General features: G+C 71.0%; 61 protein-coding genes (2 of these 61 running past the window's edge). 20 read left to right on the forward strand and 41 right to left on the reverse strand.

All coding sequences use genetic code 11. The annotated features are described in order from the left end of the window. Positions 1-287, forward strand: the 3' portion of a protein-coding gene (locus ACZ4D5_RS08960) for an SCO3374 family protein (protein ID WP_467771684.1). It extends 304 nt beyond the left edge of the window; the window shows 287 of its 591 coding nt (coding positions 305-591); its start codon lies beyond the left edge, outside the window; it ends in the stop codon at positions 285-287. Here the strand turns inward: ACZ4D5_RS08960 and ACZ4D5_RS08965 are convergent. The 11 genes from ACZ4D5_RS08965 to ACZ4D5_RS09015 all read right to left on the reverse strand — a co-directional run bounded on the left by ACZ4D5_RS08965 (position 266) and on the right by ACZ4D5_RS09015 (position 8,715). Beyond that, positions 266-604, reverse strand: a complete 339-nt coding sequence (locus tag ACZ4D5_RS08965) for a histone-like nucleoid-structuring protein Lsr2 (RefSeq protein WP_362330289.1) — start codon at positions 602-604, stop codon at positions 266-268. The two genes, ACZ4D5_RS08960 and ACZ4D5_RS08965, sit on opposite strands and share 22 nt — an antisense overlap. 225 nt (positions 605-829) lie before the next feature. After that, positions 830-1,372: an amino-acid N-acetyltransferase gene (locus tag ACZ4D5_RS08970; protein ID WP_362330287.1), complete on the reverse strand. Its 543-nt coding sequence runs from the start codon at positions 1,370-1,372 to the stop codon at positions 830-832. A gap of 9 nt (positions 1,373-1,381) precedes the next feature. Continuing rightward, positions 1,382-1,768, reverse strand: coding sequence for a BlaI/MecI/CopY family transcriptional regulator (locus ACZ4D5_RS08975; protein ID WP_467772253.1), 387 nt, complete (start codon positions 1,766-1,768; stop codon positions 1,382-1,384). Positions 1,769-1,971: 203 nt separating this feature from the next. Beyond that, the gene (locus ACZ4D5_RS08980) at positions 1,972-2,151 is read right to left on the reverse strand and encodes a hypothetical protein (protein ID WP_467771685.1); all 180 of its coding nucleotides are present in this window, start codon (positions 2,149-2,151) and stop codon (positions 1,972-1,974) included. 13 nt (positions 2,152-2,164) lie between these two features. Continuing rightward, positions 2,165-2,797, reverse strand: a complete 633-nt coding sequence (locus ACZ4D5_RS08985) for a hypothetical protein (protein ID WP_467772254.1) — start codon at positions 2,795-2,797, stop codon at positions 2,165-2,167. Positions 2,798-2,938: 141 nt separating this feature from the next. Continuing rightward, positions 2,939-3,154, reverse strand: coding sequence for a hypothetical protein (locus ACZ4D5_RS08990; RefSeq protein ID WP_467771686.1), 216 nt, complete (start codon positions 3,152-3,154; stop codon positions 2,939-2,941). Between the two features lie 105 nt (positions 3,155-3,259). Next, positions 3,260-4,066 carry a type III pantothenate kinase gene (locus tag ACZ4D5_RS08995; RefSeq protein ID WP_055701292.1) on the reverse strand — a complete coding sequence of 269 codons (807 nt, stop codon included), beginning with the start codon at positions 4,064-4,066 and terminating at the stop codon, positions 3,260-3,262. Continuing rightward, positions 4,066-5,055, reverse strand: coding sequence for a carboxylating nicotinate-nucleotide diphosphorylase (gene nadC / locus ACZ4D5_RS09000; protein WP_467771687.1), 990 nt, complete (start codon positions 5,053-5,055; stop codon positions 4,066-4,068). The genes ACZ4D5_RS08995 and nadC overlap by 1 nt, the downstream gene beginning before the upstream one ends. Positions 5,056-5,057: 2 nt before the next feature. Then, positions 5,058-6,779 carry an L-aspartate oxidase gene (locus tag ACZ4D5_RS09005; protein WP_467771688.1) on the reverse strand — a complete coding sequence of 574 codons (1,722 nt, stop codon included), beginning with the start codon at positions 6,777-6,779 and terminating at the stop codon, positions 5,058-5,060. After that, positions 6,776-7,780 (reverse strand): pantoate--beta-alanine ligase, encoded by a 1,005-nt coding sequence (panC, locus tag ACZ4D5_RS09010; RefSeq protein ID WP_467771689.1) that lies wholly within the window; start codon positions 7,778-7,780, stop codon positions 6,776-6,778. The genes ACZ4D5_RS09005 and panC overlap by 4 nt, the downstream gene beginning before the upstream one ends. Then, positions 7,777-8,715 (reverse strand): Rossmann-like and DUF2520 domain-containing protein, encoded by a 939-nt coding sequence (locus tag ACZ4D5_RS09015; protein ID WP_467771690.1) that lies wholly within the window; start codon positions 8,713-8,715, stop codon positions 7,777-7,779. The genes panC and ACZ4D5_RS09015 overlap by 4 nt, the downstream gene beginning before the upstream one ends. Positions 8,716-8,861: 146 nt before the next feature. On the opposite strand from ACZ4D5_RS09015, the gene ACZ4D5_RS09020 reads away from it, so the two are divergent. After that, complete coding sequence (locus ACZ4D5_RS09020) at positions 8,862-10,091, forward strand: threonine aldolase family protein (protein ID WP_467771691.1); 1,230 nt, start codon at positions 8,862-8,864, stop codon at positions 10,089-10,091. On the opposite strand, the gene ACZ4D5_RS09025 is transcribed toward ACZ4D5_RS09020, so the two are convergent. Next, positions 10,048-10,308, reverse strand: coding sequence for a hypothetical protein (locus tag ACZ4D5_RS09025; protein ID WP_467771692.1), 261 nt, complete (start codon positions 10,306-10,308; stop codon positions 10,048-10,050). The genes ACZ4D5_RS09020 and ACZ4D5_RS09025 overlap by 44 nt on opposite strands. A 237-nt stretch (positions 10,309-10,545) precedes the next feature. Between ACZ4D5_RS09025 and ACZ4D5_RS09030 the strand changes: the two genes are divergently transcribed. Next, positions 10,546-11,652 (forward strand): DUF5937 family protein, encoded by a 1,107-nt coding sequence (locus ACZ4D5_RS09030; RefSeq protein WP_467771693.1) that lies wholly within the window; start codon positions 10,546-10,548, stop codon positions 11,650-11,652. A gap of 24 nt (positions 11,653-11,676) precedes the next feature. Here the strand turns inward: ACZ4D5_RS09030 and ACZ4D5_RS09035 are convergent, their stop codons facing one another. Continuing rightward, positions 11,677-12,348, reverse strand: a complete 672-nt coding sequence (locus tag ACZ4D5_RS09035; RefSeq protein WP_467771694.1) for a response regulator transcription factor — start codon at positions 12,346-12,348, stop codon at positions 11,677-11,679. Between the two features lie 82 nt (positions 12,349-12,430). Beyond that, positions 12,431-13,633 carry a sensor histidine kinase gene (locus tag ACZ4D5_RS09040; RefSeq protein WP_467771695.1) on the reverse strand — a complete coding sequence of 401 codons (1,203 nt, stop codon included), beginning with the start codon at positions 13,631-13,633 and terminating at the stop codon, positions 12,431-12,433. A gap of 106 nt (positions 13,634-13,739) precedes the next feature. On the opposite strand from ACZ4D5_RS09040, the gene ACZ4D5_RS09045 reads away from it, so the two are divergent. Further along, positions 13,740-14,771, forward strand: coding sequence for an SAM-dependent methyltransferase (locus tag ACZ4D5_RS09045; RefSeq protein ID WP_467771696.1), 1,032 nt, complete (start codon positions 13,740-13,742; stop codon positions 14,769-14,771). On the opposite strand, the gene ACZ4D5_RS09050 is transcribed toward ACZ4D5_RS09045, so the two are convergent. Beyond that, complete coding sequence (locus tag ACZ4D5_RS09050) at positions 14,736-15,899, reverse strand: NADH-quinone oxidoreductase subunit D (protein ID WP_467771697.1); 1,164 nt, start codon at positions 15,897-15,899, stop codon at positions 14,736-14,738. The two genes, ACZ4D5_RS09045 and ACZ4D5_RS09050, sit on opposite strands and share 36 nt — an antisense overlap. A gap of 67 nt (positions 15,900-15,966) precedes the next feature. Between ACZ4D5_RS09050 and ACZ4D5_RS09055 the strand changes: the two genes are divergently transcribed. Together ACZ4D5_RS09055 and ACZ4D5_RS09060 are read left to right on the forward strand one after the other, a co-directional pair. Next, complete coding sequence (locus tag ACZ4D5_RS09055) at positions 15,967-16,476, forward strand: PH domain-containing protein (RefSeq protein WP_467771698.1); 510 nt, start codon at positions 15,967-15,969, stop codon at positions 16,474-16,476. Further along, positions 16,473-17,813 carry a PH domain-containing protein gene (locus ACZ4D5_RS09060; RefSeq protein ID WP_467771699.1) on the forward strand — a complete coding sequence of 447 codons (1,341 nt, stop codon included), beginning with the start codon at positions 16,473-16,475 and terminating at the stop codon, positions 17,811-17,813. Before ACZ4D5_RS09055 ends, ACZ4D5_RS09060 begins: the two co-directional genes overlap by 4 nt. Before the next feature lie 57 nt (positions 17,814-17,870). On the opposite strand, the gene ACZ4D5_RS09065 is transcribed toward ACZ4D5_RS09060, so the two are convergent. The 4 genes from ACZ4D5_RS09065 to ACZ4D5_RS09080 form a co-directional block, all read right to left on the reverse strand. Further along, on the reverse strand, positions 17,871-18,932 hold the full coding sequence (locus ACZ4D5_RS09065) for a hypothetical protein (RefSeq protein WP_467771700.1): 1,062 nt from the start codon (positions 18,930-18,932) through the stop codon (positions 17,871-17,873). A 294-nt stretch (positions 18,933-19,226) separates the two neighbouring features. Next, complete coding sequence (locus ACZ4D5_RS09070) at positions 19,227-20,198, reverse strand: ABC transporter substrate-binding protein (RefSeq protein WP_467771701.1); 972 nt, start codon at positions 20,196-20,198, stop codon at positions 19,227-19,229. 30 nt (positions 20,199-20,228) lie between these two features. Further along, entirely contained in the window at positions 20,229-20,900 is a 672-nt protein-coding gene (locus ACZ4D5_RS09075) for an ABC transporter permease (RefSeq protein WP_467771702.1), read from the reverse strand. Beyond that, positions 20,897-21,625, reverse strand: coding sequence for an ABC transporter permease (locus ACZ4D5_RS09080; protein ID WP_467771703.1), 729 nt, complete (start codon positions 21,623-21,625; stop codon positions 20,897-20,899). Before ACZ4D5_RS09080 ends, ACZ4D5_RS09075 begins: the two co-directional genes overlap by 4 nt. A 158-nt stretch (positions 21,626-21,783) precedes the next feature. Between ACZ4D5_RS09080 and ACZ4D5_RS09085 the strand changes: the two genes are divergently transcribed. Continuing rightward, positions 21,784-22,941: an ABC transporter ATP-binding protein gene (locus ACZ4D5_RS09085; protein ID WP_467771704.1), complete on the forward strand. Its 1,158-nt coding sequence runs from the start codon at positions 21,784-21,786 to the stop codon at positions 22,939-22,941. 28 nt (positions 22,942-22,969) lie between these two features. Here the strand turns inward: ACZ4D5_RS09085 and ACZ4D5_RS09090 are convergent, their stop codons facing one another. After that, a complete protein-coding gene (locus tag ACZ4D5_RS09090) occupies positions 22,970-24,091 on the reverse strand; it encodes an alpha/beta hydrolase (RefSeq protein ID WP_467771705.1) in 1,122 nt (373 codons plus the stop codon). 306 nt (positions 24,092-24,397) lie between these two features. Between ACZ4D5_RS09090 and ACZ4D5_RS09095 the strand changes: the two genes are divergently transcribed. The 6 genes from ACZ4D5_RS09095 (at position 24,398) to ACZ4D5_RS09120 (ending at position 29,346) form a co-directional block, all read left to right on the forward strand. After that, on the forward strand, positions 24,398-26,215 hold the full coding sequence (locus tag ACZ4D5_RS09095; protein WP_467771706.1) for a phosphatidylglycerol lysyltransferase domain-containing protein: 1,818 nt from the start codon (positions 24,398-24,400) through the stop codon (positions 26,213-26,215). A 30-nt stretch (positions 26,216-26,245) separates the two neighbouring features. After that, positions 26,246-27,118, forward strand: coding sequence for a dihydropteroate synthase (folP, locus tag ACZ4D5_RS09100; RefSeq protein ID WP_467771707.1), 873 nt, complete (start codon positions 26,246-26,248; stop codon positions 27,116-27,118). Continuing rightward, entirely contained in the window at positions 27,115-27,621 is a 507-nt protein-coding gene (locus tag ACZ4D5_RS09105) for a nuclear transport factor 2 family protein (protein WP_467771708.1), read from the forward strand. The genes folP and ACZ4D5_RS09105 overlap by 4 nt, the downstream gene beginning before the upstream one ends. A 224-nt stretch (positions 27,622-27,845) precedes the next feature. After that, a complete protein-coding gene (gene folB / locus ACZ4D5_RS09110) occupies positions 27,846-28,205 on the forward strand; it encodes a dihydroneopterin aldolase (RefSeq protein WP_362330215.1) in 360 nt (119 codons plus the stop codon). Next, the gene (gene folK / locus ACZ4D5_RS09115; protein WP_467771709.1) at positions 28,202-28,813 is read left to right on the forward strand and encodes a 2-amino-4-hydroxy-6-hydroxymethyldihydropteridine diphosphokinase; all 612 of its coding nucleotides are present in this window, start codon (positions 28,202-28,204) and stop codon (positions 28,811-28,813) included. Before folB ends, folK begins: the two co-directional genes overlap by 4 nt. Before the next feature lie 47 nt (positions 28,814-28,860). Further along, positions 28,861-29,346 (forward strand): DUF3180 domain-containing protein, encoded by a 486-nt coding sequence (locus ACZ4D5_RS09120; RefSeq protein WP_467771710.1) that lies wholly within the window; start codon positions 28,861-28,863, stop codon positions 29,344-29,346. A gap of 21 nt (positions 29,347-29,367) precedes the next feature. Here ACZ4D5_RS09120 and ACZ4D5_RS09125 read toward each other — a convergent pair whose 3' ends face one another. From ACZ4D5_RS09125 to dacB, 7 genes are all read right to left on the reverse strand, one after another. Beyond that, positions 29,368-30,357 carry a hypothetical protein gene (locus ACZ4D5_RS09125; RefSeq protein ID WP_467771711.1) on the reverse strand — a complete coding sequence of 330 codons (990 nt, stop codon included), beginning with the start codon at positions 30,355-30,357 and terminating at the stop codon, positions 29,368-29,370. Between the two features lie 69 nt (positions 30,358-30,426). Beyond that, complete coding sequence (folE, locus tag ACZ4D5_RS09130) at positions 30,427-31,032, reverse strand: GTP cyclohydrolase I FolE (protein WP_467771712.1); 606 nt, start codon at positions 31,030-31,032, stop codon at positions 30,427-30,429. Positions 31,033-31,142: 110 nt separating this feature from the next. Continuing rightward, entirely contained in the window at positions 31,143-33,164 is a 2,022-nt protein-coding gene (gene ftsH / locus ACZ4D5_RS09135; protein ID WP_467771713.1) for an ATP-dependent zinc metalloprotease FtsH, read from the reverse strand. Positions 33,165-33,348: 184 nt separating this feature from the next. Beyond that, positions 33,349-33,909, reverse strand: coding sequence for a hypoxanthine phosphoribosyltransferase (gene hpt / locus ACZ4D5_RS09140; protein ID WP_055565725.1), 561 nt, complete (start codon positions 33,907-33,909; stop codon positions 33,349-33,351). A 54-nt stretch (positions 33,910-33,963) separates the two neighbouring features. Further along, complete coding sequence (gene tilS / locus ACZ4D5_RS09145; RefSeq protein ID WP_467771714.1) at positions 33,964-35,001, reverse strand: tRNA lysidine(34) synthetase TilS; 1,038 nt, start codon at positions 34,999-35,001, stop codon at positions 33,964-33,966. Positions 35,002-35,239: 238 nt separating this feature from the next. Beyond that, complete coding sequence (locus ACZ4D5_RS09150; protein WP_467771715.1) at positions 35,240-36,361, reverse strand: zinc-dependent metalloprotease; 1,122 nt, start codon at positions 36,359-36,361, stop codon at positions 35,240-35,242. A 220-nt stretch (positions 36,362-36,581) separates the two neighbouring features. After that, positions 36,582-38,108 carry a D-alanyl-D-alanine carboxypeptidase/D-alanyl-D-alanine endopeptidase gene (gene dacB / locus ACZ4D5_RS09155; RefSeq protein ID WP_467771716.1) on the reverse strand — a complete coding sequence of 509 codons (1,527 nt, stop codon included), beginning with the start codon at positions 38,106-38,108 and terminating at the stop codon, positions 36,582-36,584. A gap of 85 nt (positions 38,109-38,193) precedes the next feature. On the opposite strand from dacB, the gene ACZ4D5_RS09160 reads away from it, so the two are divergent. Then, complete coding sequence (locus tag ACZ4D5_RS09160) at positions 38,194-38,685, forward strand: inorganic diphosphatase (protein WP_055701044.1); 492 nt, start codon at positions 38,194-38,196, stop codon at positions 38,683-38,685. A 118-nt stretch (positions 38,686-38,803) separates the two neighbouring features. Then, entirely contained in the window at positions 38,804-40,477 is a 1,674-nt protein-coding gene (locus ACZ4D5_RS09165) for a threonine/serine exporter family protein (protein WP_467771717.1), read from the forward strand. Between the two features lie 53 nt (positions 40,478-40,530). Here the strand turns inward: ACZ4D5_RS09165 and ACZ4D5_RS09170 are convergent, their stop codons facing one another. Then, positions 40,531-41,220, reverse strand: coding sequence for a DedA family protein (locus ACZ4D5_RS09170; RefSeq protein WP_467771718.1), 690 nt, complete (start codon positions 41,218-41,220; stop codon positions 40,531-40,533). A 162-nt stretch (positions 41,221-41,382) separates the two neighbouring features. Between ACZ4D5_RS09170 and ACZ4D5_RS09175 the strand changes: the two genes are divergently transcribed. Next, complete coding sequence (locus ACZ4D5_RS09175) at positions 41,383-41,751, forward strand: YbjQ family protein (protein WP_467771719.1); 369 nt, start codon at positions 41,383-41,385, stop codon at positions 41,749-41,751. 90 nt (positions 41,752-41,841) lie between these two features. Here ACZ4D5_RS09175 and ACZ4D5_RS09180 read toward each other — a convergent pair whose 3' ends face one another. The 7 genes from ACZ4D5_RS09180 to ACZ4D5_RS09210 form a co-directional block, all read right to left on the reverse strand. Further along, positions 41,842-42,600 (reverse strand): MerR family transcriptional regulator, encoded by a 759-nt coding sequence (locus ACZ4D5_RS09180; protein ID WP_467771720.1) that lies wholly within the window; start codon positions 42,598-42,600, stop codon positions 41,842-41,844. Positions 42,601-42,686: 86 nt separating this feature from the next. Then, positions 42,687-43,466 (reverse strand): ABC transporter permease, encoded by a 780-nt coding sequence (locus ACZ4D5_RS09185; protein ID WP_467772255.1) that lies wholly within the window; start codon positions 43,464-43,466, stop codon positions 42,687-42,689. A gap of 8 nt (positions 43,467-43,474) precedes the next feature. Beyond that, positions 43,475-44,437 carry an ATP-binding cassette domain-containing protein gene (locus ACZ4D5_RS09190; protein WP_467771721.1) on the reverse strand — a complete coding sequence of 321 codons (963 nt, stop codon included), beginning with the start codon at positions 44,435-44,437 and terminating at the stop codon, positions 43,475-43,477. Positions 44,438-44,561: 124 nt separating this feature from the next. Next, positions 44,562-45,203 (reverse strand): PadR family transcriptional regulator, encoded by a 642-nt coding sequence (locus tag ACZ4D5_RS09195; protein ID WP_467771722.1) that lies wholly within the window; start codon positions 45,201-45,203, stop codon positions 44,562-44,564. A 31-nt stretch (positions 45,204-45,234) separates the two neighbouring features. After that, complete coding sequence (locus ACZ4D5_RS09200; protein WP_467771723.1) at positions 45,235-45,786, reverse strand: DinB family protein; 552 nt, start codon at positions 45,784-45,786, stop codon at positions 45,235-45,237. 116 nt (positions 45,787-45,902) lie between these two features. Continuing rightward, a complete protein-coding gene (locus ACZ4D5_RS09205; protein ID WP_467771724.1) occupies positions 45,903-47,360 on the reverse strand; it encodes an aldehyde dehydrogenase family protein in 1,458 nt (485 codons plus the stop codon). A 78-nt stretch (positions 47,361-47,438) separates the two neighbouring features. Next, positions 47,439-48,302 (reverse strand): helix-turn-helix domain-containing protein, encoded by an 864-nt coding sequence (locus ACZ4D5_RS09210; protein WP_467772256.1) that lies wholly within the window; start codon positions 48,300-48,302, stop codon positions 47,439-47,441. A gap of 298 nt (positions 48,303-48,600) precedes the next feature. On the opposite strand from ACZ4D5_RS09210, the gene ACZ4D5_RS09215 reads away from it, so the two are divergent. Then, positions 48,601-49,089 (forward strand): ATP-binding protein, encoded by a 489-nt coding sequence (locus ACZ4D5_RS09215; RefSeq protein WP_467771725.1) that lies wholly within the window; start codon positions 48,601-48,603, stop codon positions 49,087-49,089. A gap of 27 nt (positions 49,090-49,116) precedes the next feature. Here ACZ4D5_RS09215 and ACZ4D5_RS09220 read toward each other — a convergent pair whose 3' ends face one another. The 5 genes from ACZ4D5_RS09220 to rpmG form a co-directional block, all read right to left on the reverse strand. Further along, positions 49,117-49,356, reverse strand: a complete 240-nt coding sequence (locus ACZ4D5_RS09220; RefSeq protein ID WP_223775964.1) for a DUF397 domain-containing protein — start codon at positions 49,354-49,356, stop codon at positions 49,117-49,119. A 268-nt stretch (positions 49,357-49,624) separates the two neighbouring features. Next, positions 49,625-49,864, reverse strand: a complete 240-nt coding sequence (gene rpsR, locus ACZ4D5_RS09225; RefSeq protein WP_467771726.1) for a 30S ribosomal protein S18 — start codon at positions 49,862-49,864, stop codon at positions 49,625-49,627. Between the two features lie 3 nt (positions 49,865-49,867). Next, entirely contained in the window at positions 49,868-51,028 is a 1,161-nt protein-coding gene (locus tag ACZ4D5_RS09230; protein ID WP_467771727.1) for a CobW family GTP-binding protein, read from the reverse strand. Beyond that, on the reverse strand, positions 51,025-51,273 hold the full coding sequence (locus tag ACZ4D5_RS09235) for a type B 50S ribosomal protein L31 (protein WP_467771728.1): 249 nt from the start codon (positions 51,271-51,273) through the stop codon (positions 51,025-51,027). Before ACZ4D5_RS09235 ends, ACZ4D5_RS09230 begins: the two co-directional genes overlap by 4 nt. Positions 51,274-51,278: 5 nt before the next feature. Then, positions 51,279-51,443, reverse strand: coding sequence for a 50S ribosomal protein L33 (gene rpmG / locus ACZ4D5_RS09240; RefSeq protein ID WP_044382365.1), 165 nt, complete (start codon positions 51,441-51,443; stop codon positions 51,279-51,281). A gap of 71 nt (positions 51,444-51,514) precedes the next feature. Between rpmG and rpmB the strand changes: the two genes are divergently transcribed. The 3 genes from rpmB (at position 51,515) to ACZ4D5_RS09255 (ending at position 52,706) form a co-directional block, all read left to right on the forward strand. Next, positions 51,515-51,751: a 50S ribosomal protein L28 gene (gene rpmB / locus ACZ4D5_RS09245; protein WP_467771729.1), complete on the forward strand. Its 237-nt coding sequence runs from the start codon at positions 51,515-51,517 to the stop codon at positions 51,749-51,751. Between the two features lie 56 nt (positions 51,752-51,807). Further along, positions 51,808-52,113 (forward strand): 30S ribosomal protein S14, encoded by a 306-nt coding sequence (rpsN, locus tag ACZ4D5_RS09250; protein WP_467771730.1) that lies wholly within the window; start codon positions 51,808-51,810, stop codon positions 52,111-52,113. Positions 52,114-52,205: 92 nt separating this feature from the next. Further along, positions 52,206-52,706: a hypothetical protein gene (locus ACZ4D5_RS09255; protein ID WP_467771731.1), complete on the forward strand. Its 501-nt coding sequence runs from the start codon at positions 52,206-52,208 to the stop codon at positions 52,704-52,706. Positions 52,707-52,741: 35 nt separating this feature from the next. Here the strand turns inward: ACZ4D5_RS09255 and ACZ4D5_RS09260 are convergent, their stop codons facing one another. After that, positions 52,742-53,783: the end of an FUSC family protein gene (locus tag ACZ4D5_RS09260; RefSeq protein WP_467771732.1), read on the reverse strand. 1,148 nt of this gene lie beyond the right edge of the window; 1,042 of the gene's 2,190 nt are visible here — the last part of the coding sequence; its start codon lies off the right edge, out of view; it ends in the stop codon at positions 52,742-52,744.

Here is a 53,783-nt window from a genome sequence, read left to right on the forward strand (position 1 = left end):
ACCTGATCGCGGTCGGTGCGGGCGGGCGGATCGACGCGCCCACGCCGCCGGGATGGTCCGGCTCTCGGGGGGCGGCCGTGTGGCTGCGACCCCCGGAGCCCGGGTGCGAGGTGGAGCCGACGCTGCCGGCGCTGCCGTCCCTGCCCTGTGTGGGGGGAGGCGGGACCGCGCCCCACAGCGACCCCGCCGTGGGCTCCGATCTCGTACGACTTGTGGACACGGCGGCAACGCAGTGCCACCGGGTCCGGTTGCGGCGTCGCAGCCGTCAGCCGTTGGCCTTCTCGTAGGCCTCACGAATGGACGCGGGAACACGGCCGCGGTCATTGACCTCGAAACCGTTCTCCTTTGCCCAGGCACGGATCGCCGCGGTGTCCTGACCGCTGCTCGCCGCCGCCGCACGCGCCTTGCCGCGGCCGCTCGAACCGCGGCCTCCCGTACGCCGACCGGCCTTGACGAAGTCCTCAAGGGCGCCACGGAGCTTGTCCGCGTTGGCCGTGGTGAGGTCGATCTCGTAGGACTTGCCGTCCAGCGCAAACGTCACGGTCTCGTCCGCCTCGCCACCGTCGAGGTCGTCGACAAGAAGGACCTGAACCTTCTGTGCCACCGGATTTCCTTTCATCGATAACTTCTAGGCCGGACCACACGGCGCACGCCGCCGATTCACGGCCCCTGTTATATGCAGTACTGCAGTACGTCGGAAAGCAAACCGCTTTTGCTGGAAAAACACAAACCCCTGGGAGAGACTGGGCACCCCGAGAAGCCTGGAAACGTGCGCGTTTCGGACATAGGCCACCGGGGCAGGAGGCGGCCCGGAATACCACAGAGGCGATCACAGATGCAGAAGCATCCGACTGTTGCCCAAGGTGTTCGGTTTCACTCGTTCGAGGCCGAGGAACTCCGCGACACCCTCGTCATAGGAACGAAGGAGCTCGCTGTAGACATCTCCGTCGACCGGAGTGTCGCCGATCTCCACGAAGCCGTGCTTCGCGAAGAAGTGGACTTCGAAGGTGAGACAGAAAACCTTGCGGACACCGAGCCACCGTGCGGTCCGCAGCAACTTGTCCAACAGCTGATGCCCCACCCCGGCCCCCTTGACCTCGGGGTTCACCGCGAGCGTGCGCACTTCCGCGAGGTCTTCCCACATCACATGCAGAGCGCCGCAGCCGACCAACTCGGCGTTGTCGTCGCGTTCCGCCACCCAGAACTCCTGGATGTCCTCGTAAAGCGTCACCGTCGCTTTGTCCAGGAGGATCCGCTCGCGGACGTAGGAGTCGAGGAGCCGGCGCACGGCCGGCACATCGGAGGTTCGCGCCCTGCGGACCGAGACCGCTTTTGCGCTGAGTTCGCTGAGTTCGGGGACCTCTGGAGCCATGAGCGGACGCTATCGCTCTGCCTCGCGCTCCGCCGCGCCGGGGTTCTCCGGGCCTTGGACGATACGCATCGCGTCGCTCAGCGCTTCCCGCTGTTCCGGCGACATCATGCCGAAGAAGGCGACGAGAGCGGCGGCGGGGTTGTCGCTCCGCGACCAGGCTTCGTTCATCAGTGCGGCGGCGTAGGCGGCCCGAGTGGAGACCGCCTCATATCGATAGGCGCGCCCCTCCGCTTCGCGACGCACCCAGCCCTTCTGATGGAGATTGTCCAAAACGGTCATCACGGTCGTGTAGGCGATGGACCGTTCCTGCTGTAGGTCTTCCAGGACTTCTCGAACGGTCACGGGGCGGTTCCACTTCCACACCCGCGTCATGACTGAGTCTTCGAGTTCTCCCAATGGACGAGGCACAGCTGAACAATAGTGGGAGACGTCACTATTGGCGTGATGCGTGAGGGACGTGGCGTACCACTAATTTCTGCAACAAAAAGGGCGTACGACTCGAAAGGCATGCGAGTCGTACGCCATGGTGCATGGCCGGGCACAGCGGGTGACCTTCACAGGTCACCCTCGGCGGCTCGGCCGGGTGCCGCGCCCAGGGGTCAGGCGCTGCCGGTCTTCGGGGCCTGCTGGACGGCTTCGGCGCGGGAGATCGCGGCGTCCACCGCCGCGTCCTCCTTGGCCTTGTTGGCGCCGCCCTGGGTCTTCACGATCGTCACGATGAGACCGGTGAAGAACACGGCCATCACTACGGGGGGCACGAGCGCGGAAACGTAGTCCATGCCCCCAGGGTAGCTAGCCCGCGACGAGCTGATGCGGCGGGTCCTTCGGCGTCGCGGGCTCCGCGGGGCGGCGCTTGGGAGGGAAGACCTCGGCCGGGGTGGGGACCGGACGGGACGGCTCCGGGGCGGCCGGGCGTTCGGACGGCGCCTTGGGCTCGGGGGCGGTCGGGCCCTCGGCGTCGGCGAGGCCGCCGGGCAGGGCGAGCAGCCGGGTGCGCGAGGCGGGGACGGCCGCGCGGCGCGCCTGAGGAGCTGGGGCCGCCGCCGGGACGGCACGGCCCGCGAGGCGGGCGCGTACGGCCCGTTCGGCGAGGGCGCGGCAGCGGTCGAGGAGGGCGGCAGCGGCGGCGTTGCCGCGCAGGGCCCGCAGGGCGGCGAGGTCGCCGGGGCCCGGCTGGTAGCCGGCGCCGAGCACGTCCTCGAGGAGCGCGAGATAGCCGGATGCGGTGCCGGGCAGGGCCGCCCGGTAGCGGGCGAGGTCGGCCATCAGGAAGGCGCGCAGCCTGGCGCCCTCGCGCACCGCCTCGTCGACCGATTCGGCGAGCCGGAGACAGTCCTGGACATCCTCGTCACAGACGGGGCTGGGGTGCAGGGCGAGCGCCAGAGCGCGACGGAGCACACGCAGCTCCTCCGCGCTGAAGGCCATGCCGCCCCGGGATCCGTATGGCGTGGGCATGGCCTGACGATACGCGCCAATCGGACAAAATCGGCTTAACGCCAATTCGTGGCGCGGCGACTGGTCCGTGGCGCGGCGGCTGGTCCGTGCCCCCGGCTGGTCCATGCCCCGTCAGTCCGCGCGGCGGCGGGCCATCGCGTAGGCCACGGCTCCGATGCCCAGCGCCGCCACCGCAGCCACCGCCAGCCAGGGGAGGACGCCCGCCCCCGCGCCCGCCATCGCCGGGGAGGGGGGCGCGAGCGCCCTGGCCGTCGTCGCCGGACCGAACATCACGCCCGCCAGCGCCGCCACCACCACCGCAGCCCGAAGTCGTCCCTTGCGCCTCATGCTCCCCAGTCCGCCCGACACCCGCTCAAGTCCCGTCCCTGCACAGACTCTTGCAGGATATGGGGGGTTGCGCACGCGCGGCGTCGGATCAGCGGCGGATACAGGTCAGCTGCGGGAGACGTTCCGCTCGTAGACGAGCCGGAGACCGATCAGCGTCAGCCACGGTTCGTGCTCGTCGATGACCGAGGCCTCGCCGAGCACCATGGGGGCGAGACCGCCGGTGGCGATCACCGTCACGTCGTCCGGGTCGCCGCCCGCGCCCGCCAGTTCGCGCGCCATGCGGTTCACGACGCCGTCGACCTGGCCCGCGAAGCCGTACAGGATGCCCGCCTGCATGGCCTCCACGGTGTTCTTGCCGATGACGCTGCGCGGGCGGGCCAGCTCGATCTTGCGGAGCTGGGCGCCGCGTACGCCGAGGGCCTCGACGGAGATCTCGATGCCGGGGGCGATGACGCCGCCGGCGTACTCCCCGCGCGCGGAGACCGCGTCGAACGTCGTCGCCGTACCGAAGTCGACGACGATCGCCGGGCCGCCGTAGAGCTCGACGGCCGCGACCGCGTTGATGATGCGGTCGGCGCCGACCTCCTTGGGGTTGTCCATGAGGATCGGGACGCCGGTCTTGATGCCCGGTTCGACCAGGACGGCCGGGACGTCGCCGTAGTAGCGGCGGGTGACCTCGCGCAGTTCGTGCAGGACCGAGGGGACCGTCGAGCAGATCGCGATGCCGTCGATGCCGTCGCCCAGCTCCTCTCCGAGGAGAGGGTGCATGCCCATCAACCCGTTGAGGAGCACGGCGAGTTCGTCCGCCGTGCGGCGGGCGTCGGTGGAGATGCGCCAGTGCTCGACGATGTCCTCGCCGTCGAAGAGGCCGAGGACGGTGTGGGTGTTTCCTACGTCGATCGTCAGCAGCATCAGTCCCGCACCGCTTCCCGCAGGTCGAGGCCGATGTCGAGGATCGGGGAGGAGTGGGTCAGGGCGCCCACCGCGAGGTAGTCGACGCCCGTCTCGGCGTACGCGCGGGCGTTCTCCAGAGTGAGGCGGCCCGAGGACTCCAGGAAGGCGCGGCCCGCCACGACGGCGACGGCCTCCTCGGTCTCGCCCGGCGTGAAGTTGTCCAGGAGGACCAGGTCCGCGCCCGCGTCCACGACCTCGCGCAGCTGGTGGAGCGTGTCGACCTCGACCTCGATGGCCAGGCCGGGGAACTGCTCGCGCACGGCCTTGAAGGCCTGCGCGACGCCGCCCGCGGCCACCACGTGGTTGTCCTTGACCAGGGCCGCGTCGGAGAGCGACATGCGGTGGTTCACGCCGCCGCCCATGCGCACCGCGTACTTCTCCAGGGCGCGGTAGCCGGGCGTCGTCTTGCGGGTGTCGCGGACCTTCGCCTTGGTGCCGTCCAGGACGTCCGCCCACGCGCGCGTGGCGGTCGCGATGCCGGAGAGGCGGCACAGGATGTTCAGCGCGCTGCGCTCGGCGGTGAGCAGGTCGCGGGTGCGGGTGGTGACGCTCAGCAGGACGTCGCCCGCCTCGACGCGGTCGCCGTCCTCGACGTGCCGCTCGACCTCGAACTCGTCCTCGCAGACCACCGAGACGATCGCCTCGGCGACGCGCAGGCCCGCCACGGTGCCCGCCTCGCGCGCGGCGAAGTCGGCGGTGGCGACGGCGTCTTCGGGGATGGTGGCGACCGTCGTGACGTCCACACCGCCGGCCAGGTCCTCCTCGATGGCCATGTGCGCGATGTCCTCGATCTGCACGGGGTCGAGGCCCGCCTCGGTCAGGAGCTGCGCGAGCGCGGGGTCGAGACCGCACTCCATGGGGTCGAACGCGTCGTCCCCGCCGCAGCCGCAGGCATCGCCGCAGCCGCCGCCGGTCGGGGCGAGAGGGAGGTCGTCGGGGGTGCTCACGGTCACTGCTCCTGGGGACTGGGGCTGGGGCTGGTCGGCGGGAAGTCGTGGGTCTTTGTCGTGTACGCCGCGAGGGTCCTGTCCGGGTTCAGGCGTACGACGATGTGGCGCCGCCAAGCCGCGTCGTCGCGGTCGGCGTGGTCCTCGCGCCAGTGGCAGCCGCGGGTCTCCTCGCGGCGCTGGGCGGCGGCGACGAGGACGCGGGCGACGCACAGGAGGTTGGTGGTCTCCCAGGTGTCGACGCCGGGTTCGGCGGTCTTGCCCTCGTCCGCGAGCGCGCCCGCGGCCTCGGCGTGGATCCGGGCGAGGCGGGCCGCCGCTTCGGCGAGGGACTCCGCGGAGCGCAGGACTCCGGCGCCCTCGGTCATCACGCGCTGGATGGCGAAGCGGGCCTCGGGCGGCAGCAGGGGGTGGGCGGGCGTCTCGGGCTGCGCCACCGGCGCGGGCACGCGCGCGTGGAGGGCGTTCTCCGCGTGCCGTGCCGCGATGTCGGCGGCGATGCGCTCGGCGTAGACCAGGCCTTCCAGAAGGGAGTTGGAGGCGAGGCGGTTGGCGCCGTGGACGCCGGTGCAGGCGACCTCGCCGCAGGCGTACAGGCCCGGGACCGTGGTGCGGCCGTGCGGGTCGGTGCGGACGCCTCCGGAGGCGTAGTGCGCGGCCGGGGCGATGGGGATGGGCTCGGTGACCGGGTCGATGCCGTGGGCCCGGCAGGCGGCGAGGATCGTCGGGAAGCGGTGCTCCCAGGTGTCGGCGCCGAAGTGCCGGGCGTCCAAGTACATGTTCTCGGCGCCCTGTTCCAGCATGCGGCGCGTGATGCCCTTGGCGACGATGTCCCGGGGCGCGAGCTCGGCGAGCTCGTGCTGGCCGACCATGAAGCGCACGCCGTCGGCGTCCACGAGGTGCGCGCCCTCGCCGCGGACGGCCTCGGAGACCAGCGGCTGCTGGCCCTCCGCGTCCGCGCCGAGGAAGAGGACCGTGGGGTGGAACTGCACGAACTCCAGGTCGGAGACCTCGGCGCCCGCGCGCAGGGCGAGCGCCACGCCGTCGCCCGTGGACACGGACGGGTTGGTGGTCGCCGAGAAGACCTGGCCCATGCCACCGGTGGCGAGGACCACCGCGGGAGCGTGGACGGCGCCCACGCCGTCGTGCTGGCCCTCGCCCATGACGTGCAGGGAGACACCGGCGGTGCGGCCGTCGGCGTCGGTCAACAGGTCCAGGACCAGGGCGTTCTCGACGGTCGGTATGCCTCGCGCGCGGACGGCCTCGACCAGGGCGCGGGAGATCTCCGCGCCGGTCGCGTCGCCGCCCGCGTGCACGATGCGGCGGCGGTGGTGGCCGCCCTCGCGGCCCAGCTCGATGGCGCCTTCGGCGTCGGTGTCGAAGAGGGCGCCGGTCTCGATGAGGCGGCGCACGGCGCCGGGGCCCTCGGTGACGAGGGTGCGCACGGCCGCCTCGTCGCACAGGCCCGCGCCCGCCACCAGCGTGTCGTCCAGGTGCTGTTCGGGGGTGTCGCCCTCGCCGAGCGCCGCGGCGACGCCGCCCTGGGCCCAGCGCGTGGAGCCGTCGTCCAGGCGGGCCTTGGTCACCACGACCGTCTTCAGACCGGCGGCCGCGCAGCGCAGGGCGGCGGTCAGTCCGGCCACTCCGGAGCCGACGACCACGAGGTCGGCGTCCAGGGACCAGCCCGGGGCGGGGGCGTGCAGCCGTATTCCGGTGGCACTCATACAGCGGCTCCGAAAGTGAGCGGGATGTTGTCGATCAGCCGCGTCGCGCCGACCTTGGCGGCCACGGCGAGGACGGCCTCACCGGTGTGGCCGGGGCGGACCTCGGTGAAGTCGGCCGGGTCCACCAGCGCCACGTAGTCGAGCTCGAGCGGGGGCCGCATGCGCGCGGCCTCGTCGAGGACGAGGCGGGCCGCGGCGACGACGGCGGCGGGGCCACCGGTCGTGGCAGGCGGCGCGGAGTGCGCCACGGCGTGCGCGTCGGCCGCCGCGCGGGACTCGCCGATCGCGCTCAGGGCGACGGCACGCGCGCGTGTGGCGGGGGCGCTGGCGGCACGCGCGCGCAGGGCCTCCTGGGCGGCATGCCGGTCGCGGCCCGCGAACAGGGCCCGGGAGAGGGCGAGTGCGGTGCGCCGCTCGTCCGGGGAGAGGTAGCGGTTGCGGCTGGAGAGGGCCAGTCCGTCGTCCTCGCGGACGGTGGGGGCGCCGACGATCTCCACGTCGAAGTTGAGGTCGCGCACCATGCGGCGGATCAGGGCGAGCTGCTGGGCGTCCTTCTGCCCGAACAGCGCCACGTCAGGCCGGGTGAGGTGCAGCAGCTTGGCGACGACGGTGAGCATCCCGTCGAAGTGGCCGGGGCGCGTGGCCCCTTCGAGGACCGTGCCCATGGGGCCCGCGCCGATACGGACCTGGGGCTCGCCGCCCGGGTAGACCTCGTCCACGTCAGGGGCGAACACGGCGTCCGCGCCCGCCTGTTCGGCGATCTTGACGTCGGCTTCGAGGGTGCGGGGGTAGCGGTCCAGGTCCTCGCCCGCGCCGAACTGCAGAGGGTTCACGAAGACCGTGACGACGACCTCGCCCTCGGCTCCGGCGATACGCCGGGCGGCGCGGATCAGCGAGGCGTGCCCGTCGTGCAGGGCGCCCATGGTCATGACGACCGCCCGGCGGCCTTCACGCGTGCGCGTGCGCAGTGACGCGGCGGTGTGCAGGAGCGTGGTGGTCATCGGCTGCCTCCTTCGGCACCGCTGATCCCGCCCGCGCCGTGGGCGAGTACGCCCAGGAGGTCCTCGGCGAGCTCCGGCTTGAGCAGGCCGTGCGCGAGGGCGCGGTCGGCGGTGGCGCGGGCCATCGCGAGGTAGCCGGCGACGGTCTGCGGGGCGTGCTTGCGCAGCTCGGCGACGTGGGCGGCGACGGTGCCCGCGTCCCCGCGCGCGACGGGACCCGTGAGCGCGGCGTCGCCCGAGCGCAGGGCGTTGTCCAGGGCGGCGCCGAGCAGCGGGCCGAGCATCCGGTCCGGGGCCTCGACGCCCGCGTCGCGCAGCAGCTCCATGGACTCGGCGACCAGCGTGACCAGGTGGTTCGCGCCGAGGGCGAGGGCCGCGTGGTAGAGCGGGCGGTTCTCCTCGGCGATCCACTCGGGCTCGCCGCCCATCTCGATGACCAGGGCCTCGGCGGCGAGCCGGAGCTCCTCGGGCGCGGTCACGCCGAAGGAGCACCCGGCAAGGCGCTGCACGTCTACGGGGGTGCCGGTGAACGTCATGGCGGGGTGCAGCGCGAGCGGCAGGGCTCCGGCCCGCAGGGCGGGCTCCAGGACCTTGGTGCCGTACCGCCCGGAGGTGTGCACGAGGAGCTGGCCCGGGCGCACGGCCCCGGTCTCCGCGAGGCCCTCGACCAGGCCCGGCAGGGCGTCGTCGGGGACGGTCAGGAGCACCAGGTCGGCGCGCTCCAGGACCTGGGCGGGCGGGACGAGGGGGACGTCGGGCAGCATGACGGCGGCCCGGCGCACGGAGGTGTCGGACACTCCGGACGCGGCCACCGGGCGGTGCCCGGCGAGCTGCAGCGACGCGGCGAGCGCGGGGCCCACACGGCCCGCTCCCACCACCCCCACGGTGAGCCTCGCGGGACGGTCCCGCGGGTCTGGCTGATGCGATGCGTTCACGCGATGACGCCTTCCGTTCCAGTCCGCTCGGGGTACCGGACGATTTCTCGTCATGCTAACGCGATTGGTTGGCGCCGCGTCTTCCGCTGTCCACAGGCTGTGGTTATTCATATGACTGGTGGCGGAGGGCGGGCCATCCTCGGAGCATGGCCTCCAACAGCGCAGCACAAGAACAGCCGGGATCCCGGGAGCAAGAGCAGTCGAAGCCGCGGGAACAGGAGCAGCCGGAGCCGCGGGAGGCGGACGCGTACGCCCTCCAGTCGGCCCGGCGCCGTGCCGCGGCCCAGGGCGCCGCACGGACCCTGCAGCGCTCGCCCCTGTTCGTGCCGCTCGTCGAGCGCTTCGCCGCCCTCGCGGCGGCCGCCCCCGAGGTCGTCGGCCCGGAGGACCCCTCCGACATCTACGGAGACGCGGTCGTCGCCACGTTGGAGGAGGAGGTCGCGCGTCTGCTCGGCAAGGAGGCCGCCGCCTTCTTCCCGACCGGCACGATGGCCCAGCAGGTCGCGCTGCGCTGCTGGGCGGGGCGTACGGGGAACGCGACGGTCGCCCTGCACCCGAAGGCGCATCCCGAACTCCACGAGGGGAGCGCCTTCTCCGCGGTCAGCGGGCTGCGCACGGTGCACCCGACGGACGAGCCGCGCCTGCCCACGGCCGACGAAGTGCGGGACTTCGAGGAGCCCTTCGGGGCGCTGATGCTCGAACTGCCGCTCCGGGAGGCCGGTTACGTCCTGCCGACCTGGGAGGAGCTGGAGGCGGTGGTGGACGCGGCCCGCGAACGGGACGCGGTGGTGCACTTCGACGGCGCCCGCCTGTGGGAGTGCACGCCGCACTTCGGCCGCACCCTCGCGGAGATCGCCGGGCTCGCCGACTCCGTGTACGTGTCGTTCTACAAGTCCCTCGAAGGGATCAGCGGCGCCGCGCTGGCCGGTCCGCGCACGCTCGTCGAGGAGGCGAGGGTGTGGCGCCACCGCTACGGAGGCCAGCTGTTCCAGCAGTTCCCGACCGCGGTGTCCGCCCTGCTCGGCCTGAAGCACACCCTGCCCCGGCTGCCCGATTACGTCGCCCACGCGCGCGTGGTGGCCGAGGCGCTGCACGAAGGGCTCGCGGCGGCCGGGGTTCCCTGGGTGCGCGTGCACCCCGAGCGGCCGCACACCCACCAGTTCCAGGTGTGGCTGCCGTACGCGCACGACGTACTGAACGAGGCCTCCGTGGGACAGGCCGAGGAGAGCGGGACCCTGCTCTTCGGGCGCTGGTTCCCCGGCGGGCCGCCCGGTCTCTCGGTCACGGAGGTCACCGTGACCGAGGAGGGCCTGAAGTGGACGGCCGACGACGTCAGGGAAGCGGCCGCGGAGTTCGTGCGACGCCTCCCCCGCTGAGGCCTCCCCCGCCGAGCCGGCCGCCGCGTGCGAGCCGGGCCAGGGCGGCGCGGAAGCGTCCGTGGGCGGGGCGTTCGGCCACGACGGCACGGAAGCGGCCGTAATCGCGGACCTCGCGGACGACCTGCCAGTCGTGCTGCCCGGGCGCGGGCGGCGTCGGCTCGCCGTGCTGGGCGGCGCGGTAGGTGTCGAGCAGGTACTGCTGGGTGACGCTCATGACGGAACACCTCTCGGAATAAATGGTATGTAACGGACATGTCGGGGTCACGGAGACCCAGGGTCCGGAACCCGGAGATCCGGGCGCGGCTCGAAGGGCGAGGGAAGGGGATCCGAAGGCTTCGGCGGCTCCGGCGATGACCACAGACTGCGCCCGCCGCCCCGCCCGCGTCGCGTCGATTGACGAGCGCCGTCAATCGACGGCCCGGCTGTCGGTGGCGAGGTGCACCATGGGGTCATGAGCGTGAGCATCGACATCAGCGGGCTGTCCCAGGACCGGATCCACGTCGTGCCCTCGCCCCTGGCCGAGCTCGGCATGGCGCTGCACGCACTGTCCGAGCCGGGCCACCACCCGGGGCTGCAGGGCTGGGCGACCGCCGTCTCCACGCGCCTGGACCCGTGCCTGGCCGACCGCATGTGCGAGGCCGACTTCCTGTGGCGCTCGACGTTCTCGGACGTGTTCGCGCCGTTCGCGGGCATCCCCGGGCTGAGCGCCCTCCCGGGGGCCACGCTCGCCGAGGAGCTCGACCTCCTGGACAAGCTGACCGACGAACAGTTCGTGGACGCCGCCCTGGAGTTCACCTGCCAGTCGACGTACTCGGAGCCGAACCGCCAGCTCCTGTCCGACCCCGCCGTGCAGCAGCGCGCGCTGGACCTGGCCGCCGCCCGCGGCCCCCATCAGGTGCTGTTCACCAAGCGGCTCCTGGACGACCCGCCGGCCGTGCGCGCCTGGCTGCGCAGCCTCCTGCAGGACTGCGACGAGGCGTTCTTCGCCGACACCTGGGCCCGCCTGAGCCACCAGCTCGCCGCGGACGCCCGGCACAAGACCGAGCTGCTGCGCCGCAAGGGCCTGGCGGAGACCCTGAAGGCCATCTCCGGAGCGGTGTCCCTGGACGAGAGCGGCGGCCTCATCACCGTCGACAAGATCACCTCGGGCCGCACCACCACGGGGTCGGGAGGCCTGGTCCTCGTGCCGACCAGCCTCGGCTGGCCGCACCTCATGGTGCTGCACCGCAAGGGCTGGCAGGCCTCGATCACGTACCCGATCAGCGCCCCCGGCCTGACCGCGCCGCCCACCGTGGAGCAGCTGACCCGCCGCATGTCCGCGCTCGCCCACCCGGTGCGGATGCGCCTGTGCCGCCACCTCGCGCGCGGGGCGTACACCACGAGCGAGCTCGCGGACGCGCACGGCATGACGGCGCCGGAGATATCCCGGCACCTGAGCGTCCTGAAGAAGGCGGGCCTGATCACCACCCGGCGGCGCGGCCGCTATGTGCAGCACCAGCTGGACATCAGCGTGGTGTCCCGCCTGGGCAGCGACTTCATCGAGGGCGTGCTGCGCTAGCCCCCGCTCCCTCGGGCCAAGGGGTCAGGAACCGCCCCCGGCCCGCACGAGGCCCGTCTCGTAGGCGAGGACGACCACCTGCACCCGGTCCCGCAGATCCAGCTTGGTCAGGATGCGGCCGACATGGGTCTTCACGGTCGCCTCCGACAGGACGAGCCGCGCCGCGATCTCGCCGTTCGACAGGCCCTGCGCGACCAGCACCATGACCTCGCGCTCGCGGTCGGTCAGCCGCTCCAGCTGCTTGAGCTGCGGCTGCCCGCCGGCGTTCGGCAGCATCGGCGCGAAGCGGTCCAGGAGCCGCCGCGTGGTGGACGGCGCGACCACCGCGTCACCGCTGTGCACGGAGCGGATCGCGGCCAGCAGATCCCCCGGAGGCACGTCCTTGAGCATGAACCCGGACGCACCGGCCTTCAGCCCCGAGAAGGCGTACTCGTCGAGGTCGAAGGTGGTCAGGATCAGCACCTTCGGCGGGTTCGCGTCCTGGCAGACGCGCCGGGTCGTCTCCACGCCGTCCAGCTTCGGCATGCGTACGTCCATCAGCACCACGTCGACCTTGGTCGCGCGCAGCACCTCCAGGGCCTCGACACCGTCGCCCGCCTCCGCGACGACCTCCATGTCCGGCTGCGCTGCGAGCACCATCCGGAACCCGGTGCGCAGCAGCACCTGGTCGTCGACGAGCATCACGCGGATCGACATCGAGGAGTCCCTTCGGGGAAGTTCGGGGGGCGGGAGATTCAGGAAGTCCGGTGACAGGTGTCATCGCCGGACATGGTCAGGTTCAGTGTGCAGGCTTGAGCGGCAGCAGCGCGCTGATGCGGAATCCTCCGCCGGGGCGCGGCCCCGCGTCCAGCGTGCCGCCGACCATGCCGACGCGCTCGCGCATGCCGATCAGACCGTGCCCGCTGCCGTCGGCTCCGCCGTCCTCGTACAGCTCGTGGGGAGCGCCCTTGCCGTCGTCCTCGACGAGCAGCCCGAGGCCGTCGTCGAAGTAGACCAGGCGCACGCTCGCACCGGCGTTCTCGCCGCCGTGCTTGCGGGTGTTCGTGAGCGCCTCCTGCACGATGCGGTACGCGGTGAGCTCCACGCCGCTGGGCAGCGGGCGCGGGGTGCCCTCGACCTTGAAGTCGACGGGCAGCCCTGCCGTGCGCACCTGCTCGATGAGGTCGTCGAGCTGCTCGACGTCGGGCTGCGGCACGTACTCGCCGCTCTCCTCGGGCTCGCCGGTGCGCAGCACGCCGAGCAGGCGGCGCATCTCGGCGAGCGCCTGGCGACCCGTCCCCGAGATCGTCTCCAGGGCCTTCTTGGCCTGGTCGGGGGCGGTGTCCAGGACGTAGGCGGCGCCGTCGGCCTGGACCACCATCACCGAGACGTTGTGCGCGACGACGTCGTGCAGCTCGCGGGCGATCCGGGCCCGCTCGGCCGCCACCGCGACCTTCGACTGCGCCTCGCGCTCCTTCTCCAGGCGGTCGGCGCGCTCCTCCAGCTGTGCGAGGTAGGCGCGGCGGGTGCGGATGGAGTCGCCGAGGACCCAGGCGAGCGCGAAGGGCACGATCTGGAAGATCGTGAAGAGGACGTTGCCGAAGACGCTGGTGTTCTCCGTCGGCCAGCGCATCATCGACAGCGGCGCCGCCGCCAGACCGCCGATCAGCGCGAACCGCGAGGCCCACCTCTCGCCGTCGGCCGCCGCGGTGTAGATGACCACCAGCATCGCGAAGTTCGCCGGCATCGTCTCCACGTCGAAGACGAGCTGGAAGAGCCCGATGGCCGCGGCGAGCACCAGCATCTGCTCGGTCCAGCGCCGACGCAGCGCGACGACCAGGGAGAGCCCGATGGCGACGGGGACCGCCGCGATCTTCGGGTCGTAGCCGTTCGCCTCGGACATGGCGACCAGACCGAGCCCGGAGATCCCGAGCAGGACGAGGGCCCAGAAGCCGTCGACCCATGTCGGGTGTCTGCGGAGGAAGTCATAGAGGCGCTGCACGTAACCCAGCGTAGGCAGCCCCGCGGTGCCCCGGGGTCAACCGGAGGTTCGATCCGTATCGAGCACATGTACTCCCCAAGGTGGAGGCCCGCTTAGCCTGCAGGCTGTGACGAACGACGACGAGAGGGCCCGACGAGGCTCTCCACGCGGCTGGCGCGAGGCCACGGAGGCCGCCCTGTACGGCCCTGACGGCTTCTACCGGCGCCCCGAGGGACCGGCCGGGCACTTCCGCACCTCCGTGCACGCCTCGCCCCTGTACGCGGGCGCGGTGGCGCTGCTCCTGCGCCGCCTGGACGCCGCGCTCGGCCACCCCGCCGAGCTGGCCTTCGTGGACATGGGCGCGGGCCGCGGCGAACTGACCGCGGGCGTCCTGGCCGCGCTCCCCCACGACGTGGCGGCACGCGTGCGTGCGTACGCGGTGGAGCGCGCGGAGCGCCCCGCGGACCTCGACGCGCGCATCGAGTGGCGGCCCGCGCCCCCGGCCGGCGTCACGGGCCTGCTCTTCGCCAACGAGTGGCTGGACAACGTCCCCTTGGACATCGCCGAGGTGGCCGCCGACGGAACGCCCCGCCATGTGCTCGTACGCGACGACGGCACCGAGACGCGGGGCGGCCCCGTCGCAGGGCCGGACGCCGAGTGGCTGGCGCGCTGGTGGCCGCTGGACGCCGAGCCCGGGCTGCGCGCCGAGATCGGGCGCCCCCGGGACGAGGCGTGGGCGGCGGCCGCGGCGTCCCTCACGCGCGGCCTCGCGGTCGCCGTCGACTACGCCCACTCCCGGGACGGACGTCCGCCGTTCGGGACGCTGACGGGCTTCAGGGCGGGCCGCGAGACGGCACCCGTGCCGGACGGCAGCTGTGACATCACGGCCCATGTGGCGCTGGACGCCTGCGCCGGGGAGGGCGCCGAGCTGCTCACCCAGCGGGCGGCCCTCGGCGCGCTGGGCGTGCGCGGCGGCCGCCCGCCGCTGGCCCTGGCCTCCAGCGACCCGACGGCGTACGTACGCGCCCTCGCGCGCGCGGGAGAGGCCGCCGAACTCACCGCACCCGGCGGGCTCGGGGACTTCGGGTGGCTCCTGCAGCCCGTCGGGATCCCGCTGGACGCCCTACTTGTCGATGTCCCCGACCACGAAGAACAGTGACCCCAGGATCGCCACCATGTCCGCGACCAGCTGGCCGGGCAGCAGTTCGGTCAGCGCCTGGATGTTGTTGTACGAGGCGGAGCGCAGCTTCAGGCGGTACGGGGTCTTCTCGCCCTTGCTGACCAGGTAGTAGCCGTTGATGCCGAGGGGGTTCTCGGTCCACGCGTACGTGTGCCCCTCGGGCGCCTTGAGGACCTTCGGGAGGCGCTGGTTGATCGGCCCCTGCGGCAGGTCGGCGAGCCGGTCCAGGCAGGCGTCCGCGAGGTCGAGGGCGTTGTGGGTCTGCTCCAGGAGGCACTCGAAGCGGGCCAGGCAGTCGCCCTCCTCGCGCGTGACGACCTTCAGGGTGTCCTGGAGTTCCCCGTACGCGAGGTACGGCTCGTCGCGGCGCAGGTCGAAGTCGACTCCGGAGGCGCGGGCGATGGGACCGCTCACTCCGTAGGCATGCACCGCCTCGGGCGTGAGGACGCCGACGCCACGCGTGCGGCCCCGGAAGATCTCGTTGCCGAGCACCAGGCGGTCGTACACGTCCATGCGCGACCGCACCGAAGCGACCGCCTCACGCGCGCGGGAGGTCCATCCCGCGGGCAGGTCCTCCTTGAGTCCGCCGACGCGGTTGAACATGTAGTGCATGCGGCCGCCGGAGATCTCCTCCATCACGTTCTGGAGCTCCTCGCGCTCGCGGAACGCGTGGAACACCGGGGTGATGCCGCCCAGTTCGAGGGGGTACGACCCGAGGAACATCAGGTGGTTGAGCACGCGGTTCAGCTCGGCGAGCAGCGTGCGCATCCACACGGCGCGCTCGGGGACCTCCATGCCGAGCATCCGCTCCACGGCCATCACGACGCCCAGCTCGTTCGAGAACGCCGACAGCCAGTCGTGGCGGTTGGCCAGCATCACGATCTGCCGGTAGTCCCGCGCCTCGAAGAGCTTCTCCGCGCCGCGGTGCATATAGCCGATGACCGGCTCCGCGTGCTGGATGCGCTCGCCGTCCAGGACGAGGCGCAGGCGGAGCACGCCGTGCGTGGACGGGTGCTGGGGGCCGATGTTGAGCACCATGTCGGTGCTCTCGGCCGCTCCGCCGATGCCGAGCGTGGTCTCCGTGGTGGTCTCCGTCGTGGGACTCATGGGCACAGTCTCTCGCACGCGCTCTCGTCCGTACGCGGCTGTCGGAGGTCGTACGTAGGCTTGAGGCATGGAAACGGGGACGGTGGGGCCCGCAGGACCGGCGGGGGCACAGGCGGAGCCGGTGTGGACCGGCCTGCCACGGGGGCTGCTCAGGATGCGGCGGCTCCTTCTCGTGGTCTGGCTGGTGCCGCTCGCGGTCGCCGTCGGGGTGCTGCTCGGCCTGTTCGTGGGGCCCGCCTGGGCGGCCTTCGCCGCGGTGCCGCTCGCCTTCGTGGCGTGGGGCTGGCCGATGCTGGGCCGCAACTGGCGCTCGTGGCGGTACGCGGAGCGCGCCGACGACCTGCTCATCAGCCGCGGCGTGCTCTGGCGCGAGGAGACCGTCGTGCCGTACGGCCGCATGCAGCTGGTCGAGGTGACCTCGGGCCCCGTGGAGCGGCACTTCGGGCTCGCGAGCGTGCAGCTGCACACCGCGGCGGCGGCCACCGACGCGTGCATCCCCGGACTGCTCCCCGAGGAGGCGGAGCGGCTGCGCGACCGCCTGACCGAACTCGGCGAGGCCCGATCGGCGGGGCTGTGAGCGGCGAGCGGCCGCCCGTGGAGGGCGGCACCGCGGACGGCGGCGCGGCGCACGAGCGGCGGCTGCACCCCGTCACGCCCCTGCGCCGCGCCTGGGCGCCCTTCGCGGTCCTGGTGGGCTGGGCCGTCCACGACCCGAACGGCACACAGCAGCGCCTCTCCGAACTGACCGCCGCCACCCTGCTCCTGGGCAGCGCGGCCGTCGTCATCGGCGGTGCCCTCTACGGCTTCCTCAGCTGGTGGTTCACGCACTTCGCGGTCACCGACACCGAACTGCGCATCCGCACCGGCCTGTTCTTCCGCCGCACCGCCCACATCCGGCTGGACCGGCTCCAGGCCGTCGACGTGACGCGGCCCCTGCTGGCCCGCATCGCGGGGGTCGCCAAGCTCAAGCTGGACGTCATCGGCACGGAGGACAAGGACGAACTGGCCTACCTGGGCGAGCGGGAGGCCTCCGAGCTGCGCGCCGAACTCCTCGCGCGGGCGGCCGGCTTCGCCCCCGAGCAGGCTCGCGAGGTCGGCGAGGCCCCCGTACGGAACCTGCTGCACGTGCAGCCCCGCATGCTCGCCGTCTCCCTGATGCTGACCGGCGCGCCCTGGGTGATGCTCGTCGCGGCGACCGTGGTGCCGACCTTCCTGTGGTTCGTCACGCACAACCTGTGGACGGTCGTCGCGACCGCCCTGCCCATGCTGGGCGGCGCGTTCGCGAGCAGCGGCGGGCGCTTCATCAAGGAGTACGACTGGACGGTGGGCGAATCCCCGGACGGCCTCCGCATCGACCACGGCCTGCTCGACAAGGCCCACGAGACGGTGCCCCCGGGCCGCGTGCAGACCGTGCACGTCGTGCAGCCGATGCTGTGGCGGCGGTACGGCTGGGTGCGGGTCGAGCTGGATGTGGCGGGCTCGTCCAACAGCGTCCTGGTGCCGGTCGCTCCGCGGGAGCACGCGGAGGCGGTGATCGCCCAGGTCCTGCCGGGCGTGCGCGTGCCGGACGCGGCCGAGCTGGTGCGGCCGCCCGCGCGCGCGGCGTGGTGCGTGCCGCTCTGGTGGAAGGGGTACGGCCTCGCGGTCACGGACGCGGTCTTCGCCGCGCGCCACGGCCTGCTCAAGCGCCGCCTCTCCCTGGTGCCGCACGCCAAGGTGCAGAGCGTGCAGCTCTCCCAGGGGCCCTGGGAGCGGTACAAGGACGTGGCCGACATCCGCGTGCACACCGGCGCCGACAAGACGGTGACGGCCCGTCTGCGGCCTTCGGGCGAGGCGGCGGCCCTGCTCCAGTCCCAGGCGGACCGCTCCCGCACGGGGCGCAGGGAGGCGGTCCCGGAGCGCTGGATGGCATGACCTCCGGGTCCCGCCCGCCTCACGCCCCGTCATGAATCGCCCGGCCCGGCGGAGTAGCTACGCCCGCAGGGCCGTCCGCAGCTCCGCCACGTCGATCTGCTCCGTCTCGTCATGGGCCGTCAGGTCGATGACCTGGCCCACGCCCCGCGCCGCGTCGTCCTCGGACACGTCCTTGAACTCCGCCTCGGCCTCGGCCTTGTGGACGGCGAGGGCCTCCTCGCCCACCACGTCGGCGAGGTCCTCGTTCTGCACGGCCTCCAGCGCCGCGGGCGCCGGGCCCTTCGTGCCGAAGAAGTCGAATCCGCCCTGGGGCACCGGGCGTCGCGCGTGCGCGGGCGGCGCGACGGCGACCGCGCGCTCGTGCCCGCCGTACCCATCGGCCGCCCCGGGCTTCCCCCGCGACTCGTCCTCCGCTTCCGTCCCGGCCGCGACCGCCGCTTGCCGGGCCTGCGGAACTCGCGGGGCCGGCGGGGCTTGTGGGGTCATGCGGTCGAGCGCCGCGTTGGCCCGCAGGAAGAGCGACGGCGTGGGGCTCGCACCCGGCCACGCGGAGGAGCGGGACATTCCGGCGTCCGCGGGGCTCTGCGTGTTCTCCGACTCGTCCGCGCGGGGCTCGTCCGCACGAGGCTCGTCCGCAGGCGAATTCTCCGTACGGGGCTTCTCCGTACGCGGATTGGCCGCCGGGGCCCCGGCCCGCACCGCGGGCACCAGGTCCTCGGCGCCGGTACCCGCGTCCGCGGCCGGCAGCGCGGGCGCCGAGGACGACGCCTCTATGGCGAGCAGCCGGCGCCCTTCGAGGGCGCTGGCCCGCTCGGTCTCCGCGGTGGCGTACCGCCGCAGGAGCGCGGCGTGTTCGTTGCGCAGGGCGGCCAGCTCGGAGCGCTTGGCGCGCAGCTTGTTCTCCAGCTTGCCCCGCAGCTCGCGGGACTCCTCGAGGTCGGACTCGGCCTCGGCTATCCGCTCCTCGTAGCGCCACTCGTCGCTGGCGCGGGCCCGGCCGAGTTCGGCGACGCGTTTGCCTGCCGCCTGGTCCCAGCGGCGCATGACGACCGAGCCGACGACGGCGGCGGCGGCCGCGGCCGCGACGAGCCCGCGGAGCACGACCGGTTCCGCGAACATCCAGGCGCCGCCGGCGCAGAGAACCGATACGCCTGCGACCGTCGAGGGGGGAAGCAGCCTGTGCAGGGGTGGGGAATGGCGGTGACGTCCACGTGGCATGGCCAGAAACTTACCGCGCGTAGGCGAAGTCTGGTGCCCCGCCCACCAAAAAGCAGGTGCCACAACCGTAACTCGCCACAACTCCCCACCCCTCTCCCGCTTTGCTTCAGTGCTCAACTTCCGCTTCACCCGGGGAACTTCCCGAGCGAGTTCCCGGCGATTTCAAGATCAACTCACTCCGGGGAGGCCGGCGGATCAGATCAGGCCCTTCGACTCCAGATACTCCTTGGCGACATCGGCTTCCTTCTGACGCTCCTCGTCGACCTTCCGGTTGAGTTCGATGAGGTCTTCCGTCGTGAGCGTCTTCGTCAGCTTCCCGAGCGCGGCGGCTATCTCCTTGTCGCCCGCCTCCTCGGCGTTCACCACCGGAAGGATGTTGTCCGCGTTCTGCAGCTTCTTGTCGTCCTCCAGGATCACGAGGTCGAAGTTCTTCAGCGTCGCGTCGGTCGTCGTCGTCAGCACCAACTGGTCCGTGCCGTTCTTGACGGCCTGCTTGGACTGCGTGGTGCCGACGCCCTTGGGGTCGATTCCGGCGACGTCGATGCCGTACTTCTTCTTCAGACCCGGTGCGCAGAAGGGCCGCGTCTCGCATTCGTCGCCCGCCGCGATCCTGACCTTCTCGCCGGACTTGCCGAGATCCGAGAGCGTCTTGAGCTTGTGCTCATCGGCGTATTCCTTGGAGACCGCGAACGCGTTCTGGTCGACCGCCTTGCCGGCCGGAAGCACCTTCAGGCCCTGCGGCTTCGCGAGCTTCTCCAGGGCACTCACCGTGGTGTCGAGATCACTGGAGGCGACGGGCTCCGCCTTGGGGCCGTTCTTCTCCAGGTTGAGGAATTCCGCGAGCGTCGCCGCGTATTCGGGCGCGATGTCGATCGTGCCCTTCTTCAGCTCCGGCTTGTAGATCTCGCGGTTCTGCACGGTCTTGACCTGCGCGTCATAACCGGCGCCCTCCAGGACACCCGCATAGAGCTCGGCGAGAACCTTCTGCTCGGTGAACCGGGCGGAACCCACCACGAGCGAGCCCTTCTTGCCGCCGCCCGCCTTGTCCGACCCCTTGCCGTCGTCCTCCAGGCTGTCCCCGCCGCACGCGGCGAGCCCCGCGGTCAGCGCCACGACGACCGCGGCCGCCCCTGCCATCCGTCGCGCGCGACGCGTTGTGCTGTTCATTCGGTGAACCACCATTTCGAAAGGAAGGAATCAGATCTCACGGCGCCGCATCGGGTCGAAGACCCGCCCCGCCACCACGAGCACGCCCTCCACGAGCAGCGCGAGCAGCGCCACGAGGACGGCGCCCGCGACCACTTGGGGCGTGTTCTGCAGGTTGAACCCGGCCGTGATGATCCGGCCGAGGCCGCCCTCGCCCGCCATCGCGGCGAGCGTGGCCGTCGCGACGACCTGCACGCCGGCGGACCGGACACCCGTCATGATCAGCGGGTACGCGAGCGGCAGCTCGACCCGCGCGAACAACTGGCCGCCGCTCATGCCCATCCCGCGCGCGGCCTCCACCACCGCCCTGTCCACCTCGCGCATGCCGAGGTAGGCGTTGGTCAGCAGCGGCGGCACCGCGAACAGCACCAGGGCGATCAGCGTCGGCGCGTCACCCCGCTCGCCGAGCGGGGTGAGCGTGAGCAGGATCAGCAGGGCCAGGGTGGGCACCGCCCGGCCGACGTTGGAGATGTTGACCGCGAGCGCGCCGCCCTTGCCGATGTGGCCGAGGTAGAGCGCGAGGGGCAGTGCGATCACGCAGGCGACGGCGAGACAGACCCCGCTGAAGTACAGGTGCTCGGCGAGGCGGTGCCACACCCCCTTCTCGCCCTGCCAGTTGGCGCCCGTGGTCAGCCAGTCGTACGCACCGGTGATCGCGTTCATGCAGGTTCAGCCACCTTGGCCACGGCCGCCTTGCGCGACGCACGGTTCGTCCGTATCCGATGGACTCTCGTCCAGGGGGTCAACCACCGCTGGAGGCCCAGGAGCAGCAGGTCGGCGACGACGGCGAGGAGTACGCACAGGAGCGACGCGGTGAGCACCTGGGCCCGGAAGGTCGTGTCGAGGCCGTCGAGGATGAGGGTTCCAAGACCTCCGTAGTCCACGATGGCGCCGACGGTGGTCAGCGCGACCGTGGAGACCGTGGTGATGCGGACGCCGGCCAGCAACGCGGGCAGCGCGAGCGGCAGCTCCACCTCCCACAGGAGTCTCAACGGGCCGTACCCCATCCCCTTGGCGGCGTCTCTGGCCTCCTCGGGGACGGCCTGGAGGCCGGCCAGGATGTTCCGCACGAGGACCGTGAGGGAGTACAGCACGAGGCCGGTGACGACCAGCGAGACCGAGAGCCCGAAGAAGGGCAGGAGCAGCGAGAACATCGCCAGCGAGGGGACCGAGTAGAGCACGGTCGTCACGCCGAGGATCGGTCCCGCGAGGAAGCGCAGGCGCCGCGCGAGCAGCGCGAGCGGCAGGGACACCGCGACGCCTATCGCCACGGCGGCGACCGTGATCCCGACGTGCTGAAGGGTCGCGTCGATCAACTCCTGGCTGCGGGTGCGGAGATATTCCCCGCAGATCCAGTCGTTCGTCACCAGACAGTTCTGCTCGGCCACGCGCCCCACCTCCCCCGAATCCCCGGACGTATGCCGCACACACGTCCCCCCGTGTCTGGCGACCCTAACGCGAGGCACTGACAATCGCCGAGACTCGTTGTATTGCCGCAACATGGCCTTCACGCAAAGCCCGCCACCGCCCTCCACAATGGGGAACCATGATCCGGTTCGAGCACGTCACCAAGCGCTACGCGGACGGCACCACAGCCGTCGACGATCTGTCCTTCGAGGTCGCCGAGGGTGAACTGGTCACGCTCGTCGGCCCGTCGGGCTGCGGCAAGACGACGACGATGAAAATGGTGAACCGGCTCATCGAGCCCAGCGAGGGGCGGATATTCGTCGACGGCGACGACATATCCGGAATCGATCCGGTCCAACTCCGGCGCCGTATCGGCTATGTCATCCAGCAGGTCGGCCTCTTCCCGCACAAAACAGTGATCGAGAACACGGCGACCGTCCCGCATCTCCTCGGCGTCAAGCGCGGCAAGGCCCGCGAGCGCGCCGCCGAACTCCTCGACCTGGTCGGCCTCGACCCCGCCGTCTTCGGCGACCGCTATCCCGAACAGCTCTCCGGCGGCCAGCGCCAGCGCGTCGGCGTGGCCCGCGCCCTCGCGGCCGATCCGCCGGTGCTCCTGATGGACGAGCCGTTCGGCGCGGTCGATCCCGTGGTGCGCGAGCACCTGCAGAACGAGTTCCTCCGCCTCCAGCAGGCGGTGCGCAAGACCGTGCTCTTCGTCACGCACGACATCGAGGAGGCGGTCCGCCTCGGCGACCGCATCGCCGTCTACGGCCACGGCCGCATCGAGCAGTTCGACACCCCCTCGACGGTCCTCGGCGCCCCCGCGACCGCCTACGTGGCCGACTTCGTCGGCGCGGACCGCGGCCTGAAGCGTCTGTCGGTGACCCCGATCGAGGAGGGCGACCTGGAACAGCCCCCCGTGGTGCACCTCGACGACCCGTTGCCCAAGGAGCTCGACGCCCGCTGGGCCGTCGTCCTGGACGGCGACAACAACCTGCACGGCTGGATCTCCGCCGAGCACGCGCGCGTGGGCAGCGGAACGGTCCGCGAGCACGCCCGCCGCATGGAGGCGTGGCTGCCGGTCGGCGCGAGCCTCAAGCAGGCGTTCGCGACGATGCTGCAGCACGACGCGGGCTGGATCGCGGTCATCGACAAGGACAGCGAGGGCCGCTTCCTTGGCGTGCTGACCCCGGCCCGGCTGCACGAGGCGCTGCGCCGCTCCACGGCGGCGGACGCGCGCGACATCACGCGCGAAGAGGTCGAGTTGGAGACGGTCACGGCCATCGGCGCGCCCTGAGCGCCATCGGCCCGCCGCCGAGCAGTGCTCAGTTGTCGCTCAGCCGCCCGCTGATCCACTGCAGCGTGGCGGGGATCTCCCTGCGCCAGGTATTGAAGTTGTGCCCACCGCTGTCGAGCGTGATGGACGAGACGCGCGTGGGCGACTTCACCTTGTCGATGAACTTCAAGGTGTCGTGGTAGTTGTCCTCGCCCTGCTTGCTGCTGGTCACCAGGAGGGACGTCTTGGGCGCCGGCATGTGGTCGAGGTACCACATCAGGTCGGCGCGGCGCTCCAACTCCTTGTCGCCGTGGAAGAGATCACCGGTGGTGACGTCGATCGGCGCCTTGTAGTACGCGGAAAGGCCCGCTCCCGCGCCGTACTTGTCGGGGTGGTGCATAGCGAGCTTCAGGGCGCAGTAGCCGCCCGTGGAGTCGCCGATGATGCCCCAGTTCTCGGCCTTGGTGCCCACCCTGTAGTGCTGCGATATCGCGCCCGGCAGGTCCTTGGCGAAGAAGGTCTCGGTCTGCGGGCCGCCGGGGATGTCCACGCACTCGGTGTCGCGCGGCGGCGCCACGGTGGGCCGCATCATGATCAGGATCATCGGCTGCATCTTGCCCTCGGCGGCCTGCCGGTGGGCGGTCTGCGGGTAGTGCAGGCCCTTGATGAGCGCCTCCGCGGTGCCCGGGTAGCCGGTGAGCACCACGGACGCGGGGAACTTGCGGTTCTTGTACTGCGGCTGGAAGTACTCGGGCGGCAGGTAGACGTAGGCGGGGCTGCCTATTTTCGACTCCTTTCCGCCGACCTCGATCTTCTGGATCTGGCCGCCGGTGGCGGGCCTGCCGCCGCCGGGCACGTTCACGGTCTGGGTGTCGACGACCTTGACGGGCCCTGATGCTCCTTTGGCCGGATCGTGGTCCACCACCACTCCGGGGGCGGTCTCCTGGCCGAAGAGGTCGGCCCACGTGGCGTAGAAGCCGAAGGCCTGGTTGGTGGCGAGACCCACCGAGGCGAAGATCGCTATCTGGGTGGCGATGAGCAGCCCTATGCGGCCCGTGATCGCCTTCCAGCTGCGTCGGGCGAGCCGCGGCCAGAGCCAGATGGTGCCGACGAAGAGCAGTACGGCCAGCAAGACCGCAAGGGCGAGGACCTTGTTGCTCGTGAGTCCCATGGGGTTTTCCTGCCTGCGCTTTCTACCTTTGCCGGGGGTTGCCGCGGCTTCTGTCGTGGCCGGGGGTCGCCGCGGCTCTGTCTTCGCCGGGGTTCGCCGCGGCGTGACCCGGCCCGGACCGGAGCCTCGCCGGCCTGGGGCCGGCGGCCTTGGCTGAGCTTTTCCAGCCGTTTCCGGTCGGGAATGAACCCGCACCCCTGAAGGACCGTCCTAGAGGGCGCAATGGTGCCGGATGCCGCTTTGGCACCGGATTAAAGCTCTCTCGCAGAACTACGGGATGCGATGTCTGTCAGGATAGATGGGGAAATGTCGGGTGGGGTTCCGGACAGTGAGGACCGCCACGGTGGCAGGATCCGCCGGGTGCTGCGCGGGCCGCGCCCCGAGACCGTACCGACCCTCGTCGCCAGAGCCTGCACCCTCGTCGGCCTGCTGAACGTAGCGGCAGGCGTGTTCCCCCGCTTCCGGCACAGCCGCATGCACGCCATCGCCGAGGTCCTGCCGGGCGCGCTCGGCCCCTTCGCGGCCGCCCTCGCGCTCAGCTCGGGCATCCTGCTGCTCCTGCTCGCGCACGGCCTGCGCCGCCACAAGCGGCGGGCCTGGCGGGCCGCCGTGGTGCTGCTGCCCGCGGGTGCCGTGGCGCAGTTCGCGTACCGGCACTCGATCATCGGCGTCGTGATCTCCCTCGCGCTTCTGGCGCTCCTGTTGCGCCATCGGAGTGAGTTCACCGCGCTGCCCGATCCGCGCAGCCGCTGGCGTGCGCTGGCCAACTTCGTCCTCCTCGGAGCCGGTTCGATCGTCCTGGGCCTGGTGATCGTCAGCGTCCACCCCGGGAAGGTCATCGGGGACCCGAGCATCACGGAGCGCCTGCAGCACGTCCTGTACGGACTCTTCGGCTTCGAAGGGCCCGTCGACTACTACGGACGCACATCCTGGACGGTCGGTTTCTCCCTGGGCGCCCTCGGCATGCTGACCGCCCTCACCACCATTTACCTGGCCTTCCGCCCCGAGCACCCCGCCGCGCGCCTCACCGAGGACGACGAGACCAAGCTGCGCGCGCTGCTCGACAAGCACGGCGGCCGCGACTCGCTCGGCCACTTCGCGCTCCGCCGCGACAAGGGCGTCGTCTTCTCCCCCAGTGGCAAGGCCGCCGTCACCTACCGCGTCGTCTCCGGAGTGATGCTCGCCAGCGGTGACCCGATCGGCGACGTCGAGGCCTGGCCCGGCGCGATCGAGCGCTTCATGGACGAGGCCAAGCTCCACTCCTGGACGCCCGCCGTCATGGGCTGCTCCGAGACGGGCGGCGAGGTCTGGACCCGCGAGACCGGCCTCGACGCCCTCGAACTGGGCGACGAGGCGGTGGTGGACGTCGCGGATTTCTCCCTGTCCGGGCGTGCGATGCGCAACGTACGCCAGATGGTCAAGCGGATCGAGCGCAATGGCTACGAGACGCGCGTGCGGCGCATCCGTGACCTCGGTGAGCAGGAGCTCGCCAGGATCCAGCGCGCCGCGGACGACTGGCGCGGCACCGACACCGAGCGCGGCTTCTCCATGGCGCTCGGCCGCATCGGCGACCCGAACGACGGCGACTGTCTGATCGCCACCGCCCACAAGGCCGACGAGGAGCCGGGTGCCTACGGAGACCTGAAGGCCGTCCTGCACTTCGTCCCGTGGGGCAAGGACGGCGTCTCCCTGGACCTCATGCGCCGCGACCGCTCGGCCGACCCCGGCATGAACGAGCTGCTCATCGTCGCCGCCCTGCAGGCCGCCCCGAAGCTCGGCATCGCGCGCGTGTCCCTCAACTTCGCGATGTTCCGCGCGGCCCTCGCCCGCGGCGAGAAGATCGGCGCGGGCCCGGTCCTGCGCGCCTGGCGCGGCCTGCTCGTCTTCCTGTCCCGCTGGTTCCAGATCGAGTCCCTGTACAAGTTCAACGCGAAGTTCCGCCCCCGCTGGGAGCCCCGCTTCGTCGTCTACCGCTCCAGCAAGGACCTGCCCCGCATCGGCTTCGCCGCCATGCAGGCCGAGGGCTTCGTCACGCTGGCGCTGCCGCGCTTCCTGCGCAAGGGCGCCCCCCAGCGCCGTCCCTGCCCGCACCAGCCGGCCGAGCGCGAGGTCCAGGCGGCGTAACAGCGCCTCTTTCAGGCCTACGCTGGAGGCATGAGTACGTTGCGCGGGCGGGGATCGGTCCAGGGGCTGCCGGAGTGGGACCGCTGTGCGGTCATGGGCGTCGTGAACGTGACGCCGGACTCCTTCTCCGACGGCGGCCGCTGGTTCGACACGACGGCCGCCGTCAAGCACGGCCTCGACCTGGTCGCCCAGGGCGCCGACCTCGTCGACGTCGGCGGCGAGTCGACCCGGCCCGGCGCCCCGCGCGTGGACGAGGACGAGGAACTCAAGCGCGTCATCCCCGTCGTGCGGGGCCTGGCCGCCGAGGGCGCCACGGTCTCCGTGGACACCATGCGCGCCACCGTCGCCGAGCAGGCCCTGGCGGCCGGCGCCGTCCTCGTCAACGACGTCAGCGGCGGCCTCGCCGACCCCCGCATGGTCCCGGCGGTCGCCGCCGCGGGCGCGCCCTTCGTGGTCATGCACTGGCGCGGCTTCCTCACCGACATCCACGTCAAGCCGCACTACGAGGACGTGGTCTCCGAAGTCGTCGACGAGCTCCACGCACGCGTGCAGGCCGCCATCGAGGGCGGCATCGCCCCCGAGCGCATCGTCGTCGACCCCGGCCTCGGCTTCTCCAAGGAGGCCGAGCACGACCTGGCGCTCCTCGCCCGCCTCGACCGGCTGCGCGAGCTCGGCCACCCGATCCTGGTCGCAGCCTCCCGCAAGCGGTTCCTCGGCCGGGTCCTCGCGGGACCCGAGGGCGCCCCGCCGCCCGCCCGCGAGCGCGACGCCGCCACCGCCGCCGTCTCCGCCATCGCCGCCCACCAGGGCGCCTGGGCGGTCCGCGTGCACGAGGTGCGGGCGACGGCCGACGCGGTCCGTGTCGCCCAGGCCGTGACGGACGCCGCGGGCGGCCACCGGTGACCGAGGCCAGGACCGACGTCGAGCAGGTCGAGCTCGCCAACACCGCCTTCTACGAAGCACTGGAACGCGGTGACTTCGACCAGGTGTCCGATCTGTGGATGGACTCCGAGGACACCGCCGCCGACAACGAGGGCGAGGGCGAGGACGCCACGGGCGACGCGATCTCCTGCGTCCACCCCGGCTGGCCGGTCCTCACCGGCCGCGGCGAGGTCCTCAGGTCGTACGCACTGATCATGGCCAATACGGAGTACATCCAGTTCTTCCTGACCGACCTGAAGGTCGGCGTGGCCGGCGACACGGCCCTCGTGACGTGCACCGAGAACATCCTCAGCGGCGGCCCGCCCCCCGAGGGCGGCGGCGAGCTGGGCCCGCTCGTGGGCCAGCTCGTGGTCGCCACGAATGTGTTCCGCCGCACATCCGAGGGATGGAAGCTGTGGTCGCACCACGCGTCACCCGTGCTTGCCGAAACCGACGACGACGAGGGCGACGGGACACCCTCCTGAGTGGGTAGGCCCTGGGAAGTGGTTGGGATCACGGGCCGCCGGGTATGGGCGGCTACCAGCCAGGAGCCGCAGCGCGAACGCGGTTCGACCGGCGTGCGCCGCGGTGGTCGACAGGCCCCGCGGGCGAGCGCTGTCAGTGCTCGCAGGTAGATTCGATTGAGGCTGGTGTGCCGACCGCACTCGGTGCAGGCCTGCCGATACCGACGATTGCAGGAGTGATTCGCGTGGATCGTGTCGCGCTGCGCGGCCTCAAGGCCCGCGGGCACCACGGTGTCTATCCGCGGGAGCGCGAAGAGGGCCAGACCTTCATCGTGGACCTGGTGCTTGGTCTGGACACGCGAGCGGCCGCGGCCGACGACGACCTGGCGAAGACCGTGCACTACGGGATCGTGGCCGAGGAGGTCGTGGGCGTCGTCGAGGGCGAGCCCGTCGACCTGATCGAGACGCTCGCCGAGCGCATCGCCCAGACGTGTCTGAAGCACGACGGAGTCCTGGAGGTCGAGGTGTGCGTGCACAAGCCGGACGCCCCGATCACCGTCCCCTTCGACGATGTGACCGTCACCATCACCCGGAGCCGAGTATGACTGCGCCCTTCAAAGCGGGTCAGAGCGACCCGACCGTCCAGCCGGTGCCCACCTCCGTGGTCGAACAGGTGGATGCCGCGGACACGACCCTGTCCAACCCCAAGCGCGCCGTGATCTCCCTCGGCAGCAATCTCGGCAACCGCCTGGAGACGCTGCAGGGCGCCATCGACGCCCTGGAGGACACCCCCGGCCTGCGGGTCAAGGCCGTCTCTCCGGTGTACGAGACGGAGCCGTGGGGCGTGGCCCCCGGCTCCCAGCCCTCGTACTTCAACGCGGTCGTCGTGGTGAAGACGACCCTCCCGCCCTCCTCGCTCCTGGAGCGCGCGCAGGCGGTCGAGGAGGCCTTCCACCGCGTCCGCGACGAGCGCTGGGGCCCGCGCACGATCGACGTGGACATCGTGGCGTACGCCGACGTGGTCTCCGACGACCCGGCGCTCACCCTGCCCCACCCGCGCGCGCACGAGCGTGCCTTCGTCCTCGCCCCCTGGCACGACGTCGAGCCCGAGGCCCAGCTGACCGGTCGCGGCCCGGTGGCGCAGCTGCTCGACGCGGTCACCCGTGACGGCGTCGCTCCCCGCGCGGACCTGGAACTCCGGCTGCCGGAGTAGTCGTTGGAGAAGGCGGTCGAGGAAAGCAAGCCGATGAAGGGTCACCCGTGAAGCAACTGCGCATCAGGACGCTGGTCGGCCTTTTCCTCGCGGCCGGAGTGCTGTCCTGGTCGGGCGCCCGGCTGTGGGACTCCGTCGGCACGCTGCCGCGGGTTCCGCTGGCCGCCCCGATCGTGCTCGCGGTCATCGCCGTCGTCCTGCTCTCGACGGCGCTCTCGCTGCGCTCGCGCCTGCGCGCCCAGCGCGAGCGCCGCCCCGGCGCGAAGGGCGTCGAGCCGATGATGGCGGCCCGCGCCGTCGTGTTCGGCCAGGCCAGCGCCCTCGTGGCGGCCCTCGTCGCCGGGATGTACGGCGGCACGGGCGCGTTCCTCCTGGAGTTCCTCGACGTCCCCGCCCGCCGCGACCAGGCGATCTACGCCGGCCTCTCGGTCCTGATGGGCATCGCGGTGATAGCGGCCGCCTTCTTCATGGAACGCGTCTGCAGGCTCCCTGAGGACGACGACGAGAGCGGCGGGGCGGCCTCGGCGGCATAGGGCCACCGTCGCCTCCAGGCGTCACCACTGCTGCCGGACCAGGTGACCGTTCACCAGGAAACTGGGCTGCGGGTCGAGCCGGAACGCATAGAGGGTGAACGGCTTGTCTCCGCCAGTGCGCCGACGTACTTCTTGGATCTGGGCCCAGGAAGACTCCCGCAGCTCGATCGGGTGCCTCTCAGGCGTGAACGTGCCTCGGAGGGGCCAGCTGTCGGCCACGATGAGCTTCGACGCCCGACCATCGGTTCGAGCCGTGAACCTGGCGCCGACGACGTGGGCGAGTTCCCTGAGAAAGGGCACATTCGCGCTGACAAGCGCCCGAGCGGGCCACCGCTTGATGCGAAACCCGTCGCCGTCCATGTAACCGTCCAGGAAGCCCTGAAAGGTCTGCTCGCTATGGAGCACCACCCGCGGGAATCTCTGCCGCATGTGATGGGCGTCGCCGCCCACGTACTGCCTCATCAAGTCCGCCAGGTAGGACGAGACCACGCGGACCCGGTAGCCGGACACCTGGCGCCTCAGGTAGCCAGAGGGGCGTGTGACAGGTTCAAGCTCAGCACTCAAGCCAGTGGCGGTGGTCAGGCACCGTGCGTATCGCTCGGCGAACCACTCGTCGTTCACCACCAATGAGACGTAGTTGGTTCCGACGGTGCCGTCCGAGCACGTCGCACCGATCAGATACCCCCAGTCGTAACCCGCCCGAATCGCCGGGCGAAGTCGGCACAGCTTGCGCGCGGGGGTCCACGCGACCACCGTCCCTGCAGCGTCTCGCGCGTGAACCCATCCGTCGGGTGTTCCCAGCATCTGGTCCGCCGCCACCGTCAGCGTCACACTGTCGGTCACGACGTCCACGACTTCGCGCGTCTTGGCCGTTGCCACATCTGTGACAGCCGTCTGAACCGTGCGCTCGCCATCCAGCGTCCAGAGCCTGTGGCCCACCTGAACGTCTCGTGCGCGCCTACGCCCGCCCACAGCGTTGACCGTCTGGTTGCTGGGCAGCCCGTACCCCATCGCGATCCCCTTTGATCAGCGGTCAACTCCACTGATCCGGGACCGTATAGAGCACCACTGACAATGGTGCTATCGCGCCATGATCAGACTCATCGCCTCATTGCGCGTCGCGGGGTCCCGCAGCTGGCCGCGGACCGCCGAGGTGATCGTCTTGGCACCGGGCTTGCGGATGCCGCGCATGGACATGCACATGTGCTCGCACTCCACGACGACGATGACTCCCCTCGGTTCCAAGATTTCCATCAGCGAGTCCGCGATCTGCGTCGTCATCCGCTCCTGCACCTGTGGACGGCGGGCGTAGACGTCCACGAGCCGAGCGAGCTTGGACAGCCCGGTGATCTTGCCGCTGGTGGACGGGATGTACCCGACGTGAGCAACGCCCCTGAACGGGACCAGGTGATGTTCGCAGCACGATGTGACCTCGATGTCCTTCACCAGGACCATCTCGTCGTGCCCCAGGTCGAACGTCGTCGTCAGGACGTCCTCGGGCTTCTGCCACAGGCCCGCGAATATCTCCCGGTACGCCCGTGCGACGCGTGCCGGGGTCTCCAGGAGGCCTTCCCGGTCCGGGTCCTCCCCCACGGCGATCAGCAGCTCACGCACGGCGTTCTCGGCACGCTTCTCGTCGAACTCGCCGATCGAGCCCTCGCCGTCCAGCGTCACCGGGTCGGTCATCTCTTGCCTCGTTCCTGTGCGTCTCGCGCGGGCGTACGAAAATGCCGCGTCCCCCAGGCTAGAACCTGGGGGACGCGGCATCCATTCCGGGCCTGACGAGGCGGACGGGGTCAGCTCTCGGGGCGGTCCTCCGGGGCCACCTCGAGGGGCTGCTCCGTGCCCGCGGTGACCGCGGGGGTGGCGCCGTTCGCACCGTTCGTCAGCGACAGCTCCTTGGGGGAGAGCACCGGCGGGCGGGTCGAGGGCGTACGCCGCGAGGAGCCGGTCCACGCCGGGCGGGCCGGGCGCTTCACGATTCCGGCGAAGATCTCGGCGATCTGCTCCTTGCCGAGGGTCTCCTTCTCGAGGAGCTGGAGAACCAGGTTGTCGAGGATGTCGCGGTTCTCGACGAGGATCTCCCACGCTTCGTTGTGCGCGGTCTCGATGAGCTTCTTGACCTCTTCGTCGACCAGCGCGGCGACCTCTTCCGAGTAGTCCCGCTGGTGCGCCATCTCGCGCCCGAGGAACGGCTCGGTGTTGTCGCCGCCGAACTTGATCGCGCCGAGACGCTCGGTCATGCCGTACTGCGTGACCATCGCGCGAGCGGTGGCCGTGGCCTTCTCGATGTCGTTCGCCGCGCCCGTGGTCGGGTCGTGGAAGACGAGCTCCTCGGCCGCGCGCCCGCCCAGCATGTATGCCAGCTGGTCGAGCATTTCGTTGCGCGTGGTGGAGTACTTGTCCTCTTCGGGCAGGACCATGGTGTAGCCCAGGGCCCGGCCGCGGGACAGGATCGTGATCTTGTGGACCGGGTCCGAGTTCGGCGAGGCCGCCGCGACCAGGGCGTGCCCGCCCTCGTGGTACGCGGTGATCTTCTTTTCCTTGTCGGACATGATCCGGGTCCGCTTCTGCGGGCCCGCCACGACGCGGTCGATCGCCTCGTCGAGCATCAGATTGTCGATCAGCTTCTTGTCGCTGCGGGCGGTGAGCAGCGCGGCCTCGTTGAGGACGTTGCTCAGGTCCGCGCCGGTGAAGCCCGGCGTACGGCGGGCGACCGCCGAGAGGTCGACGTCCGGGGCGACCGGCTTGCCCTTCTGGTGAACCTTGAGGATCTCCAGACGGCCCTGCATGTCCGGGCGGTCGACGGCGATCTGCCGGTCGAAGCGGCCGGGGCGCAGCAGCGCCGGGTCGAGGATGTCGGGCCGGTTCGTGGCGGCGATCAGGATGACGCCGCCCTTCACGTCGAAGCCGTCCATCTCGACGAGGAGCTGGTTCAGCGTCTGCTCGCGCTCGTCGTGACCACCGCCGAGACCGGCACCGCGGTGGCGACCCACCGCGTCGATCTCGTCGACGAAGACGATCGCCGGGGCGTTCGCCTTGGCCTGCTCGAAGAGGTCACGCACACGGGAGGCACCGACACCGACGAACATCTCGACGAAGTCGGAACCGGAGATCGAGTAGAACGGGACCCCTGCCTCACCGGCGACGGCGCGCGCGAGGAGCGTCTTGCCCGTACCGGGCGGGCCGTACAGCAGTACGCCCTTGGGGATCTTGGCGCCGACGGCCTGGAACTTCGCCGGCTCCTGGAGGAACTCCTTGATCTCGTGGAGCTCCTCGACGGCCTCGTCCGAACCCGCCACATCGGCGAAGGTCGTCTTCGGGGTGTCCTTGGTGATGAGCTTGGCCTTGGACTTCCCGAAGTTCATGACCCGGGAGCCGCCGCCCTGCATCTGGTTCATCAGGAACAGGAAGACGACGACGATGAGGACGAAGGGGAGAAGGGAGAGCAGGATGCCGACGAAGGGGTTCTGCTTCGACGGGGAGACGGTGTAACCGTCCGGAATGTCCTTGCTCTCGTACTTGGCCTGCAGAGACTTGGCGAGGTCGACGCCCTGGTCGCCGATGTAGCTCGCCTGGATCTTGCTGCTGCCCTTGACCTTCTGACCGTCCTTGAGCTCGACCTTGATGGTCTGCTCGTCACCGGTGGTGAGCTTGGCGGACTCCACCTGGTTCTTGTCGATCGCCTGGACGACCTGACCGGTGTCCACCGTCTTGTAGCCACCGGACGAGCCGACGACCTGCATCAACACGACCACGGCAAGGACGGCCAGCACGATCCACATGACTGGCCCACGGAAGTATCGCTTCACGTCCATCCATACGGAGCGATGACGCCCCGTCCCTCCTGCCATAGTGAGTTTGATAAAGACTGTTCTTCGGACGGTACCCCAGCATTGTGACCCGAAGCCGCACGGGACGGCTGGCAATCCCGCCTTCGCATGCTCCAACGCGGGGAAACGGGTGAGGGTTCCCCGGCGCCGTGCACGGTCTTACGGAGCGTCAGCCTCCGTAGACGTGCGGAGCGAGCGTTCCGACGAACGGGAGGTTGCGGTACTTCTCCGCGAAGTCGAGGCCGTAGCCGACGACGAACTCGTTGGGGATGTCGAAGCCGATCCACTTCACGTCGATCGCGACCTTCGCCGCCTCCGGCTTGCGCAGCAGCGTGCACACCTCGAGGGAGGCGGGCTCGCGCGAGCCGAGGTTGGAGAGCAGCCAGGACAGCGTCAGACCGGAGTCGATGATGTCCTCGACGATCAGGACGTGCTTGCCCTTGATGTCGGTGTCCAGGTCCTTGAGGATCCGTACGACGCCGGAGGACTGGGTGCCCGCGCCGTACGAGGACACGGCCATCCAGTCCATCGTGACAGGGGTGGACAGCGCACGCGCCAGGTCCGCCATGACCATCACGGCGCCCTTGAGGACACCGACGATCAGCAGGTCCTTGCCCGCGTACTCCGCGTCGACCTTCGCGGCCAGCTCGGCCAGCTTCGCGTCGATCTCTTCCTTGGTGATGAGCACCGACTTGAGGTCGGTGCCCATGTCTTTCGCGTCCACCCGCATCACTTTCGGTCGTCCCACCGGCCGACTGGGCCCGCAACGAACACGGGTCTCTCGTCAGCCTTGCCGGATCACCAGTCTGCCACCCTGCCGCTGGGCCACGACTTTGCCCGGGAGATTGATGGCTCCCTGGCCGCGCCAGCCGGTGATCAGACGGTCGACCTCTTCGATGTGCCGGGCGAACAGGGAACCGGCGGGCGCCCCGGCGTCGATGGCGGCCCTGCGCACGATGCGGCGGCGCACGGCGGGCGGCAGGGCGTAGAGCTTGGCGCACTCCAGGAGGCCCGTGGCGTCGCGCACGGTCGCCTCGGCCTGGGCGGCCCACGCGTCGAGGGCGTCGGCGTCGTCACGGGACAGCTGGGCCGTCCGGGCGAGGGCCTCGACGACGCCCTTGCCGAGCGCCTTCTCCAGGGCGGGCAGGCCCTCGTGGCGCAGCCGGGAGCGGGTGTACGCCGGGTCGGTGTTGTGCGGGTCGTCCCAGACGGACAGCGACTGGACCATGCAGGCCTTGCGGGCGGTCTGCCGGTCGATGTGCAGGAAGGGACGGCGGTAACGGCCCGCGACCCCCGAGGTCGCGGCCATTCCGGAGAGGGAGCGGATCCCGGAGCCGCGGGCGAGGCCGAGCAGGACGGTCTCGGCCTGGTCGTCGCGGGTGTGGCCGAGCAGGACCGCGGCCGCTGAATGCCGTTCGGCGGCGGCATCCAGGGCGGCGTAGCGGGCGTCGCGGGCGGCGGCCTCGGGGCCCCCGTCACGACCCACGTCCACGGCCACGGACTCGACCGGTGCCAGGCCGAGGGCCGTGAGGCGCACGACGACCTCGGCGGCGCGCAGGTCCGAGCCGGGCTGCAGGCCGTGGTCGACGGTGATGCCGCCGGCGCGGACACCAAGTTTGGGTGCCTCGAAGGCGAGGGCGGAGGCGAGCGCCATGGAGTCGGCGCCACCGGAGCATGCGACGAGCACGAGCGGCGGCGGGGCCTGCTCGTGCGGGGGGTGTGAGGGGTCGTTCTCGGAGCTGCGCTGTACGTCGGTCAGTACGTCGTGGAGTACGCGGCGGACCGCCAGGCGTATCGCCGCGACCGCAGGATGGGGACCCATGTCCGGTTCCCTTCATGAAGTTCGGGGGGTGAGCCTCGGACCAATCACTCAGGACCCACTCCGGAGACCGGGCCTGGCCTTCGCCAGGCCTCGGAGTCCCGAGTTTCAGTCACTCAGAGTGTGTCGATGGTGACAGAGCCGAGCCGTTCCCCGAGCATTGCACGCCTACCCATCGCCTACGGTCCCTCGGACGGGTGATTGCGGGGGCGTTCTCCTGCCATCGGCCGCATCCGGTCCCTCAGTCTCCCTTACGGTGCACCCTCGCGACCCATTCCGCCGGTTTGGCGATCTCCGCCTTCGTGGGCAGCGTGTTCGGGGAAGTCCAGACGCGGTTGAAGCCGTCCATGCCGACCTCGTCCACGACCGCGCGCACGAAGCGCTCGCCGTCGCGATATTGGCGCAATTTCGCGTCGAGCCCCAGGAGCTTGCGCAGCGCCTGGTCCAGGCGGCTCGCGCCGCGGGCCCTGCGCTCCTTGAACTTCTCGCGGATCTCGCTCACGGAGGGCACCACGTCCGGGCCCACGCCGTCCATCACGAAGTCCGCGTGGCCTTCCAGGAGGGACATCACGGCTGTCAGGCGGGCGAGGATCTCGCGCTGGGCGGGGGTCTGCACGATCTCGACGAGGGAGCGTCCGCCGTCGTTCTCCTCGCCCTCGGGGCGGCCTCCCGCGAGCGACTGGGCGGCCTCCCTGACGCGCTCCAGGACGGTCATCGGGTCGACCTCGGTCTCGCCGAGGAACGACTGGATCTCGCCTTCGAGGTGGTCGCGCAGCCAGGGCACGGCGGTGAACTGGGTGCGGTGGGTCTCCTCGTGGAGGCAGACCCAGAGCCTGAAGTCGTGGGGGTCCACGTCCAGTTCGCGCTCCACGTGCACGATGTTCGGCGCGACGAGGAGGAGTCTGCCGCCGCCGTTCGCCCCCGCGGGGAGGTCGCGGGTGGCCGGGGCGAAGGTCTCGTACTGCCCGAGGACGCGGGAGGCGAGGAAGGAGAGCAGCATGCCCAGCTCCACGCCGGTGACCTTGCCGCCGACCGCGCCGAGGACGGCGCCGCCGGGGCCGCTGCCCCTGCGGTCCTGCATCTTGTCCAGGAGGGGCTTGAGGATCTCCCTGAAGCCCGCCACGTTGGCCCGGACCCAGCCGGCCCTGTCGACCACGAGGACGGGGGTGTCGTGGGTCTCCTCCGTGCCCATCCGGGTGAAGGAACGGACGTGTCCCTCCGAGGACTTGGCGTGCCGGCGGAGCTCGGCGACGACGGCCCGTGCCTCGTCCCGGCTCACCTCTGGGCCCGGCCGCACGAGCCGGGTCGCGGTCGCCACCGCGAGATTCCAGTCGACCATCTCCGCACCACCGATGCTCGTCATGCGTCAACGGTACGTGGTCGCTCCCTCCGGCGGAGGGGCTTGCACCCCTGACATTGCCCGGGAGCGTTGCCCCTAGGGGCCGGGCAGTGCGGGTGGGGCGGGACGGGTCTCGATTCGTCTGCGGGCCGGATGTGGTTGATCGCGCAGTTCCCCGCGCCCCTTCGAGGCACAGCCCCGCGCCCCTGGTGCGCGCCGCGCCCGCGCGGCGGAGGCGCGCACCTCAGCGGCAGCCGCAGTTCGCCACCGTCGAGGCCATGCGGTCCAGGGCCGCCTGGGCCGCTTCGGGGTCCGTCGTGCCTGTGGTCATGAAGGCGAAGACCAGGAGGCGGCCGTCCGCGTCCACCACCGTGCCGGCCAGTGTGTTCACGCCTGACAAGGTGCCGGTCTTGGCGCGTACGACGCCGGTGCCCGGGGAGTCCTTGGGGTAGCGGTCGACGAGTGTGCCGGTGAAGCCCGCGACGGGCAGGCCCGTCACCACGGAGCGCAGTTCGGGGTGGGCCGGGTCGGCGGCGCGGTCCAGGAGGGCCGCGAGGAGCTCGGTGGAGATCCGGTCGGCGCGGTCCAGGCCGCTGCCGTCGGCGAACTTCGCTCCGGTGAGCGGGAGTTCGAGCTTCTCCAGGCGGGCGCGGACCGCTCTGTCGGCGCCTTCGAAGCTGGCCGGTTCCTTCGCCGCGACGGCCGTCTGGCGGGCCAGGGCCTCGGCGATGTCGTTGTCGCTGTGCGTCAGCATCCGCTCGACCAGGGCCGAGAGCGGCGGCGACTCGACCTTCGCGAGGGACTCGGCGCGCTCCGAGGCCTTGGAGGGGCCCGGGTCGGCCTTGGTCTTGACGCCGTGGTCCTTCAGGAAGCCCGCGAACTTCCTCGCCGCGTCGCCCGCCGGGTCGTCCGTGCGGTCCGCGGTCCCGCTGGAGGAGTCGTCGAGGCGGCCCTCGTCGGCCATCAGGGCGCTCACCAGGGTGAGGTTCTCGTTGCGCCCGATGGGGTGCCGCTCGGGCCCCGAGTACAGCGAGGTGTCGTACGAGAGCGTCACCTCGTCCACGTCACGGGCCTTCAGGGCGCGGGCCGTCTCCTCGGCCAGGGTGCGCAGGCTCGCGGCGGTGTCGACGTACCTGCCCTCCTTGCGGGCGGTGAGCGTGGGGTCGCCGCCGCCGACCAGGACGACGTCCTTGGAGTCGGGCTCGATGACCGTCTTCGTGGCGATCCGGTGGTCGGGGCCCGCCGCGGACAGCGCCGCGACCGCCGTGGCGATCTTGATCGTCGACGCGGGGGTCAGCGCGTCGCCAGCGCCCTTGCCGTAGAGCCGCTTCCCGGTCACCGCGTCCAGGACGACGGCCGAGCGCTCCGGGCCGAGCGCCGGGTCCTTCAGGAGCGGGTCGAGCACGTCGGCGAGGGCGCTGTCGGTGGGCGCGGGCGCCGTCCCCGCGGGCGCGCCGAGTCCCGCGAGCACAGAAGGGGCGCTCGGGGCGGAGTCGGGCACGCCGCCCGGCGTGCGCCCTCCGTGATCTGCGCCACCCTCGGCCTCCTGAGAAGCGGCCCACTCCCGCTCGGCCGTACGCTGGCCGGAGGAGTCCCAAGGGCCGGCCGCGGCCACCGCCCCGGCCGCGACAAGCAGGCCGAGGGTGGCGGCACCCGTCGTGAGTTGCCAGGTCCCGAGCTTCGCGGATACCCCGAGAAGCTTGGCGGCAGAAGGCTTGGACAGCTGTCTCACCAGCTGTCGAGGCCGCTGCCAAGGCTTGAGCTCCGGCACGACGACCAGCCCCTTTCGCGATCACACATCTGCGTGAGGGACACTTAATCACCCGAAGTATGTGCTGATCATGGAGGAGCCACCCGTGGAGTTCGACGTCACCATCGAGATTCCGAAGGGTTCGCGGAACAAGTACGAGGTGGACCACGAGACCGGCCGGATCCGTCTGGACCGTCGCCTCTTCACGTCGACCAGCTACCCCGCGGACTACGGCTTCGTCGAGAACACCCTCGGCGAGGACGGTGACCCGCTGGACGCCCTGGTCATCCTGGACGAGCCGACCTTCCCCGGCTGCCTCATCAAGTGCCGCGCGATCGGCATGTTCCGGATGACCGACGAGGCGGGCGGCGACGACAAGCTGCTCTGCGTCCCGGCCTCCGACCCGCGCGTGGAGCACCTGCGCGACATCCACCACGTCTCCGAGTTCGACCGCCTGGAGATCCAGCACTTCTTCGAGGTCTACAAGGACCTGGAGCCCGGCAAGTCCGTCGAGGGCGCCGACTGGGTCGGCCGCGCGGACGCCGAGGCCGAGATCGAGCGTTCGTACAAGCGCTTCAAGGACGAGGGCGGCCACTGAGCCACTCGTCCCGGGCGGGCCGCGTGACCCATGGGGGTCACGCGGCCCGTTCGTGTATCTGTGCCCATACTGGCCATACGGAGGGTGCGTAGGCGTCGTATGAGAAGTGAGGGCATCAGTGGCCGAGCAGGAGGCCGAGGACCGCAAGCCGCAGTCGGACGAGGCACGCAGTGCGTTCGCGCAGCCCAGCGGGGTGGCCACGCAGCCACCGGCGCCGGAGGACGAGTCGTCGACGACGTCCGAGTTCGCCATCCCCACGGGTCTCGCGACGCCGTCGTCGACGACCCAGGAGACCGAGAAGTCGGCGTTCACCACCCCCCACACCTACAGCGCGCGCAACGCCCCGCAGGCCTTCACGCCCGCCCAGGGCATCCCTCTGGTGCGGCTCACCAAGGACGTGCCCTGGCAGGACCAGATGCGCACGATGCTGCGCATGCCGGTCGCCGAGCGGCCCGCGCCCGAGGCCGCGCAGAAGCAGGAGGACGAGTCCGGGCCCGCCGTGCCGCGCGTGCTCGACCTGACGCTGCGTATCGGGGAGCTGCTGCTCGCGGGCGGTGAGGGCGCCGAGGACGTCGAGGCGGCCATGTTCGCCGTCTGCCGCTCGTACGGCCTGGACCGCTGCGAGCCGAACGTGACGTTCACGCTCCTGTCGATCTCGCACCAGCCCTCGCTGGTGGACGACCCCGTCACGGCCTCCAGGACGGTGCGCCGCCGGGGCACGGACTACACGCGGCTCGCGGCCGTCTTCCACCTGGTGGACGACATCAGCGACCCGGAGATCGACGTCTCCCTGGAGGAGGCCTACCGCCGTCTCGCGGGCATCCGACGCAACCGCCACCCCTACCCCGGCTGGGCGCTCACGGCCGCCAGCGGGCTGCTCGCGGGCGCCGCGTCCGTGCTGGTCGGCGGTGGAGCGCTCGTCTTCGTGGTGGCCGCTTTCGGCGCGATGCTCGGCGACCGGCTCGCGTGGCTGTGCGCGGGGCGCGGGCTGCCGGAGTTCTACCAGTTCGTGGGGGCCGCGATGCCGCCCGCCCTGATGGGCGTGGCGCTCAGCTTCATCCACACCGAGGCGTCGATGGCCTCCGCGGTCATCACCGGTGGGCTCTTCGCGCTGATCCCGGGGCGGGCCCTGGTGGCGGGCGTGCAGGACGGCCTGACCGGCTACTACATCACCGCGGCCGCGCGCCTTCTGGAGGTCATGTACCTCATCGTGGGCATCGTCTGCGGCGTGCTGCTCGTGCTGTCGCTGGGCGTGATGCTGGACGCCACGAACCTGACGCCGGAGACGAAGTTCGGCGTCTCCTCGACGCGTCCCGTGATCCAGATCCTGGCGTCGATGGCGCTGAGCCTGGCCTTCGCGATCCTGCTCCAGCAGGAACGTCACACCGTCCTGATCGTGACCCTCAACGGCGGCATCGCCTGGGTGATGTTCGGCGCGCTGGCGCACACGCCGCTGGGGCTGTCGCCCGTGGCCGCGACGGCCGTCGCGGCCGGTCTCGTGGGGCTCTTCGGGCAGCTCTTCTCGCGCTACCGGTTCGCGTCCTCACTGCCGTACGTGACAGCGGCGATCGGGCCGCTGCTGCCCGGTAGCGCGACGTACTTCGGTCTGCTCGCGCTGGCGCAGAACGACCTGAACACGGGCATCAACTCGCTCACCAAGGCCGTGGCGACGGCTCTGGCCATCGCGATCGGCGTGAACCTGGGGAGCGAGGTCTCCCGGCTGATCCTGAAGGTGCCCGGCGCGACCTCGGCGGCGAACCGCCGCGCGGCCAAGCGGACGCGCGGCTTCTAGACGTACGGGAACGACTGCCCGAATACGAGAACGACCGCCCGAAAGGGAAGCGACTACCGCTTCGCGTGGCGGCCGCGCTGGGCCGGAGGCGTGCCCGGGGCGCCGCCCTCGGCCGCGGCCTTCTTGGACTTGCCGCGCGCCCGCAGGAACTCGATGGCGATCGGGACCACCGAGATGAGGACGATCAGGATGAGGATCGCCTCGATGTTCTTGTGGACGAAGTCGATGTTGCCCAGCCAGGCGCCGAGCAGCGTGACGCCCGCGCCCCACAGGATGCCGCCGATGATGTTGAACGTGATGAACGAGCGGTACCGCATGCCGGAGACGCCGGCGATGATCGGCGTGAAGGTGCGCACGATCGGCACGAAGCGGGCGAGGACCAGGGACTTCGGGCCGTACTTCTCGAAGAAGTCGTGCGCCTTGACCACGTTCTCCTGCTTGAAGAGCTTGGAGTCCGGGCGGTTGAAGAGCGCGGGGCCGACCTTCTTGCCGAAGAGGTAGCCCGCCTGGTCGCCGAGGATCGCGGCGAGGCAGATCAGCACGCAGGCCAGCCACAGCGGGGTGTCCAGCTTGTTCGTGGTGATCAGCAGGCCCGTGGTGAACAGCAGCGAGTCGCCGGGCAGGAAGAAGCCGATGAGCAGGCCCGACTCGGCGAAGACGATCACCAGCAGGCCCCAGAGACCGAACTGGTTGAGCAGGTAATCCGGATCCAGCCAGCTTGGTCCGAGCGCAAGCGTCGTCACGGTTCCGGGCTCCTGAGGGTGAGGGGGCGGTGCGGCGGCGGGTGCAGCCGCCCAAAGTTATCAACGCGAGGTACCCCGGGCAGGTTCCACCTTCCCGCCCGCGAGGAGCACCGCGCACTTCCCAGGGTGCACTCCCGGCCAACCAGGACAAAGCTGTGAGTCATGGGTATCGAAGATTTCGGCGGTGGCCTCAACCCTCGGTCCGACGTCCTCGTCGTGACCACCAATGATGTGCCCGGGTTCCGTGTGACCCGGGTCATCGGTGAGGTCTTCGGCCTGACCGTTCGCTCCCGCCACCTCGGCAGCCAGATCGGCGCGGGCCTGAAGTCCATGATCGGCGGCGAGCTGAAGGGGCTGACCAAGACGCTCGTGGAGACCAGGAACCAGGCCATGGAGCGCCTCATCGAGCAGGCACGCGCGCGTGGCGCCAACGCCGTCCTGATGTTCCGCTTCGACGTGACGGAGGCGATGGACGGGGCGGCGGAGGTCTGCGCGTACGGGACGGCAGCGGTGATCGAGCAGCAGCCCTAGCGGGGCCGGGCCCGCCAGGGCCGCCGGGGGACGCGCGGCGGGCCTCGCGCGTGGCCCGCCGCCCCGTCCCGTCGCGGGGCGGCACCCCGCCTACGCGTTCCGCGCCGCGTTCGCCACGATCGCGTCCCTCATGAACACCGCGAGCCCCGGCCGGATGGCCTCGTAGAAGGCCGTGAACCGCTCGTCGGAGACGTACATCTCGCCGAGGCAGGTGTGCAGTTCGTGCGCGCACTCGTAGTGGTTCCGGCAGATGAACAGGCGGTGCTCCTCGGCGCCGTCCATCGCCTCCTCGGAGTCGGCCGCGACCCCCTGGACGAGCAGGTCGCCCATGTGGGCGTGGATCGCGGAGAACTCGTCGTTGATCCGCTTCCAGTCGTCCTTCGTGTAGGAGGCCGACTTGCGCTGCGACTCGCGGTACGCCTCGGTGTCGCCCCAGCGCTCCTGGACCTCCTCCGCGTACTGCTCGGGGTCCTGGTCGCCGAAGACCTCGAACTTCTCCTCGGGCGTGAGGTTGATGCCCATCTTTCTCGCCTCCATGGCGGTCTCGACGGCGGCGGCCATCTTCTGCAGCTTCTCGATCCGGGCGGTCAGCAGCTCGTGCTGGCGGCGCAGGTGCGCTCGCGGGTCCGCATCCGGGTCGTCCAGAAGAGCCGACACCTCGTCGAGGGGGAAGCCGAGCTCCCGGTAGAACAGGACCTGCTGCAGCCGGTCCAGGTCGGGCTCGCTGTAGCGCCGGTGACCCGCGTGGCTGCGCTCGCTGGGCACGAGCAGGCCGATCTCGTCGTAGTGGTGCAGCGTGCGCACCGTCACTCCGGCGAATCCGGCGACCTGTCCCACCGAGTAGCTCATGGTTTCCGCCCTCTCTTCGTCGTACGCGACCCAGCCTGCGTCCTCACGTTGCGTGAGGTGCAAGCCCGCGCCGGAGGCCGCCGTCGCTACCTGCTGAGCGCCCCGAACCTGCGCACCGCCAACGGCAGGAACACCGCCACCAGCGCCACGGGCCACAGCACGGCGAGGAACCCCGCGTGTTCCGCCGCCCAGGAGGTGTTCGCCACCCCTGGGTCGTTGCCGAACAGGTCGCGCACCGCGGTGGCCGTCGCCGACATCGGGTTCCACTCGACGGCGGCGCCCAGCCAGGCCGGCATGTTCTGCGGCACCGTGAAGGCGTTCGAGAAGAAGCCGACCGGCCAGACCAGGATCTGCACGGCCGTCACCAGCTCGGGACGGCCCACCACCATCGCCAGGTGGATGCCGATCCACAGCATCGCGAAGCGCAGCAGCAGGAGCAGCCCGACCGCCCCGAGCGCCGCGCCGAACGAGCCGTGCCAGCGCCAGCCGATGACGAGCCCGACCCCGATCATGACCATCAGCGCGGCGAAGGACTGCAGCATGTCCGCGACCGAACGCCCCACCAGGACGGCACCGTTGGTCATCGGCATCGAGCGGAACCGGTCGATCACGCCCTTGTTCAGGTCCTGCGTGACCGCGACCATCGTCGCGTCCAGACCGAAGGCCATGGTCAGCGCGAACATGCCGGGCACCAGGAACGCGGCGTAATCCCCCTCGATGCCCTTGCCGCCGCCGATCAGGTAGTTGAACATCAGCAGCAGCATCACCGGGAAGGCGAGCCCGACGACCACCTGCACCGGCTGGCGCGCCCAGTGGGCCAGTTCGCGCCGGGTCATGGTCCAGGAGTCCGTCACGGCCCAGCTCATCGACGTACTCACACGCCCTCCTTCGTACGTTCGCGGGGTGCGGCCGCGTCCGCGCGTCCCGTCAGGCTCAGGAAAACCTCGTCCAGCGTGGGCCTGCGCAGCGCCACGTCCTCGGCGTCGATGCCGGCGTCCTGAAGGGCCCGTACGACGCCCGTGAGGGCCTCCATGCGGTCCGTCACGGGCGCGGAGGCCATGCGGCGGTCGGCGTCCACCGTGGCGCCGTACGGCAACAGCTCGGCCGCGCGCGCGAGTTGGGCGGCATCACGCACCACCACGTCGATCCGGTCGCCGCCCAGCTTCGCCTTGAGGTCGTCCGCCGTGCCGTCCGCGATGACGCGGCCGCCGTCGATCACCGAGATGCGGTCGGCCAGTTGGTCGGCCTCCTCCAGGTACTGCGTGGTCAGGAGCACGGTGGTGCCGCCGCCGACCAGCGAGCGCACGGACTCCCACACCTCCGCGCGGCCCCGCGGGTCCAGGCCCGTGGTGGGCTCGTCCAGGAACAGCACCTCGGGGTCCCTGATGAGCGAGGCCGCGAGGTCCAGGCGGCGCCGCATGCCGCCGCTGTACCGCTTGACCGCCTTGCGGCCCGTGTCCGCGAGGCCGAAGCGCTCCAGGAGCTCGTCGGCCCGCACGCGCGCGTGGCGGGCGCCCAGATGGTGCAGCCGCCCGAACATGTCCAGGTTCTGCCGGCCGCTCAACTCCTCGTCCACGGCTGCGTGCTGGCCCAGCAGACCGATGCGCCTGCGGACCTCGTCGGGGCTGCGGCGCACGTCGTGGCCCGCGACCTCCACGTACCCCTCGTCGGCGCGCAGCAGGGTCGCGAGCATCCGTACCGCCGTGGTCTTGCCCGCGCCGTTGGGTCCGAGCACGCCGTGCACCGTGCCGCGGCCGACCCTCAGGTCGAGCCCGTCCAGCGCCTTCTTCTCCTTGTACGCCTTGTGCGCACCCTCGACGATGATCGCGTCCGTCATCCGGCTCCCTCGCTGATCATTTAGTCAAACTTGACTAGATGGGCGAAGGTAGCCGAGCCGAAGTCATTCGTCAAACTTGATTAGCGACCCTCCGGGGCCGGAGCGGCGGCCCTTCGGGACCGGCTCAGCGGTCGTCCTCCGCGTGCCGCTCCCCCGTCGAGAACGGGTTCTCCTGGTCCTCTGCGAGCACGCCCACGAAGGGGTCCCCCTCGCCGGAGAAGGTGTACGCGCCGCCCTCGACGCGGGCCGCGAGGCTCTTGGTCCACTCCGCGCCCGTGTCGGCCGTGTGCACCCAGTAGTTCATGATCTCGCCGATGTGGCCCAGCTGTTCGGGGCCGTCCTCGGGGATGTAGTACTCGGTGACGGAGGCCCGCCACTCCTCCATGCGCCGCGCCCGCTCCTTGAGGAGGCCCACGACCTCCTCGCGCGGCAGGTCCACCATGAAGCCGAGCCCCGCCGTGAGGATGTCGGGCCGCTGGTCGTACGTGGTCAGCGCCTCGCGGAGCAGGGTGAGGTACTCCTCCGTGCCCTGCTCCGTGAGCTCGTACTCCGTGCGGGGCGGTCCGCCGGCCGTGGACGGGGCGATCTCGTGGGCGTGCAGCATGCCCTGCTTGGCCAGCTGCTTCAACGCGTGGTAGATCGAGCCCGGCTTGGCGTTGGACCACTCGTGGGCGCCCCAGAACTCCAGGTCGTTGCGGACCTGATAGCCGTGGGCGCGGCCGTGCTGGCGCACGGCCCCCAGAACCAGCAGCCGGATCGCCGACATGTAGCGCGTCCTTCCCTCGCCCCCCTGGTCATCAACTTTGACTAGGGTATCCCCGCTCCAGCGCCACCAGCTCGAAGGCGGTCTTCCCGTCCAGGGACTCGCGGATGATGTCGGCGTGGCCCGCGTGCCGCCCGATCTCCTCGACCAGGTGCAGCATCAGCCACCGCATCGACACCGCGCCGTCCTTGGGGAACCACGGCGCCTCGGGCAGCGGGAAGGTGTCGTCGAGGCTCGGCACCGCTTGGATGAACTCCTCGGTTTCGCGCGCCACCCGGTCCCAGAAGGCGAGCGTTTCGGCGAGGGTCTCGCCCTCCACGAGGCGGAACCCGTCCGCCCAGGTCTCCTCGGTGCGGGCCCTCTCGTTGGGCTTCCGCTGGGCCATGCGCAGCCAGTTCAGCTCCGTCTCGGCGACGTGCTTCACCAGGCCGCCGAGGGTCAGCTCGCTGGCGCTGGGGCGGGCCTTCGCCTGCTCGTCGCTCAGGCCGATGACCGCGCGGCGGATGCCGCCGCGCTGGGCCTCCACGAAGGCGATGAGGGCGCCTCGCTCGTCGCCACGGGCTTCCGCGTTCACGTGCGTGACCATGGTGTCCGCCTTTCCCCAAGGAAGTCGATGTCCGCCGGGTCCTCCCGCCGACACCCACAAGCTACGGGCCCTTGCGGTCAGGTTCTGTCCGCAAGGGGTCCGGGGCGCGGAAGTCCTCAGAACGGGAAGCGCGACCTGCCGTGCTGCACCGAGATCCACTTCTGTGTGGTGAAGGCGTCCACCGTCGCCTCGCCGTTCAGCCGACCGACGCCGGAGTGCTTCTCGCCGCCGAAGGGCACGATCGGCTCGTCGTGCACCGTGCCGTCGTTGATGTGGATCATGCCGGTGTCGATGCGCTTCGCGAGCCGTACGCCGCGCTCGACGTCGCCGGTGTGCAGGGCGCCGCTCAGGCCGTAGGGAGTGGCGTTGGCGATGCGTACGGCCTCCTCCTCGCCGTCGAAGGGCAGCAGGAGCGCCACAGGGCCGAAGATCTCCTGGTGCAGGACCGGGGAGTCGGCGGGCAGGTCCGTCAGCACCGAGGGGGCCACGAGGTTGCCGTCGGCGCGGCCGTGCAGCAGCGCCGTCGCGCCCGCCGCGACCGTCTGCTCGACGAGCGTCGCGACGCTCTCCGCCTGGGAGGAGTTGATGAGCGGGCCGATCTGGGTGGCCGGGTCGGCCGGGTCGCCGACCTTGAGCGTCGCGACCTTGGCGACGAACTTCTCGGTGAACTCCGCCTCCACCGACCGGTCCACCAGGATGCGGCCCGCGGCCATGCAGACCTGCCCCTGGTGGACGAAGCGGCTGAAGACCGCCGCGTCCACGGCGTAGTCGATGTCGGCGTCGTCGAGGACGATCAGGGCGCTGTTGCCGCCCAGTTCGAGGATCGACCGCTTGAAGTTCGCGGCGCAGACCGTGGCGACATGGCGGCCGACCGCGTCCGATCCGGTGAAGGAGATGACGCTCGGCACCGGGTGCTCGATGAGCGCGTCGCCGATCTCGGCTATGTCCGTGATCACGACGTTCAGCAGCCCGGCGGGCAGGCCCGCGTCCTCGAACACCCTGGCCACCAGGCTGCCGCCGAGCACCGGGGCGTTCTGGTGCGGCTTGAGCACCACCGCGTTGCCGAGCGCGAGCGCCGGGGCGACGGACTTGATCGAGAGCAGGAAGGGGAAGTTGAAGGGGCTGATGACACCGACGACGCCCACCGGGACGCGGTAGAGCCGGTTCTCCTTGCCGTCGTCCGGCGACGGCAGGATCCGGCCCTCGGGGCTCAGCGCCAGATGGACCGCCTCGCGCAGGAACTCCTTGGTGAGGTGGATCTCGAAGGCCGCCTTGAGCCGGGTACCGCCCAGCTCGGCGATGATCGCCTCGGTGATCTCCTCCTCGCGGTCCTCGATGATCCGCAGGACCCGCTCGAACACGGCACGCCTGGCATAGGGGTTGGTCCGCGCCCACTCCTTCTGCGCGCGCTCGGCGGCGCGGTAGGCCTGGTCGACCTCGTCGGCGGTGGCGACGGTGATCGACGCCAGCTTCTCCCCGTCGTACGGATTGAAGTCGATGATGTCCCAGGAACCGGATCCGGCCTTCCACTCACCGTCGATGTACTGATGAGCCAGGTCAGTGAAGAAGGACATGAGACGGACCCCTTGCCGCGGCAGCAGACGGAAGCAAACGGAAGCAGACACCTGATCTCACGTCATAGTACTTATGTTTCAGGTGAGTTGGAGTAGACCACGCAGAAGGTCCCGACTGTCCGCGGGATCGGGGCTGTCCTTCTGCAGCTGGGCCACCACCCTTTCGTACTGGGCGACTTCCTCCGCCTTGTCGAGATAGAGCGCGCCGGTGAGCTGCTCCACGTACACGACGTCCGAGAGGTCGGACTCGGGGAAGCTCAGCATGGTGAAGGCGCCGCTCTCGCCCGAGTGGCCGCCGAAGCTGAACGGCATCACCTGGAGCGTGACGTTCGGGCGCTCGGAGATCTCGATGAGATGCTGGATCTGACCCCTCATCACTTCCCGGTCCCCGTACGGGCGTCGGAGCGCCGCCTCGTCCAGGACGCAGTGGAAGCGGGGCGCGTGCTCGGAGGCGAGGAGCTTCTGGCGCTCCAGGCGCAGCGCGACACGGCGCTCGATCTCCGCCTTGCTCGCGCCCTTCATGCCGCGCGCGACGACCGCGTGCGCGTACGCCTCGGTCTGCAACAGGCCGTTGACGAACTGGACTTCATAGACGCGGATGAGCGAGGCCGCGCCCTCCAGGCCGATGTATGTCTGGAACCAGCCGGGCAGGACGTCCGAGTAACTGTGCCACCAGCCCGTGAGGTTGGCCTCCTTGGCGAGGGAGAGGAGCGCGCCGCGCTCTGCTTCGTCCGTGACGCCGTAGAGCGTCAGGAGGTCCTCGACGTCTCTGGACTTGAAGCTCACCCGTCCCAACTCCATGCGGCTGATCTTCGATTCGGAGGCACGGATGGAGTATCCGGCCGCTTCGCGGGTGATGCCGCGGGATTCCCTGAGGCGCCTCAGCTGCGACCCCAGCAGGATGCGCCGTACCACCGAGCCGCTCGACTCCCCTGCGGTCACTTCGCTCAACCCTCCCCATCGACTGGAAGCCAGCAGTCTGCCATTAAACGCTTCGGGCCGTACACGTCCGGTTACAGAAATGGAAAGGGTCCGAAAGCCCTCCACAAGAAGTCGTAGGAAGAAATGGGCAAGAAGTGGCACGGGAGCGACCAAGTCCGGCGCGTGCACGTGCATCTGCCCTTGCATCTGCTGTACGCATTCGGAACCATGGTCCGCGCGCCACCGCTGTACGCACCATCGGCGACCGACCGCGCCACCGCTCCATCGCTACGTACCGCGAAACCGGGGAGTGCCTCGCATGGGGACGAATGGATCGACCATGCTCGAGCCGTTACGGCAGGGGCTACCTCCGCTCGACCCCTCCGCGGTCTCCAGCGCGGCGTCCGTCGCCCTCCCCGCCCGCTACGAAGCGGTGGGCAACGCACGGAAGTTCACCCGCACGACACTGGATCAGTGGGAACTCGACGAGAGATTCGACGACATAGCCCTCGTCGTCTCCGAACTCGTCACCAACGCCCTGCGGCACGCGCTGCCGGCCGACACCCCGCGCGAACGCCAGGACCCGCCCGTGCGGCTGCACTTGATGCGCTGGGCCTCGCGACTGGTGTGCGCGGTGCGCGACCCCAGCGACGAGAGTCCGGTCGCGCGCGACACCGACGACGACTTCTCGGCGGAGTCGGGCAGGGGCCTGTTCCTGGTGGACTCCTTCAGCGACGGCTGGGGCTGGCACCCGCTCGCCGGCACGCTGCGCGGCAAGGTGGTCTGGGCGCTGTTCCGCCTGGGGTGAGTGCGCGGGGCCGCGTGACCCTGCGCGCTAACCGCCTATGAGGTGGTCGAACTCGCCGTCCTTCATCCCCAGCAGCATCGCTTCTATCTCCGCGCGCGTGTAGACGAGCGCCGGTCCGTCCGGGAAGCGCGAGTTGCGCACGGCGACGTCGCCACCCGGCAGCTTCGCGAACTCCACGCACGAGCCCTGCGAGTTGCTGTGCCTGCTCTTCTGCCAGACCACCCCGTGAAGCTCCGTGGCCGCCATGCCGTTAAACGCGTGGTGCACAGGTCGCTCCCCGGTGGTGCAGTGCCGTTGGTGGCTCTAGACGCGGATGGCTCTAGATGCAGTGGTCAACTGTCCCGGATCATAGCTGTGTTCACATGCCGATGCATGGGCAGATGCACGTGCACGCGGGGTGTTCCCTTGATTACAGGCCTGTCAGTACGCCCACTGCTCTAGGAACAGACGCGCACCGCCCCGTTTATGTTCCGTCCAAGTGCCGGAAAAAACGGGTGCGGTGCGCTAATGGGCTGGTCCGTCGGCGAGGCCTCCGTCAGCGAGGCGCTCCGTACGGCAGCAGGGCCATCTCCCGGGCGTTCTTGATCGCCGCGGCGATCCGCCGCTGCTGGCGCACGCTCACCCGCGTGACCCGGCGGCTGCGGATCTTGCCGCGGTCCGAGATGAACTTCCGCAGCAGATCGGTGTCCTTGTAGTCGATGTACGTGATGCCCAAGGCGTCCAGGGGGTTGGGCTTGGGCTTCTGCGGGCGGGCGGCGGGCTTGCGCGGGGACAAGAGTCAGACCTCCAGGAGGGTGTCGAAGGCAGGGGGCAGGCGTTTCCAGGCGTCGCGCCCGGCGGCGTACTCCTCGTCGGTCAACAGGCAGGACTCCAGGACCTGTTCGAGCCCTTCGCGGTCCAGGCCCGGCGAGGTGAACACCAGGTGGTTGCAGCAGTCGCCGTGCTCCGGGTGCCAGTCGAGGGCGGCGGCGGCGCGGCGCACCGGCGGGACCATCTCCCACGCGGCGTCCGGCAGCGAGGCCAGCCACGGCCCCGCGCTCTCGACGCAGAGCGCGCCGCCCGCCGCGTCCCAGCCGAGCAGCGTGTCCGGGTGGTCGGCCAGCCAGAACCGGCCCCGGCTGCGGGCCGCCGCGCAGGTCAGGTCCTCCAGGGCGGCGTAGAGGCGCTCCGGATGGAAGGGCCGCTCCCGATGCCATACGAAGGTGGAGACCCCGCACGCGTCGGCCTCCGCCGGCAGCAGCGCGCAGGCGGGGTGCTGCGCCGCGGCCGCCGCCTCGACGTCGAATCCGGCACGCGCGGCTGCCGCCAAGTCGCGGTGTCCGATCGGGACGTGGCGCGCCGTCGGGTGGAGCTGGGCGAGCAGGGCGCGGTCCTCGTCGTCGGCCTCCGCCGAGTCCGCGACGGCGAGCACGGGGGCGTACTCCAGCTGGCGCGCCCAGGTGTCGGCGACGGTGCGCTGGTCGGTGGGGGCGGCGGCGAGCCCGGCCTCCATGAGGTCGTCGCCGTTGCCGAGGTAGGGCAGGAGCAGGGCGGGGTCGACGGCCGTGACGACGCCGCCGAGCCGGATGCCTTCGCCGCCGTGCGCGGCGATCACCTCCGCCATGGCCTTGGGCTCGACCGAGTCCCACAGCTCCACGACCGCGAGCCGGGTCAGGCCCGCGTCCGCGAGGCGCCGCAGCTCGGGCACCAGGTCCTCGCGGAGCGCGCAGCAGGCGCAGTCGTCGACCAGCGGGGCGTCGCCGGTGGAGAGCACCTCGGTGGCGTCGCGCACGGTGCGCACGACGGTGCCCCGCACGGCGGTCGACAGGTCGTGGTGGAGGGCCACGCTGCCGGGCGCGGTGGTCAGGAGCGCGTCGACGGCCGCCTTGCGGGCGTCCGCGTGGAGGCCGCCGACGATCACGACGTCCAGCGCGGTCGCCTCGCCCATCGGCCCACTCATCGGCGCTTCCCGAAACGGCGCTCGAAGCGCTCGACGCGGCCCGCGGTGTCCATCACGCGGGCGGTGCCCGTGTAGAAGGGGTGGCTCGCGGACGAGACCTCGACGTCGATGACGGGGTACGTGCGGCCGTCCTCCCACTCGATCGTCTTTGCGCTGGTCGCGGTGGACCGGGTGAGGAAGGCGAAGCCCGCGGCCTTGTCGCGGAAGACGACGGGGCCGTACGGCGGGTGGATGTCCTTGCGCATGGCGGTCAGCGCTCCTCTCGGAAGTCGACGTGGCGGCCCGCGACCGGGTCGTACTTGCGCAGCGTGAGGCGGTCGGGGTCGTTGCGGCGGTTCTTGCGGGTGACGTAGGTGAAGCCGGTGCCGGCCGTGGACCGGAGCTTGATGACGGGGCGGAGTTCGTTGCGGGCCATGTGGCTAGTATATGAAAACGACTCCCGTTTTCAATTGGGGGGCCGTCCCTACGACCGAGAGGTGCGTCACCTTGTCCGCCCACTGCCAGCTGACCGGCGCGAAGCCCGGCTTCGGCCACCACATCTCCCACTCCCACCGGCGGACCTCCCGCCGCTTCGACCCCAACGTCCAGCGCAAGCGGTACTGGCTGCCGAGCGAGGGGCGGTACGTGCGGCTGCGGCTGAGCGCGAAGGGGATCAGGACCGTCGACAGCATCGGGATCGAGGCGGCCGTCGCCAGGATCCGCGCCCGCGGCGTGAAGGTCTGAGTGGGGTCCGAGTGGGGTCCGAGTGGGGTTCGAGTGAAGATCCGAGTGAGGTTCTGATGGCCAAGAAGAGCAAGATCGCCAAGAACGAGAAGCGGCGCCTGGTCGTCGCGCGGTACGCCGCACGGCGGGCCGTACTGAAGGAGATCATCCGACGGAGCGGCAGCAGTGACGCCGAACGGCTCGCCGCGCGGCGGGAGTTGGCGCGGCAGCCGCGCGACGCCAGCGCGACGCGGGTGCGGAACCGGGACAGCGTGGACGGGCGTCCGCGCGGATACGTGGGGGCCTTCGGGTTGTCGAGGGTGCGGTTGCGTGAGCAAGCGCACGCCGGATACCTGCCGGGTGTGCGCAAGTCCTCCTGGTAGCTTGGCGCCCGATTTGGCCGGGGGCGACTCCGGCAACGCCAGGCTTTCTAGGGGGACTTCAAGTGCGTACGTACGTCCGTAGTGTCCGTCGTGTGCGGGTCGGTGCCGCCGTGGTGGGGCTCGCCGCCGCGCTCGCGCTGACCGGGTGCGGCAGCGACGGGGACGGTGGCGGCAAGAAGGACCGGGGGTCGGCCGACGGGTCCTCCGGGTCCGCGTCCGGCGGCTCCGACGCGTCGGACGAGGGCGGCTCGACCGGGGGCTCGGACTCCGGCGCCAAGGGCGGCAGCCTTCAGGGCACGTGGGTCGCCACCACCGACGGGAAGCCGCTCGCCCTCGCCGTCACCGGCAAGACGGCGACGCTGCTCGGCGAGGACGTGCTGTGCAACGGCACCGCCGGGGACGAGATGGGCTCGCAGATGATCAACCTCAAGTGCGCGAAGGGGAATTCGGACCGCACGACGGGGCGGGTCGAGTCCGTGGACGGCAAGTCGATGAAGGTCGCCTGGGAAGGGGCCGGCAAGGACGAGTTCCTGAAGACCGAGGGCGGGAAGCTGCCCGAGGGGCTGCCGACCGCGGGGCTGCCGCAGTCCTGAGTCCGGGGGCCTGCGGGCTCCTCGGCGGTGTCCCGTCAGTGGGCCGCGGGACCTTTCCGGTTCCGCGGCCCCTGCGCGTCCGGGCCCTTCGTGGCCGAGCCGTCCACCAGCATCGGTGGCGGTGTCGTGTCCAGGGCGTCGGACAGGTCGTCGAGGGTCTCCAGGAGCAGGCCCGCTCCCCTGCGGACCACGCGGTCGGGGACGCCTTCGCCGTCCCACTCGTCCAGGGCCTTGCGGACCGCGTCCCAGCGCGGGACGCGGCGTTCCCGTACCGCCTTCGCGCCCTGCTCCGTCGAGGTGCGCAGCGCATCGGCCAGGCGGGCCGCCGCGGGCACGGGGGTCGCGTCGCGGTCGGGGAGGTGGGCCTCCATCAGCATGGCGACGCGGCCCAGTTGGGCCAGCGTCTCCTCGGCGTCGGCGGCCGCGGCGCGGGACAGGCCGCGGTGGCGCACCGGTTCGTTCTTGGCGCGGCTCGCCGCCTCCTGCCAGGCGACGCGGGCGGCGCGCGCTTCGAGCAGCGCCTCGCGCACGTCGGGGCAGGTCTTGCCGGCGGGGTGGGCGTAGTGGTCGACGACCGCGGCGGCGTAACGGCCGTCCGCCGCCAGCCAGTCGGCGAGGCGGGTGCGCAGGCGCGGGGTCTCCCATGCGGGGTAGACCGCGTACGCGATCATCGCGAGGACGCCGCCGAGCAGGGTCAGGACCACGCGCTCCGGGACCGTCTGCGTCCACTGCTGGCCGCCCATGCCGAGCAGGAAGACGACGTACGCGGCGACGCAGGCCTGGGCCGCGACCTGGCCGGTGCGCATCAGCAGGTACATCATTCCGGCGCAGAGCACGGCGAGCGCGGCGGACAGGCCGACGCCGGGGTCGGCGAGCTGGACCAGGCCCGTGGCGAGCGCGACGCCGACGAGGGTGCCGCCGAAGCGGGCCACGGCGCGGGAGTACGTCTGGGAGAAGTCCGGCCGCATCACCATGACCGAGGCCATGGGGGCCCAGTAGCCGTGCCCGAAGGGCAGCCAGTGGCCCACCAGGTAGCCGGCGGATGCCACGGCGGTGACGCGGATCGCGTGGCGGGTG

The sequence above is a fragment of the Streptomyces sp. NPDC025651 genome (genome assembly GCF_055558735.1).

Bases quoted from the DNA above. Each gene is read 5' to 3' on its own strand.
- tilS (WP_467771714.1), bottom strand. From the start codon at position 35,001: ATGGGTCCCCATCCTGCGGTCGCGGCGATACGCCTGGCGGTCCGCCGC.
- rpmG (WP_044382365.1), bottom strand. From the start codon at position 51,443: ATGGCCCGCAACGAACTCCGCCCCGTCATCAAGCTCCGGTCCACGGCC.
- ACZ4D5_RS09050 (WP_467771697.1), bottom strand. From the start codon at position 15,899: ATGAGTCCCACGACGGAGACCACCACGGAGACCACGCTCGGCATCGGC.
- ACZ4D5_RS09185 (WP_467772255.1), bottom strand. From the start codon at position 43,466: ATGAGCTGGGCCGTGACGGACTCCTGGACCATGACCCGGCGCGAACTG.
- ACZ4D5_RS09025 (WP_467771692.1), bottom strand. From the start codon at position 10,308: ATGAGCGTCACCCAGCAGTACCTGCTCGACACCTACCGCGCCGCCCAG.
- ACZ4D5_RS09005 (WP_467771688.1), bottom strand. From the start codon at position 6,779: ATGAGTGCCACCGGAATACGGCTGCACGCCCCCGCCCCGGGCTGGTCC.
- folP (WP_467771707.1), top strand. From the start codon at position 26,246: ATGAGTACGTTGCGCGGGCGGGGATCGGTCCAGGGGCTGCCGGAGTGG.
- ACZ4D5_RS09200 (WP_467771723.1), bottom strand. From the start codon at position 45,786: ATGGTCACGCACGTGAACGCGGAAGCCCGTGGCGACGAGCGAGGCGCC.
- ACZ4D5_RS09230 (WP_467771727.1), bottom strand. From the start codon at position 51,028: ATGAGTGGGCCGATGGGCGAGGCGACCGCGCTGGACGTCGTGATCGTC.
- ACZ4D5_RS08970 (WP_362330287.1), bottom strand. From the start codon at position 1,372: ATGGCTCCAGAGGTCCCCGAACTCAGCGAACTCAGCGCAAAAGCGGTC.
- ACZ4D5_RS09085 (WP_467771704.1), top strand. From the start codon at position 21,784: ATGATCCGGTTCGAGCACGTCACCAAGCGCTACGCGGACGGCACCACA.
- ACZ4D5_RS09175 (WP_467771719.1), top strand. From the start codon at position 41,383: ATGGGTATCGAAGATTTCGGCGGTGGCCTCAACCCTCGGTCCGACGTC.
- ACZ4D5_RS09035 (WP_467771694.1), bottom strand. From the start codon at position 12,348: ATGTCGATCCGCGTGATGCTCGTCGACGACCAGGTGCTGCTGCGCACC.
- ACZ4D5_RS08990 (WP_467771686.1), bottom strand. From the start codon at position 3,154: ATGAGGCGCAAGGGACGACTTCGGGCTGCGGTGGTGGTGGCGGCGCTG.
- ACZ4D5_RS09090 (WP_467771705.1), bottom strand. From the start codon at position 24,091: ATGGGACTCACGAGCAACAAGGTCCTCGCCCTTGCGGTCTTGCTGGCC.
- hpt (WP_055565725.1), bottom strand. From the start codon at position 33,909: ATGCGGGTGGACGCGAAAGACATGGGCACCGACCTCAAGTCGGTGCTC.
- ACZ4D5_RS09075 (WP_467771702.1), bottom strand. From the start codon at position 20,900: ATGAACGCGATCACCGGTGCGTACGACTGGCTGACCACGGGCGCCAAC.
- ACZ4D5_RS09030 (WP_467771693.1), top strand. From the start codon at position 10,546: ATGAGCGTGAGCATCGACATCAGCGGGCTGTCCCAGGACCGGATCCAC.
- ACZ4D5_RS09215 (WP_467771725.1), top strand. From the start codon at position 48,601: ATGGGGACGAATGGATCGACCATGCTCGAGCCGTTACGGCAGGGGCTA.
- ACZ4D5_RS09020 (WP_467771691.1), top strand. From the start codon at position 8,862: ATGGCCTCCAACAGCGCAGCACAAGAACAGCCGGGATCCCGGGAGCAA.
- ACZ4D5_RS09180 (WP_467771720.1), bottom strand. From the start codon at position 42,600: ATGAGCTACTCGGTGGGACAGGTCGCCGGATTCGCCGGAGTGACGGTG.
- ACZ4D5_RS09125 (WP_467771711.1), bottom strand. From the start codon at position 30,357: ATGGGGTACGGGCTGCCCAGCAACCAGACGGTCAACGCTGTGGGCGGG.
- panC (WP_467771689.1), bottom strand. From the start codon at position 7,780: ATGACCACCACGCTCCTGCACACCGCCGCGTCACTGCGCACGCGCACG.
- ACZ4D5_RS08985 (WP_467772254.1), bottom strand. From the start codon at position 2,797: ATGGCCTTCAGCGCGGAGGAGCTGCGTGTGCTCCGTCGCGCTCTGGCG.
- ACZ4D5_RS09190 (WP_467771721.1), bottom strand. From the start codon at position 44,437: ATGACGGACGCGATCATCGTCGAGGGTGCGCACAAGGCGTACAAGGAG.
- ACZ4D5_RS09055 (WP_467771698.1), top strand. From the start codon at position 15,967: ATGGAAACGGGGACGGTGGGGCCCGCAGGACCGGCGGGGGCACAGGCG.
- ACZ4D5_RS09195 (WP_467771722.1), bottom strand. From the start codon at position 45,203: ATGTCGGCGATCCGGCTGCTGGTTCTGGGGGCCGTGCGCCAGCACGGC.
- ACZ4D5_RS08995 (WP_055701292.1), bottom strand. From the start codon at position 4,066: ATGCTGCTGACGATCGACGTAGGAAACACCCACACCGTCCTCGGCCTC.
- ftsH (WP_467771713.1), bottom strand. From the start codon at position 33,164: ATGGACGTGAAGCGATACTTCCGTGGGCCAGTCATGTGGATCGTGCTG.
- ACZ4D5_RS09150 (WP_467771715.1), bottom strand. From the start codon at position 36,361: ATGACGAGCATCGGTGGTGCGGAGATGGTCGACTGGAATCTCGCGGTG.
- ACZ4D5_RS09235 (WP_467771728.1), bottom strand. From the start codon at position 51,273: ATGCGCAAGGACATCCACCCGCCGTACGGCCCCGTCGTCTTCCGCGAC.
- ACZ4D5_RS09070 (WP_467771701.1), bottom strand. From the start codon at position 20,198: ATGAACAGCACAACGCGTCGCGCGCGACGGATGGCAGGGGCGGCCGCG.
- ACZ4D5_RS08980 (WP_467771685.1), bottom strand. From the start codon at position 2,151: ATGGACTACGTTTCCGCGCTCGTGCCCCCCGTAGTGATGGCCGTGTTC.
- ACZ4D5_RS09065 (WP_467771700.1), bottom strand. From the start codon at position 18,932: ATGTTCGCGGAACCGGTCGTGCTCCGCGGGCTCGTCGCGGCCGCGGCC.
- ACZ4D5_RS09095 (WP_467771706.1), top strand. From the start codon at position 24,398: ATGTCGGGTGGGGTTCCGGACAGTGAGGACCGCCACGGTGGCAGGATC.
- folE (WP_467771712.1), bottom strand. From the start codon at position 31,032: ATGACCGACCCGGTGACGCTGGACGGCGAGGGCTCGATCGGCGAGTTC.
- ACZ4D5_RS09205 (WP_467771724.1), bottom strand. From the start codon at position 47,360: ATGTCCTTCTTCACTGACCTGGCTCATCAGTACATCGACGGTGAGTGG.
- folK (WP_467771709.1), top strand. From the start codon at position 28,202: ATGACTGCGCCCTTCAAAGCGGGTCAGAGCGACCCGACCGTCCAGCCG.
- rpsN (WP_467771730.1), top strand. From the start codon at position 51,808: ATGGCCAAGAAGAGCAAGATCGCCAAGAACGAGAAGCGGCGCCTGGTC.